This window comes from Bartonella sp. AA16NXGY (assembly GCF_042197325.1).
In the GTDB taxonomy this organism is placed as follows: domain Bacteria; phylum Pseudomonadota; class Alphaproteobacteria; order Rhizobiales; family Rhizobiaceae; genus Bartonella.
In genome coordinates this window covers 57,672-115,342 of the sequence record NZ_JBHIRR010000002.1, presented here as the reverse complement: position 1 = coordinate 115,342, position 57,671 = coordinate 57,672, and the positions used below count along the sequence as shown (strand labels likewise).

Here is a 57,671-nt window from a genome sequence, read left to right as displayed (position 1 = left end):
ACAACAGCGTAAAATTTTTGCACGACTTATGGAACAAGGAGTCTCTTTTTATCATAATAACACTTCATCTGATCTTCTTGTTCGTGTAACTCATAACGCGACAGCCGTACGTAATATAATTGATACTATTATCACAACTTTTGTACGTGATTTGCTTTCCGTTAGTGGTCTGTTGCTTGTCATGTTCATTCAAAACTTTGTGTTAATCTCCATTACTTTAATCGTAGGACCACTAGCTTTTTTAGGCGTTCGAATGGCTTTAAAACGCGTTCGCAGCTTGATGGAAAAAGAACTCCTTTCACTTGGTGAAATTATCAAAATCGTACAGGAAACGGCTGTTGGTATTCGAATCATCAAGGCCTTTTCACTAGAAGAAATCATGAAAAAACGGATGGACAAAGCCATTTGTGATGTTGAAAAACAAACAAACAGTATTGCAACACTCGAAGCTATTACCAATCCAATTATGGAAACACTCACGGGTGTTGCCATTGCAGGTATTATTTGTTTTTCCGGTTATCTTGCAACCCAACGCGCAGGTGTTCAAGGTGAATTTATGTCTTTTATTGTTGCTTTACTTTTAGCTTATGAACCCGCAAAAAGACTAGCAAATGTACGTGTTAAAATTGAATCTGGCTTGGTCAATATCCGTACGATGTTTGAAATACTCGATTGTCCCCTTACAGTTGTAGAACATAAAGAAGCTAAAGATCTGAATAAAACGCAAGGAACTATTCGTTTCGAACATGTTTCTTTTGCATACACTAATAACAAAATGATATTGAAAGACATCAACCTAGAAATAGAAGCCGGAAAAATGACAGCATTGGTGGGACCATCCGGTTCGGGAAAATCAACCCTTATCAACCTTATTATGCGCCTCTATGACCCCACAAAAGGACGCATATTGATTAATGATCAAGACATTCGCTACACAACATTTCGCTCTCTGAGAAACCTGATGGCCTATGTAGGACAGGATACTTTTCTCTTTCAAGGAACTGTTAAATATAATATCGGGCTTGGAAAAGAAGGGGCTAGTGATGACGAAATTATCGAAGCAGCAAAAGCAGCAAATGCTCATGACTTTATTATGAGTTTGCCAAATGGTTATGATACACAGATAGGTGATAATGGCTGTAATCTTTCAGGGGGGCAAAAACAACGACTCGCTATCGCTAGAGCAATGATTCACGATAGTGAAATTCTGATTCTTGATGAAGCAACAAGTGCGCTCGATTCACACACCGAAGCACAAATTAATGAAGCCATTCACCACCTTACTAAAGGACGCACAACGATCATTATTGCTCATCGCCTTTCAACGATTGCTCGTGCTCACAAAATTGTGGTCATACAAAATGGACAACTGATTGAACAAGGTACTCAAAAAGAATTGCTAGCAAAAGAACATGGGTTTTATAAAAAACTTCATAATATCCAGTTCAAAAAACATACCCCCTAATTTCTAGATCCTTAAATAAGATTTGAAATAAAAAATGGATAGAAGGTAATGCTCCATTTATAAAAAAAGACTTGTTATCAAGAAAAAGCATTACTTTAATCAAAGTTGGCAAAGAATTTATGGTTTATTGAAAATAAACTTCTTGGATTTAGATGAAAACTTTACTCGCTATTTTGTTGAATGCAATTGACTTTAACCATGAAATTTCAAAAACCCCTTCCCTTCCTCAAATAAGTATTGAAACATTCATAAGTGTTGTGAATCCTGAAAGAGAAAGCATAAAAGTTTGAAAAAATTATCGCGGATGATGATGAATCTGGATTAATACAACCTTTATCCGTGTTTATCCCTGCACTGATAATTTTTTTCTCCACACAAATTTTAAAGGACAAAGACTCTACCCAATCTGATCTGTAAACAATCTAGATTTTTATTGAGCTCATTCCCCTTGATAACAACTTATGTGATTCACTTATACAAGGCTTACCCTAAATATTCACCACGTGCTTTCAGAATACTGTGTCAAAAAGGCTTACATACCTTATATCACCACACCTCAAATGTCGGTCTTTTATGGTACAACAGAATAAGCTAACAATTATAAATTGTGTTGCAAATTATAGATACACTCCGTTTAAAAGAAAAACATTGAAAAAATAAGAGAGGTTTTATTATAAAACTTTTTTACTGTTGTAGCTTGCTTTAAAGCAAGCTTTGCTATTTTTTCTACATTTAGAAACTAAAATGATATTCCTCCAATACCTTAACTGCTTGAAGAGTTTATAAATGCACAACGTTAGTGCCTATATAAGGCTATAATTTCAATATGCAAAAAAACAGATGAAAAGCAAAATGACATTCCTCTTTCTTTTAACCGCTAAAATAGAAAAATACGACATATAATTCTGATAAATATTTTTACAAAAATATCTTTTAATATACATTTTAATATTTTGATTTATAATCATAATTTGTTATTTTATATCTTAAACAAAAGATAAGATGTAATTTGCTTATTGCAAATTTTCTTTATATTTATGATGAATCAATCAAAAGCGCTTGTTGTACGTCATAAGAGATATTGGTATATGCATAAAAACTCTTAAGATAAGCAATAAAAATACCTCTACACTTTCAAGTGAAAAGATTGTCAGCAACATGAGAAGCTGGAAAATAGAATGATAATGCCGGCTTATAGCTTTAGTAAATACTTATACCTTTATTAATAACGGTAGTGTAGATTTTATACCATTCATAAGAGATACTTTATACCATTTCACAAGCAATCTTATGAAATAGACTCAAGCGCACACTGAGAAATGTTCCTTTAAAACAAGTACATAAACTTGCAACACAATAATGTTATATTTTGGAGTATTCTGTTTGGGGAGCTATTCGTTATAAGAAAAGTGATCTTATTCCAGACACAATAAACAAAATCTAAAATAATAGGTAATTTTTATTATTAAAAAATATTGCTTTAAATGCGTTTGACAATAAAATCGATATCTTATGAATTCTCCGCTTAACGCTTTTGTTTATCACGTTCTTTAATGGAATCATGTCCTTCACGTAAAAACAGAATGCCATTGTGTTGCAAATTCACGTACTTGTTTTAAAGAGACCTCTCTCAAAGTCTTCCCTAAGCCCATTCGCAATAACATTCGTGAATTGTATAACGATAAATCCATTAACCCCCTCTATCTTTACGCTTATGGAGTAACAAGCCGGCACCACTCACACTATTCTGCCAGTCCCTAATGTTGCGACAGCTCTTAGCTCTCGAGATGATTCATAAGAGGCATTTTTAGTTATTTCTTAATAGTTTTATCCACACAGGATTCTCCGCTTGTAGCATACAAGCCGAATGATTTTGATTGATTCAATACGAAAGAGATTCGTACGATATTCAAAGTTCTAATTCAAGTTGAATAACAATAAATTATCTTTATAAATCAATATATTGCACACACTCCATTCTTTAGGCAACAGCACGATATGGGCTTGAAAACAAGGTAAGGTATTTCTCTAAAATAAATATATAGCAGCAAAATAACATACTATCTTTCGTGAAGATTTTGTCCCTTTAGAGAATAGCATAACAAAAATCAAATATTTCAGATATATCTCTTCACGCCTCAACAAAAAGCTTCTTCTTTTATAGGATTTCTAGTCTATGCCTCCTTCCTCAGATTTAGAAATGAGAGACAAAAAACGAAGAAATTGTTTTTTGTAAATTCAATCTTTAATAATCTCTTTCATAAAAGAGACCTATACTAGAATTTTGTTCATTTCCTATGGCACCTTTAGCTTTGAGATGACGCGAAATATCTAAATTAATTGTCCCTTTCGTCGTTCCATCAGACCCTGCTTCAAAACCCAAATAAATATTATTGTGTATGTAGCGTCCAATACGTAAGCCTGTATTCCCCTTCTCATTAACGATAACATCAAGATCATCAAGTCCAATTTTAGTTCGTAAAGTATTCAACAAAGATGTATTAGAACTACCTGCAAGATCAGCCGCTGCTGCTGCAAGTTGAGCAATCTGAAATGGTGATAATTCATTAAGAGAGCGATTAAAAATCAAACGCGCCAAAATCTCATCCTGAGGCAAATTTGGTTGTGATGAAAAATTAATATCAAGATTATCAACCGTCCCACTTACAGTTACAGTGACACGAATATCACCACTGTTATTGTTGGTTACAAAATAAACCGTAGGATTAAGATTACCACTAAAACTCGCTTGTCCTTGATCAAAATTAAGACGTTGCGACAGGATATCAAAACGTCCACGAATCATTCTAAATTCACCAACTGGATGCACATCATTCAATGGACCTGCTAGATTAATGCGTCCTCCCAGTTCAGCATCTAAGCCTTTTCCGCGTACAAAAAATTGATTGCGTGCTGTAATACGCATGTTTGATAGCACGACAGATGAAGATTCTTGTGTAACTATACGGCTTTTGCTTTTGTTCGTGTTCTTAACATCAGCACGTTCAAGTGTTGTTTGAATCGATTTAGTTAAATTCTTATTTCTAACATCAAGAAACTTGGCACTTTTAAAATGATCAGGAACAAAAACTTCAGCTTTTTCAACGATGATATCACCACCAAGAACAAGACTATTTAAAAAATGACCTGTCATTGTCATCTCACCTGATAATGTTGCCAGAATCATAGAACCATCATTATAATTGGCATTATCAAGATGAAATATCAAATCTGTCTCTAGACCATTAGAGATACGACCTGAAGCAGAAATTCCTCCCCCCTCAAACGAAGAAGCTGAAGCTTTTTCTATAAGGATATGATCACCTTTCAATTTGCCTTCAATTGTTATATTATTTAATCCTACATTTGTTTGTGAATCAAAAAAGCTACCGTCGCCTATAGAAATATTTCCTATCAATTGTGGCTTTGATAATGACCCATTAAGAGCTGTATCAATTCTTGCTGTACCCGTTATATGTGCACCACGCTTAGCTAATAAGAGATTAACAAAATCAAGAGGCATTATCCCTTTAACGTTTAATTTTGCCTCTGAACCATTAAGAGATACAGGCCCATGGATGGAAAGATCTAATCCTTTATCTCCAGTAGCTATCATATTTTCAATATGAAATGTCGATTTTTTATAAGAACCACGAGCATTTATATTGATTGACATCGGTCCTTTATGCGTCATAGCGGTTAAATTTTGACTAGAAAGCTCAAAATGAGCAGATGGATCCTTCATTGTTCCACCAATATCAACTTTACCTATCACTGTCCCATCAAGCGCTTGTCCTGCAATAAAACCATTCGCCAAACGTGCAGATAAATTTTGCAAATTAATATGAAGATCAAGCGCATTTTTCTCTAGAGATACACGCCCCTGAGCTTGTGCTTGTACTCCTTCTCCTGTTAAATTTGCATTCAAAGTAAGATTTTGATCTACAGTATTTCCCGTAGCAGAAAGAGAAAAAGGCATAATTTTTTTATCTTGAAAAGCAACGGTTGTCAGTCCCTCACCTTTTATATCGTAAGTTATATCAGGTTTTTTTAAATGACCACGAATCATAACCTGCCCTGTTACACTCCCTGCTGCTCCAAGATCGGATTTCCACAGATTGACTAAAGCAGCAGGAAGCGCATTCATTGTAAGTTGTAAATTCAGGGTATCTTGAATATTTCCTGCTAAAATGATGTTGCCTCCATTTATTGCAATTCCTAATTCATTGATTGTCATTCCATCTTTATCAAAAGAAATTATAGATGGCTTCGGCAATGTTGCATGAAAAGTATGTTGTTTTAAGTCCACAGCTTCAATTTGCACTTCTCGTTTTATACTTTCTGGAAGTTCCTCAACCATTAAACGACCAGAAAGCCTTGCATTGAGAGTATCATGCAACATCGCCTGGACAGTAAAAACCGTTTGTCCATTATTCCTATCAGCGTGAGCATTTAAACGATTGACCATTACCAAAGGTGTTTGAATATGTTCTGCATTGATAACTCCTTCAAACTGAGTCATGCCAAAAGGATCGAATATGTCAGCATCTATTGCCAATTTTTTTATTTTATTCTTGGAAAAATTCAAATGGTTAACATGCGCCTTCACATTGGTTTTTTGTCTGCCATTTTGTTCATCAAAAATAAAATCTCCTTTTACTTTTCCACTACCATCCTGCAAAAATAACGCTGAAAGTACGGAAATATCATCGGCATCAATATGCAGCGCTCCTTTCAAAAAACCGCCAAGTTGTTGAGAAAGATCACCCGTTATTTTTGCACTTCCCCCTCTAATATCGATATTTTCAAGTTTTCGAATTTTATGAGAATCTTCAAAAGAGGCCGATAAATGCAAAGGTTTCTTAGCAAAAATTCCTTCACCCTTTACCACCCCTGTTAAAGAAGTAACTGGTGCTGTATTATCTACAAATGCATCTATGTTAAATGTTGTGTTTTGAAGTTTCTTCCCTACAATTAATGCTTCAGAAATATGGGCACGCGTATTTAGTTTTATATGGCTATTGCGCCCTCTCGCCGTACTTTGAATTGTAAGTGCACCGCTTATCTTTGAGTCTAATTTGGACAAATCAGATATTTGAGCAGATAGATCCATTTTAGCGCTTTCATCTGAAAAATAACCATTAGCCTCTATATTTGTATATTGATTTTTCAAATTAAAATGACGTAAAGTGAAGCCCTTTGTATTTCGAGCAGTGCCACCTGAAAGAGTAGTATTTCCTTTGAATAAACGATCAAAAGACTGCACGCCTATTTTCATATCGTCAGCCATTCCTGATAATTGGAGATCAAAAATGCCACTCAATAAACTGATCGTTCCTTTGGCTTTAATATCTGCATTACCAGAAAGTGATTGTTTACTGAACACTTCCAAAGGAGTTAATGTTTGAGCTTTTAAACCGAGATCGCCTTTAAAAACAAAATTCTCCATTGTCCCTTTTAACCAAGAAGAAAAACCCTGAGCCGTAACACTCAGATCATGAATCAAAATTGGTTTGTTCGAAACAATATCCGTATCTAAATGCACATGAACCGCTTGGCTTAAATTTTCTACTAACGCTCCCTTAATCTTTTTAACCCCTTGAAGCGTCCCTTTAACCTGAACACCAACATGACGAGAAGCTGCATTATCAAGATTTTCGCTTACTCCTCCCATATCAAAAATTGCATCGCGAATATAAATATTTTTATTGCTTAAATGATTTACAACCAACCGCCCATTCCAAGATTGTTGACCTTCGCGACCATAGTCAATGTTCAAAGCAAGAGTATTCGCAGGTTTTGGCACTTCTGATATAGGTAAATGAATAGACTCCTTTTCGTTATCAAGAGCCATTTTGCCATCAACAAAAAGCCGTCGCAAGAATCCATCAGCGGTTATTTCAGCATTGGCTATAACATTCATTGCTTTGTTCTGAATAACCATCTGATCAAGGTGTGTCACACCTTCTTTTGTTCTTCTTGCCTTTGCTTTTAATGTTATATCAGATTCGAAGAGACTACGATATTGAACAGGTATTAAAGGGCTCAGTGTTCCCTCTAATTTCGTAGAAAAACTCTGTCCTTCTGGAACACTTGCAAGAATAACATTACCATCTAAAATAGAATGATGATCGGACTCTAAAGAAAGTTTGATAACCAAATCATCAAAAGTACCATCACCTTTCACGACGAGACTTAATGCTGGACGTTGTTCAATGTTAAAAATATTCGCCAAAATACCATTTTGTGGTTCGTTAGCAGAAATATCAATTTGAGCTGTACGATTACTATCAGATATCTTGGTGAGAACAGAAAAAGAACCCGGTGCATCTAAACGATGCGCCGCTATATCGACATCAAAATTACCACCAGCCAAGGTGAAATTGCCTTTTAAGGACATATCAGCAGAAAAACCAAAAAGATTCTGTTCAAATGTCACATGTTGAGCTGTAAGCGTATTGATAGAAAGAGCAAGCGGTAATTTTGGTAAAGAGAATTTACCAGTCTCAAGGGAAGAAACAAAAGAAGAATTGCCTTGCGGTTTGCGTAAAAATGTAACCTGTTCTGCCGAAAGCTGGTTAATATCCATCCGCCCTCTCAGCAACGCTAGACGATTCCAATCCATTTTAGCATTGGTAATTTTAAGCCAAACCCCTTTTTTATCACTGACAGTAATAGTATCAATTGATGTTTGAGAAGACAGTGTCCCTTGCATATTGTGTAAACGAACTTGACGATTAGGCGCTGAAAGCTTTCGTTCAATTAAAGAAACAAACCATGAGCGATCATCTGTTTTCATTTCGCTAGAGGGAAGAATGTCTCCTCTTTGCGCAAAAACAAAACTACCCACCCCAAAAAACAAAAATACAAAGAAGAAAGCTGATAAACGTACACCTTTTTTCATTAAAATGCTTGCCCTATACCCACATAAAAACCAATGCGAGGGTCACCCTTCTCTCTCTTTAAAGGAAAGGCTAAATCAACGCGTAAAGGACCAAGACCCGTCATATAACGACCTCCTATACCGGCTCCCCATTTAATTTTTTGAGAAAAATCAAAATTCGCCTTTTTCCCTACTAAACCTCCATCAAGAAAACTGACAAACCCTATTTTATCATTTAAAGAAACACGCAATTCTGCTGACCCCTCAATAAGCGCCCGTCCACCAACAACCCCATCATTTTCTGTTTTGATACCAATATTACGGTAAGCATAACCACGAACAGAGCCCCCACCACCAGCAAAAAAAAGCGTATTTGCGGGTACTTGTGCTGTATCATTCCCAAGAATTGTACCAAGCTTTGCCCGCGCAGCAACAACAAAACGATCCCCTTCATCCAACGCCCAATAAGAACGACCTTCTGCTGTTACTTTTGCAACAAAGTTGCTAAAACGCATCTCATAAAAAGGCTCAATGAAAACTTCACCATATAAACCTTTTGTTGCATTAAACTTATTATTACGACTATCGTAAATCAAGCCGCTAGGGAAACCGATTGTTGTAAAATTACGGCTCCCAAAATAGATATCACGTGAATAACCATTTGAAACTTCTACAGCAGCCTGTCCCGATAGATTACCATTAAAAATATGCGTAATACCTAATTTTCCTTTGATGGCTTTTGTCGTATAATTTTCTAAAACATCTTGTTGTATTTTTAATTCTGATCTGAAATCTGTATCTGGCGTGAGTACACCGGGCTTTACAAATGTACCACCGAAAAGATAATCAAAATTTTTAAAATTATATGATTGCTTTTTATTGCTACCAACACCACTTATTTTTGTTTCAATTTTAAGAGTCTCTGCATGACCCAAAAGATTATTATGCATCCAATAAGTCTCAAAACCAGCACCGTCTAAAGTTGAATAGCTACCGCCTACACCAAAACGACGCGGTTTACGTTCTTGTACAACAAGTGCAAGCGGTAAACTACCATCTAGATTAATAGTATCAGCCTCACGTATATTGATAGCACGAAAAACACCAAGGCGCGCAAGACGTTCATTTGCCTTAGCTAACGCATCAGAATCGTATATCTGCCCTGGTTTCAATCCGGTCATCCACGCGATATAAGCTGAATCTACACGTGGTTTCTTACTTATATTACGCACACTTAAAGGACCATAATAAGCCTTTTGTCCAGGACCAACAACAATCCGTCCTTCAACACGCAATGTAGCATGATCAGCCACGACTTCACTCTTCATAATTTTAGCTTTAGCATAACCTTGTTGCCGCCATCCTTCTATCGCCCATTTTTCTGCTTTCAAAATGGTTTCAGATTTAGCAATAGCCCCAAATTTATAGCCCAATTCTTCAATTGTGGGCATTTTATGCGCTTTACGTTTTTCAAACGGAGCTACTTTATCAATATTGGCAATACTAAAAACATATTGTGGACCAGCATTAATTGTAATAACGATATTCGATTGTGCTGGAAGTTGAGTTACCGGACTTAAATCAGCGACTTCTAAGCCATTAATTTTAATACTAATAACACCACCATAGCGTCCATCAGCATAAAGAGCAGAAAGAATTGCTCGATAATCTGAACGCGCCTTGGCGAGCAAACCAGAAGAACTGGCGGATGCTTTCTCTTTATCAGCAACAAGAGAAGAAACAGATTTAACTATTTTTATACCTTCTAATGGTGCACCTGGCGGTGCAACAACATCAACTTTATAAAATTTCTCTGTACTTTTGGTATAATGTGAAGAAGAATTTGTTTTCTTTTGACCAAAAAAAGGGATGCCGAAAAAATCAAATGCAGCAAGTGGCTGTGGAAAAGAAAAAGTAAAACACAAGCCTATAAATACACAGCGCACAGTCCCTGATTTTAACAAAATTCTTGTCTGGTATACCATAAAATCAGATACCTTATAATACACTTTGCATCTACTACGCTTTAAATAATATAAAAATAAGAAAGGTAAATATAATTACTTTGCACATTTTACACGTTTTATCACATCAAATAACACTCTGCGATACATAACGTTATCCTCCCCTTATATTTTCATAAAATTTTGCACTGTTGTATAACACGAACAGCCTCATTCTTTTTTTCTTAACATATTTATTTAGCTTATTATAAATGTTTTATTGCGTCCCATATCATCATGGTTAAATTTGTACAAATGACTTTCCATGGGAATGCTAAAAAACTGCCCACGTATATAGTTCTCTCTATAAAAAAAGCTATAGAGATGCTTCTTGATTTTTATAAATAGATATGATTGTCTCTACCAAGTCTAAAGGGGGAAAATAAATAAATGATCGCACGTATTACAACTGTTGCTTTTCGCGGTCTAGAAGCAGTCCCTGTCGATGTACAGGTTATGATTTCGTCTGGTAAAATAGGAATGGCTATTGTTGGATTAGCTGATAAAGCAGTTGCAGAAAGCCGTGAACGTGTACAAGCAGCCCTCCACGCTTGTGGACTTTCTATGCCTACTAAACGAATTACGATTAATCTTGCACCAGCTGATTTGCCTAAAGAGGGATCGCATTATGATTTGCCAATCGCCGTAGGCTTAATGCTTGCTATGGGAATCCTCCCTCCCGAAGTAGCTCAAGACTATGTCATTTTAGGAGAATTATCACTGGATGGTTCACTTACCGCCGTTAATGGTGTTTTACCAGCTGCCATGACAGCTTTATCACTCGATAAAGGACTGATTTGTCCCTTCCAATGTGGACCTGAAGCAGCATGGGCAAATGCAGAAATAAATATTCTTGCCCCAGAGACTCTGCTCACTATAGTCAACCATTTCAAAGGAACCCAAATTCAAAAACGTCCACAACCGCGCCAATATACTATCGAAACTGAACTTCCAGATCTTTGCGAAATCAAAGGACAAAAAACAGCCAAACGTGCCTTAGAAGTTTGTGCTGCTGGACGCCATAACCTTTTGTTTGTAGGTCCCCCTGGTGCTGGAAAATCTATGCTAGCGCAACGCTTACCTTCCATTTTGCCACCTCTTGATAGCCGTGAGCTTTTAGATGTCTCTCTGATTGCTTCTATTACAGGAGAAACGGTTCATAATACCATTTCACTTCATTGCCCCTTTCGTTCCCCACATCATTCTGCTTCCATGGCCGCAATGATTGGTGGAGGGCTTAAAGGACGACCGGGAGAGGTCTCCCTTGCTCATAATGGTGTGTTATTCCTTGATGAATTGCCTGAATTTTCTCCACGGGTTCTTGATTCTCTTCGTCAACCTTTAGAAAGTGGGGAGTCAGTTATCGCCCGTGCTAATCACCATATTAGCTATCCTGCTCGCTTCCAACTTATTGCCGCAATGAATCCTTGCCGTTGTGGTATGGCAGGCGAAAAAGACCATGTTTGCCCTAAAGGGATACGCTGTCAAATCGATTATCAGTCCCGTATTTCTGGTCCTCTGCTTGACCGAATTGATTTACGGATTGATGTCCCTGCTTTGACGGCTATGGACCTTATGCAACCAGAACAATCAGAAAAAAGCTGCGACGTTGCCAAACGCGTCGCACGGTGCCGTACCATTCAAGCTAAACGTTTTTCAACAATGGGGTTTGATCATATTCGTACCAATGGCGATTGCCCTGCCAAAATTATAGAACAGATTGCCATTCCTGATAAAAGTGCGACCATACTCTTACGAGATGTGAGTGAAAAAATGCACCTCTCCGCACGCGCTTATCATCGCATTCTCAAAGTTGCACGCACAATTGCTGATCTTGACGGATCAGATACTCTTTCACGCTATCATCTCGCAGAAGCTATTTCCTATCGACTAGGCGCAGAAAGATTAACAGCCCTTAATTAAAAAACTACTCATCAAAAAAAACTTATTGGAAAATAACGCAAATAAAGTTCTGTAAGTTTACCATCCTCTTCTAGAGATTTCAGCGCATAATTGAGTATATCAACCAATTTTTCATTCTTTTTTGCAACAGCAAGCTGCATTCCTTGCCCCAATAACTGTGGCGCCATATATGCCCCCCCAACAAAATGGCAGCAATCAACAGATTTTTGTTTTTTGAACCATAATGATAAAGCAAATCCATCATCAAAAATAAGGTCAATTTTACGCTCTTGTAATGCTTTATAGAGCTCTTCTCTCTTTTTAAACCCTTGCCATTTGGCTTTAGGAAAATAATATTGAAAGAGTTTTTCGTGAACACTTTTAGACAAAACACCACTGGTTAAATGTATCAATTGATCGCTTATTGGCTCATCGAGATTTAAACGTCGAGAAGCAACAAATCGCGCTGGAAAGCGCAAATATGACTTTGTAAAAACAAGATCTTGCTGGGTTTTACTTGTTTCTTTTAAACCCGCAATAATGACTTCTGCACCACCATTTTTAACATGTTCTACAAGCTCTTTCCAAGGAATCACTTCTATTTCACAAAGCTTCTCTAATTTTAATTTTGAGCAAATAGCACGCAATAAATCGATATTATAACCTGCAAGATACCCCGATTGATCAATAAAATTAAAAGGAGGAAAATCAAAAGTTGTTACAAAACGCAAACGAAAGATATCCGTTGTATCAGGTTGTACCAAATGTTCATGCGAATCAAAAAAAGAAGGCAACCTTTCAGCTTCTGCGTAAGAGGAAAATAGAACCCCCCCCGCTACAAATAAAATACGAATAAAAATATTGTATGGATTATTGAATAAAAAGTACTGTAAACGCAATTGAAGATGTTTCACATATATAGATTTTTTTATTTTCAAAATCTCTCCCCCATTTTTCAAAACTAAGATGCAACACTTCTTAACTATTATCTAACGCACTTCACCAAAATATCTGGCGTTTAATAAATAAAATTCTTGCTATTTTTGAAACCATTGAAAATGCTTAGATTTCTGATGTTAATTTTCCAAAATGAATATATAAAAAGTAATTTTAGAGAAAAGCGATTTAATTTTTTAATATAAGAAATAAGCTGTATATACTTTATTGCGTATCTTAAAATATTAAGACCATTTCCTTGCGTATCACAACCTGGGAAGTATATAGATATATTGAAGAAAAGAGTAAAAATACCCCTCAAATGCCGAGGGTTTTCTCAACATTAAGGTTGCATCAACATTTAAGAGCTGAAAAATAAAATGATGATTCTGATTTGCACTTTATTGTCACGATGGGAAAGATGGGGGACATAAATCTTGTAGTATTCACAGGGTATTTTGCGTTATACTATTCAAACATCGTTGTAAAATGAGTTTGGGAACATTGAGAGATGCTCCTTAAAAAAGCGCGTGAATAAACAGTACAATGGCGTTTTGTTTTGAATGAGCGATGCAACCTCACGAGAATGCAAGAAACAAAAGCGTAAGATAATTCGTCATTACCCTCATTATTCAAAAACATCACCGTAGACGTTTTTTTAAATTGTAAAGTTGAATATAAAAGATGATCGTGGAAACGTGTTTTTACATTTACGCATTTATATTTTCCTCAAATGAAGCTTTTTTCACATTTTAAAGATGACACAAACCAATATACACAATATTTTCGCCTCAATCTAACATACAAAAGTTTGAACTGCTTAGAGAGCTCGCAACCTTTGTTTTAAATATATGGTAGAATTAGGATTGAAAAATTGATTTATGGATAAAACAAGTGAGACCTTTATTAGTGTAACACAAAAATGCATAACTAATTCTGAAACATTACGCATATGCAAAAATAAACAAAGTAAATAGCATCGTTTATGAAACAGCTTTTTGTATAAGTCATAAGTGTTTATTCGCCTTATATCACCGCCCTAGTGTTTTACAGCATAACAGTACACTATCATTTTATCATTCTCTCCATTATATATCGACAGATATTGAATCTAGATCTGATATACGGTAAATATTTAATGTGGTTATTCCATAAATAACTGATCAGAACATTGAGCTTTAAAGAAAGCGGATAAAATATTGTAAATTGAACACAGGAATGGACTAACTTATGAGTGATGAAATAACCTCACCAGCACAAAGCAATAACTATGATGCCGCTTCTATCAAAGTTCTCAAAGGTCTTGATGCTGTACGCAAACGTCCTGGTATGTATATCGGTGACACTGATGATGGATCGGGGTTACACCATATGGTCTATGAAGTTGTAGACAATGCTATCGATGAAGCTTTAGCCGGTCATGCAACTCTTGTAAACGTCACACTCCATGCTGATGGTTCTTGTTCTGTTCGTGATAATGGACGTGGAATTCCGACAGATATCCATCCAACAGAAGGTATTTCTGCCGCTGAAGTTATTATGACACAGCTTCATGCCGGTGGAAAGTTTGATCAAAACTCTTATAAAGTTTCAGGCGGATTACACGGTGTTGGCGTCTCTGTTGTGAATGCATTATCCGTTTGGCTTAAATTGCAAATCAAACGCAATGGTAAAATTCATGAAATATCATTTACCCACGGGGTAGCTGATGCTCCATTAAAAGTTGTTGGCGATTGCGATCAAGAAAGTGGAACAGAAATTAGATTTTTACCAAGCTCTGAAACCTTTACTATGGTTGAGTTTGATTTTGAAACTTTAGAGCGTCGTTTACGGGAATTAGCTTTTCTAAATTCTGGGGTTTATATTCTTCTTGTTGACGAGCGTCATGCTGATATTAAATCCGTTGAATTGCATTATGAAGGTGGATTAATAGAGTTTGTGAAATATATTGATCAATCAAAAAAAGCTCTGCTTGATACTCCTATTTATATTGCAAGTGAAAAGGATGGTATGAGCGTTGATGTTGCCCTGTGGTGGAATGATTCCTATCATGAGAAGGTCTTGTGTTTTACCAATAATATCCCTCAGCGTGACGGTGGAACGCATTTGATAGGTTTCAGAAGTGCCCTTACACGCCAAATTAATGGCTATGCTGAATCTTCAGGTATTGCTAAAAAAGAAAAAGTGAACTTAACCGGTGATGACTGCCGTGAAGGATTAACAGCTATTCTTTCTGTCAAAGTTCCTGATCCAAAATTTTCTTCACAAACAAAGGATAAGTTAGTCTCTTCTGAAGTGCGCCCTATTGTTGAAAGTTTGGTCAATGAAGGTCTTTCAATATGGCTGGAAGAACATCCTCATGAAGCAAAACTTCTCATTAGTAAAGTGGTAGAAGCTGCAACAGCACGTGAAGCAGCACGCAAAGCACGTGAACTCACAAGACGAAAAGGGGCGCTTGATATCACTTCTCTACCAGGAAAGCTTGCCGATTGCCAAGAACGAGATCCCGCAAAATCAGAAATCTTTATTGTCGAGGGGGATTCGGCTGGCGGTTCAGCAAAAAGTGGGCGCTCACGTCAAAATCAAGCAATTTTACCCCTTCGTGGTAAAATCCTCAATGTTGAACGAGCACGTTTCGACCGCATGCTCTCATCTGATATGATTGGAACACTTATTACAGCTCTTGGAACGTCTATCGGTAAGGATGAATTTTCACCAGATAAATTACGTTATCATAAGATTATTATCATGACGGATGCGGACGTTGATGGAGCCCATATTCGTACTCTGCTGCTCACTTTCTTTTTTAGACAAATGCCCGAGTTGATTGAACGTGGACATCTTTATATTGCTCAGCCTCCTCTTTATAAAGTATCGCGTGGAAAATCTTCCCAATATATTAAAAATGAAGCAGCGTTTGAAGAATTCTTGATCGATACTGGATTAGAAGAAACAACGCTTGAGCTTTCAACGGGAGAAGTTCGTGCAGGGGCTGATTTGTATCAACTCGCTAAAGATGCTCGTATATTACGTCAACTTTTAAATGGTCTTCATACCCGTTATGACCGTAATATTGTTGAACAAGCAGCAATTGCTGGCGCTTTTAATCTTGAAGTCTTTGCAACACAAGAAAAAGCGCAAAAAATAGCAGATACTACAGCACACCGCCTTAATCTGATTGCTGATGATATGGAACAAGGTTGGAGTGGACAATATACAGCAGATGGAAGTTTATGTTTTGAGCGTATTTTGCGTGGTGTTAAAGATGTTGTTACGCTTGATGTGGGACTTATAAATTCAACTGACGCACGCCAAATTGATCGCATTTCCCAAAATTTTATCGACATATATCATCCTCCTGTTCTTTTACGTCGCAAAGATAAAACAGAGCGTATTTTTGGTCCTATGAGCCTTTTAGAGAGCATTTTTACAAACGGTAAAAAAGGTGTTACTCTTCAACGTTATAAAGGTCTTGGGGAAATGAATGCTGAACAACTTTGGGAAACAACGCTTGATCCCAATGCACGTTCTCTTTTACAAGTAAAAATTAATGATGCAACCGATGCAGATTCACTTTTTTCTCGTCTCATGGGTGATGAAGTTGAACCTAGGCGTATTTTTATTCAAGACAATGCCTTAAGCGTTGCCAATCTTGATATCTAAAGGTACTCTTCTGTTTTTGGCTGTGTAAATATCGTAGTTTTATACGTTGTTTTTTCGTAGTTGAACATTCCCTCTCTATTTCATTTACGATAAAAGAAAAATAAGGAAGATCATATACATGGCAATTGAAACAGAACGTGTAGGAACCAAGGGTGGCATGGAGCACTCTTTTGGTTTTACAATAGTAGATGAAACACAAAAACAATCCATGGTGGATGGTGTGTTTCATTCTGTTGCTGAAAATTATGACAAGATGAATGATATCTTATCCTTAGGGCTACACCGTGTGTGGAAAAATTCCATGATTGCTTGGCTTTCCCCACCAGCACTTTCTCATTGGAAAGTTCTTGATGTCGCTGGCGGTACAGGTGATATTGCTTTTCGTATTCTTAATGCTTCACGCCAAAAAGCCCATGCTACAGTGCTTGATATTAATGGCTCAATGCTCAGCGTTGGCAAAAAACGCGCACAAAAAAATGGTCTTGCCCCTCTGATTGATTTTGTTGAAGCCAATGCAGAAAATCTACCTTTTGAAGATCAAAGCTTTGACGCTTACACGATTGCTTTTGGAATTCGCAATGTTCCTCATATTGATCAAGCTCTTAGAGAAGCTTTTCGTGTTTTAAAGCTCGGTGGACGTTTCTTATGTTTAGAATTTTCAAATGTCGAGATGCCTTGGCTCGATAAAATTTATGATCTTTGGTCTTTCCATGCTATCCCTAAGCTGGGTCAATTTATCGCAAATGATGGCGATGCTTATCGTTATTTGGTTGAATCTATCCGCAAATTTCCTAAGCAAGATGATTTTTCCCATATGATCAAGCATGCGGGGTTTTCGCGGGTATCGTACCGCAATCTCACCGGTGCGATTGCAGCGCTGCATTCAGGTTGGAAAATTTAAAAATGGTGCAAATTTCCCCTTACTTTCAATTGATGCGTGCAGGATGGGTTTTAACACGTGAAGGTGTTTTAAGTGCTCTTCCTCATGATGATCTTCAAGGATTTCCAGCGCTATGTCATCGTATAGCGAGTGCATTAGCACGACGCAAAACAAAAAAGAAACAGCGATCTGAAAATATTTCATATGCCATTAATAAGCTTGGACCCTCTTACATAAAACTTGGTCAATTTCTTGCCACAAGACCTGATATTGTTGGGCGTGATATTGCGGAAGATTTGTCACAGCTACAAGATCGTGTCCAAACATTTTCTTGCACTGCCGCTATTGCTCAAATTGAAAGTTCTCTTGGTCGCTCTATTGATGATTTATTCGTAAATTTTTATCCCCCCATTGCCGCCGCTTCTATTGCTCAAGTTCATCCAGCTGAATACAGTGATGAAACTGGCCATAAGAAAAAATGTGCTGTAAAAGTTATTCGTCCCAATATCAGAGCACGTTTTTCTAAAGATCTTAGAGGATTCTATCTCATTGCTCATTTACAAGAGCGCTATATCCCTGCCTCTCGAAGGCTTCGTCCTGTTTGTGTGGTGGATACTTTAGCACAAACAACACGACTTGAAATGGATTTACGCTTAGAAGCAGCAGCTATATCTGAAATGGCTGAAAATATTCAACATGATACAGGCTTTCGGGTTCCACGTATTGACTGGGAACGGACAGGACGTAATGTTCTTACAATGGAATGGATTGATGGTATAAGAATATCCGAAACTTCCAAACTCAAAGAAGCAGGATTTGATTTGAAGGCGCTTGCTATTACGCTTATTCAATCTTTTCTTCGTCATACACTGCGTGATGGTTTTTTTCACGCCGATATGCATCCTGGTAATTTATTTGTAGATGAAAAAGGATGTATTGTTGCTGTTGATCTAGGCATTACAGGAAGGCTTGGCAAAAAAGAAAAGCATTTCCTTGCTGAAATTCTTTACGGCTTTATTACCCGCGATTACCATCGAGTTGCACGTGCCCATTTTGAGGCCGGCTATGTTCCTTCACACCATAATATCGAAAGCTTTGCGCAAGCCAACCGCGCTATTGGCGAACCAATTCACGGACAATCAGCACAAAGCATTTCCATGGCTAAATTGCTCACTTTATTGTTTGAAGTCACTGAATTATTTGACATGCAAACGCGACCTGAACTTTTATTGCTGCAAAAAACGATGGTTGTCGTGGAAGGTGTTGCCCGCACATTAGACCCCACTTTTAATATGTGGAAAGCTTCTGAACCCATTGTCAAAGAATGGATTAGTAAAAATTTAGGACCCGTAGGCGTTGTAAAAGACTTTAGTGAAGGAGCACAAGCTCTCCTTTCGCTGGCACGCAAAACACCACAATTGGTTCAAAATTTCCAACAAATAGAAGAAGATTTCAATCAAATGAGAAAAACAGGTTTTAATCTTTCTCCTGCTACCCTCAAACAACTTGCTGTAGAACAAAGTCACAGAAACCGTTATGGTCGTTATAGTCTTTTCATCATTGCACTTTGTTGCGCTTGTCTTACTTTTTACTTTTTTCATCTTTTCTAATCTCCTTAATATGCTAAAAATATCAACAATGAAATCATTGCAATCTTTTTATTTCTTGGAGGTATTTTATGGCCAGTATTACCATTCGTAACCTGTCTCCTGAAACCAAAGAAGCTTTACGCATACGCGCCGCGCAAAATGGTATTTCTATGGAAGAAGAAGTCCGACGCCTTTTAAGCAATCCCACTCCTCTCACCACACAACCCCTTCATACTAGCGCTGTTGAAATGCAATCATTGAAATCAAAATCTCTCCTTCTTATTATTGGTGGAAGTATTGCATCCTATAAAGCACTTGATTTGATTCGCCGTTTACAAGAACGTGGAGCACATTTAAAAGTTGTAATGACAAAAGCAGCGCAAAAGTTTATTACGCCTTTAGCCGCTGAAGCTTTAAGCGGTGGTACTGTATATACTGATTTATTTTCACGCGAAGAAGAACACGATATCGGACATATCCGTTTAGCACGTAATGCTGACCTTATTATTTTAGCCCCTGCTACAGCCAATCGCATTGCAAAAATAGCCAATGGCATAGGAGATGATCTGACTGATTGCATTCTTTTAGCGGCACGCTGTCCACTCTTAATTGCACCCGCCATGAATCCGTCCATGTGGGCGCATCCTGCCACTATTCGCAATGTTGCACAACTGCGCGCAGATGGCGTTCATATCATCGGACCAGAAATCGGAAATATGGCTGAACGTGACGAGATAGGATATGGACGCATGAGCGAACCTTTAACTATTGTCGCTACCATAGAGACTATTTTGAATGTGCATGAAAAACCTCTCTCTGACCGCCATTTCATCGTTACCTCTGGCCCTACCCATGAACCAATTGATCCAGTGCGTTATATTGCTAATCGGTCTTCAGGTAAACAAGGCCATGCCATCGCAACCGCTCTTGCGCATTTGGGTGCAAAAGTAACACTTATTTGTGGACCTGTTAATCTTGCAGACCCACAAGAAGTAAAAACCATTCATGTTGAAACAGCACAACAGATGTTACAAGCCGTTCAAACCGCATTGCCTGCTGATGGTGCTATCTTTGTTGCCGCTGTTTGTGACTGGCGCAGTCAAACGCAGTCTTTACACAAAATTAAAAAGAATGCTCATAAAATACCACCATCCCTTCATATGGTTGAAAATCCTGACATTTTAGCAACGATTGGACACGCTCCAAACCGCCCCTCATTGGTCATTGGTTTTGCTGCTGAAACATGTGATATCATTGCCAATGCGCAAAAAAAATGTGTTGAAAAAGGAGCTGATTTCATTCTTGCTAATGATATTTCTCTTCAACTAGATGGTACAAGTGTCATGGGTGCTGATACAAATCAAGTTTATCTCGTAAGTAGAAAAAAAGTTGAACAATGGCCCCATATGAGTAAACAACACGTAGCGCAAAAATTAGCAAACGTGATTGTATCATTTTTTGCCCCCAAAACACCTACTCCTCATGAGGAAAATATACCCCTTTGCAAATAAGAACTCTTCAAACGCGTTGATATTAAAACACCTTATAAAATAGAACTGACAATATGTGTCTATCCATCTCAATTAGTATATAATATTTCTGGTTTATAATGATAATATCGCATTGTTCATATTAAATTAGAATCCCAGATATCATAAGATTCTCTCATTCCTAATCTCTCTCATGTTGAATCAATAAAAATCATTTTCTTGCACGTTGTAAACAAGGATAACTGTATGAATACAAAACGTTTCAGAAAGAACTAAAAGCGCTTATAATGGACCGTCTCAAGAACCAAGGGCTTGTCTCGGACAACACTGAGGATGATGGTGCCAACGTGCTCTTTTTATTAAGCGTAAAGTTAGTGATGCCCTATAAGTTTTATATTATTCACGAGAGCTTTACCCATATACCATTCACAAACGCTGTTGCGAAATGGGTGTGATGAGCCGTTGGGAAATGTTTTTTTAAAAAATCCTATCTCACCCTAGCCTTCATAAAAGCAGGATCTATTGCACCACTGTCTCGCCAGCTTATAAAAAAACAAGCTATCATTCACTTTGGCTACCATCAATTTTGACAAAGCTCTTGTAATGGATAAAATTTATAAAAAGCATTTTCTTTCTTCAATGTTTTTATCCACATATTGGTCATATTTATGATATGCAAATAAATGATTTTGATTGTTTCATGATGAGAGCAGCTAATGAGAAAATATGACAACTTTATTTTGAGCTCTTATTCGCTATGAAAAATAATGTATAAATCAATGATATTATAACATCTCAATGCAATTTTAAGCATACTTCATGCTGACGCTCATAAAGAATGTAGACAAAATTCATTGTACCACTGTCTATAAGTTTATGAAACTGAAGCCTTTATTATTTTCCTCAGTGATCGGTCTTTAAGATTAAATGTCTGTGTCCTCTCTCCAGAATACCAAGACCACAAAGACTAGAATTTTATCCATGATATCTTCACATTGTGATGTTTCATGAGAAGCATTTTTATTCCTTTATCGAAAGCTTTGTATCCATACATTGGTCTCGCCTATAATGTGTACGTAAATAATTTTTTGATGTTGAATAGAGTCTTTGAAATTAAAGAATATTTCTATATTTGGGATTTTATTCAAGTTGAAAATGATCAATTCTCTTCGATAAATTAGTGGTGTTATTATCTAAAAATTATTTGATACAGTGCACCACTTGTATGAAAAGTGCTTCAATGAATGCTTACTTCATTGCACTTATGGCTTTTAAAATTCAAAATCTCATCATTTTTAAGCATCCGTGGTTTCTCCCTTTCTTTGCTTCTTCTCAAAAAACTGCTCTTCTATGGGATCTGACAGTCAATCGCCTAAGCTTATTTTTTCCACTTCTATCATATTAATCATTCTGTTGCCCAAAATTAGAATATCTACGGAGCTACTACGTTACCCCTATTCCATTGAACTCAATATTTTTTTGAAAGCGAGAGGCAAAAGCATGCCGCCAAATAGTAGAAAAGTACAGAATTTTAGGAATTGTGCAAAACAATTAAGCACTTAGATAAACGAAGTTAGATAACTCTACTGAATAAATAGAAGTAAACAACTTTTCTCCCAAATAGTTCTTATTCCTTAATTTTTTACATATATCATATAAACGCAATAATCTACACTATGTACAAAAATACTAAAAATTTCTTCTACAACAGCTACTTTTTAAATTCTTCTTTGTTTTTAAAAATCAAAATTTCTATTTATTCAAACTTTATTTTTAACAAAGAAACCTTAACCGTTTTTTATAATGTTCTTGAAAAAAATCTTGTAATTCAAAGAAAGAAAAAATTACACTGTACATACTTTAAATATATTTCTTGTTTTTTTTGCTTCTTTCCTTAGTTTATTAATCTATGATTTTTACTGCTGCTTATCGTGCTTTACAACGTCTTCTGACCTCGCAATATCGTATTATGATACTGAAAGCATTGGGGGTTACTTTTTTCATTCTCACCATTTTATGGTTATGTGTGCACCAACTTTTTGTGTCTTACTTTTGGCCCTGGATTGCTCAATTTCTTCCTGGACTCCCTAGTTGGGCGGGATGGATTGGTTTTAGCATGCTTATCATCTTTAATCTTGGGTTGGCTCTTTTGTTGGCTTTTTTGATTGCACCCATCACAGCTATGATTGGTGGTTTTTTCATTGACTCTGCTGCTGAAATCATTGAAAAGGAGGATTACCCAAACGAGCCTATTGGACAAGCCTTGCCGTTTCAGCGTTCTCTTATCATTTCCTTTAAATTTGTTATTTTAAGCCTTCTTGGTAATGGAATTGCTTTTATTTTATTCTTCATACCAGGTATTAATTTAATTGCTTTTTATCTTATTAATGGTTATTTGCTCGGTCATGAATATTTCTTGTTTGCGGCTTACCGTTTTCGAACAGAGCAAAATGCGCGTGCTTTTTTACATACTCATTACACAACAGTTTTTGGCGCAGGATTATTGATAGCGATTTTTGTTTCGATTCCTATTATTAATCTAGCAACACCGCTTTTTGCCGCCGCCTTTATGACACATTTACACAAAATGCTTTCCCAAAAGACCATAGCACGCATTACACAAAAATAGTGTTCCTTGACTTTAAGGTTAATAAAACTTGCCAGCCAAAGAAAGCATAATATAAAATTTTATGCTTTATCTTTTATTAAAGCAATATATTGATTTATAATGATAACTTATCGTTTCACAACATGAGTGAAAAACCTAAATATTATGAGGGTTTCTCATTTTAATCCTATTCATATTGGATCAATTGAAATCGTTTGTTAATATGTCATAAACGGAGGTGGTGTGCGGATAAAAGTACTTTCAAAAAAGCGTGAAATATCTTTATATGAATCCTCTTAATGCAAACATTATCGTCGTATTGAAAACTGAAAAAGAATATGATGGTGCCGCTTTGTACCCTCTATTTCAGTAAAAACGGATAGCATAATGTCTTTTATACCATTCATGGAGAGTGTATACTCTTCATAAGAGAGTTTTGGAAATTATTGAAAGATATCTGTGTAAAACAAGCACGTAAATGAGTAATATAATGATATTTTGAGCGTATTCTATTTTAATTGTAAAAAGCGTGCGCTTTAAAGAAACCTTTTGAAAAAAATCTTGCTCTGATGTTAGCGTTTCGCTAATATAGCGTTATTGTATTCATTATCTTTAATGGATTATTTTAGCCTTGTTAGCGCCTTATACTATAAGGTTTCTTTTCTTCAAAACTGTTGATACGAATGATTAATTGGATATTCATTTTTTATTAAAAATAAGGCGTTTGTTAACCATCGCAAGGAGTAAATTTTAACACCAAAGTAAAAAATACAAACATGTAAGTTCTTAGAACTTATGAGAAATTTATTATAGGGAATACTCTTCATGATGCATATGATTGTTATGATATGGGAAAAATTAAAAATTAAAAAACAAGCTATACGTACGCTGATAAAAGTATTAAATAGACTCCTTTGTTCAACCGGTAAAGTAAATGTGACTGCTTAAGTTCTATATTCTTTCAAATCATGCAAAAGATGCACAATATTTAAAGGAAGGTTATAAAGATGAACTGGATTACAAATTATGTTCGTCCTAAAATTAACTCTATATTGGGGCGCCGTGAAATTCCAGAAAATCTATGGATTAAAGATCCTACCAGTGGTGAAATGGTCTTCCATAAAGATCTGGAAGCTAATCAATTTGTAGCTCCCAATTCTGGTCATCATATGCGTATCAGTGCTAAAAATCGTCTCATGCATTTTTTTGATGATGGTGTTTATACAGCTCTTGAAAATCCAAAAGTTGTAACAGATCCTTTAAAATTTCGTGACGAAAAACGCTATATTGACCGGTTAAAAGATTATCGTTCTAAACTTGGGGTTGATGACAATATTTTAAGTGCACGTGGTACGATTGAAGGCTTACCAATTATTGCAACTGTTCAAGATTTCGCCTTTATGGGTGGATCACTTGGTATGGCTTCAGGAGAAGCTATTATCAAAGCTTTTGATACTGCCATTGCTGAAAGGCGTCCGCTGGTTCTTTTTGCTGCTTCTGGTGGTGCACGAATGCAAGAAGGAACACTCTCGTTGATGCAAATGCCCCGTACAACTGTAGCGATTGAAATGTTGAAAGAAGCAAAGCTTCCCTATATTGTTGTGCTGACTAATCCAACCACCGGTGGTGTTACTGCTTCTTACGCCATGCTTGGTGATATTCACATTGCCGAGCCTGGCGCTATGATTGGTTTTGCTGGTCCGCGTGTGATTCAACAAACGATACGCGAAACCCTACCAGAAGGTTTTCAAAGTAGTGAATATCTGCTTGAACATGGTATGATTGATATGGTTGTATCGCGTTTAGAAATGAAAACAACAATTGCGCGTATTTTACGCTTGATGATGAAACGCCCTGCTGTTTTTAACCCTTATGATCCATCCCCAACAGACTCTCAAACATCGCTTTCTAGGACAAAAGCAGCTTAAGTTTATGCAACAAAGTCAAATACAAAGGGTGGTGGATGATTTACTAAAAAATTATCCGAAAAAATTTGATCTTTCTTTAGAGCGTATTGTTCACCTTTTAGAGCGTCTTGGTAATCCACATTTAAAACTTCCACCTGTTATTCACATCGCTGGAACAAATGGCAAAGGATCTGCCTCCGCAATTTGTCGTGCTCTTTTGGAAAGTGAAGGATACTGCGTTCATGTTTATAGCTCACCTCATCTCGTCAACTGGAATGAACGCTGCCGGTTAGGTCAAAAAGGAGGTGGTCAACTTGTTACAGAAAACCAATTGGCTGAGACAATCCGTGAAATTATAAAAGTAAATCGTCAAGAGCCGATTACTATTTTTGAAATTTTTACAGCCGCTGCCTTTATGCTGTTTAGTATACATCCAGCTGATGTTGTTATTTTAGAAGTTGGATTGGGAGGACGTTTTGATGCTACCAATGTCGTTAACAAAACAGCTGTATCGCTTATTATGCCCATTGATTATGATCATGAGAATTTTCTTGGAAACACAATTGCTCAAATCGCTTTTCAAAAAGGGGGGATTATAAAACCAAACGTTCCAGTGGTCATCGGAAAGCAGAATTATGAAGAAACTCTTGCTACTTTAATACCCCTTGCCGATAAAAATAAAGCATCTTATGCTCTCTTTGATCAAGATTATCAAAGCTATAAAGAACATGGACGTATGGTTTTTCAAAACCATCAAGGTCTCATGGACCTTCCTCTTCCTAACCTTATTGGAGACCACCAAATTGCTAATGCTGGTGCATCTCTTGAAGCAGTTTATCAAGCGGGTTTTCAACTTTCAGAACAAACCATAAATGACGCTTTGAAGAATATTTATTGGCCCGCACGAATGCAGCGTCTTACCCAAGGGCTTTTGGTTGATCAACTATCTCCTGATATTGATTTATGGTTAGATGGTGGTCACAATCCTGCTGCAGGAAAAGTTATTGCGGCAGAACTTACACAATGGAGAAAAAAAACAGATCGTCCCATTATTATGATTGCTGGCATGCTTAATACCAAAGATGCTGTCGGTTATTTTCGTCCTTTAGCAAACCTTGTCGATAAAGTATATACGATACCGCTTATTAACAATGACGCCAGTCTCTCTCCAATAAACTTAGCTGAATCAGCCCAAAAAGCAGGAATCTTTGCTACTCCACAAGCACATCTACAAGATGCTTTGCATAAAATTAAAATGGAATATAAAGAGGCTATTGTCCTTATTAGTGGTTCTCTTTATCTTGCGGGTGATATTTTGCGTGACAATAAAACACCACCGTGCTAGATAATTAGCTATTTTTAAAGCTTTGAAAGATAGACCTTTTAATCATGCAACTTGATTGTGCACTTTATCAACATCCTAAACTCATTACTGTTTTTGGCGGATCCGGTTTTGTAGGACGACATGTCGTTGAAACTTTGACTAAGCGGGGATATCGCGTTCGCATCGCTGTTCGTTGTCCACAAAAAGCTTATTACATGCTACAAATAGGAGAAGTAGGACAAACCCAAATGCTTAAAACAGATATCAAGCATCGTGCCTCTGTTGCACGCGCATTGCTTGGAGCTGATGCAGCAGTGTTTTTACCCGGTAGCTTAAAACAAGCAAATCAATCGAATTTTAAAAGCACACAAATTGATGGTGCTTACAATGTTGCTGAATTAACAGTAGAAGCTGGTATTCCTCTCATCTATATGTCGACTCTTGTGGCTAGCGAAAACACTGCATGTCTTTATGCACGTGTTAAGTTTATGGGTGAACAAATCATTCATAACAAGAATCCTCAGGCAATTATTATACGTCCATCCATTATCTTTGGACCAGAAGATTGTTTCTTTAATACCTTAGCAGATTTGTCACGTTTTTTACCAATTATGCCTCTTTTTGGAGGTGGACAAAGCAAATTGCAACCCGTGTATGTTGGTGACGTTGCTGAGTTTATCGTGCGCGCTTTAGATGGACAGGTTGCTTGGGGAAAAAATTATGATCTTGGTGGTCCCCAGATTATCACCCTCCAAAATGCTCTTGAAAATATACTTAAAATCATTCGTCGTAAAAAAACAATCCTATCTATGCCTCTTTCTGTCGGTCTATTGATTGGAGGAATTTTGGGAACAATCGGTAAATTGCCTTTTGTACCAACACTCGTAACAGCCAATCAAATACGCTTTTTGCAAATGGATAACATTGTTTCTAAAGAAGCTATAGAGAATGGATATACTCTAGAAGGAGTAGGAATTACTCCTAGAGCAATGACTGCATTCTTGCCAAGTTATCTCTGGCGATTTCGTCCACATGGTCAATTTTCCCAAAACCTACTCGTCTAGAATAAATTCTTCTAAAACTGAGTTAATTATTTGATTTATAATTCATAGCGCGTTGTTAGCGGTTTTAAAATCAGAGTGTTCAATAGAGTGATGTTTTTGCATTTTTAATGCTCCATTTAGTATCACAAAACATGTTTCCTCGCACATCTATAGTATTTTGATAAAAACTGTTGGAAACAGGAGAAAAGCACTTCTTATAAACTGTCTTTATCCAAGAGCAGGTGCAACATTGGAATCCTAAAGAACCGATCCTGAACTGCCTATCCATAAACATGATAATCTATAGCTTTGCATTTATATTATTTTGCCAAAAAGCTTAATAATGAGATTAAAGTAATTCTTCCTTTTTCAAAAACCGCATAAGTGAGTAGAATACGAGTATACTACTTTCGATATTATCCCATAAAAATCGATATAAAAACTGTAAAGCAATGCACCATTTTTATTATTTAAAAGGTATTCCCTCTGGAAACTTTTAAAAGCTTTAAAGTTACGTGAAAAGGATAGAATTTTGTTTATATAATAAAACTTATCATGAAGATCTCCTACTCTGTCAGTAACATCACTACTCAGATCCATAAATGCATATTTGTTGCACAAATTTATGGAGATTTTAAAAGAGCTTTTTCACATAAAGAAGTCCTCTTCTTGTCTTGCATTTTTTTTTAATTTCTCCTACCGTCTTGGAAAAAATTATTTTAAAGGAATGAAGAATGGCAGCTCAAGATTTTGTTGTCAAAGATATTGCACTTGCCGCTTATGGTCGTAAAGAACTTGATATTGCTGAAACTGAAATGCCTGGTTTGATGGCTTGTCGTAAGGAGTTTTCTTCCAGCCAACCTTTGCGCGGAGCGCGTATTTCTGGCTCATTGCATATGACAATTCAAACAGCTGTTTTAATTGAAACATTAAAAGCAATTGGCGCCGATATACGGTGGAGCTCTAGCAATATTTTTTCTACGCAAGACCATGCAGCAGCAGCTATCGCCGCAACTGGCATTCCTGTATTTGCCGTTAAGGGTGAAACATTGGAAGAATATTGGACTTATATAGATGCAATCTTCCAATGGCCAGATGGTAATCCTTCCAATCTTATTTTAGATGATGGAGCTGACGCCACAAACTATATTTTAATGGGAAGTCGTGCAGAACAAAATAAAGATATTTTATCGCATCCCAAAACAGAAGAAGAAGAAATTTTTTTCAAACAAATACAAAAGCGTATGGATGCAACGCCAGGTTTTTTTACACAACAGCGCGCAGCAATTAAAGGTGTAAGCGAAGAAACCACAACAGGTGTAAACCGTCTTTATCAGTTACAAAAAGAAGGACTTCTACCTTTTCCTGCTATTAATGTTAATGATAGCGTCACTAAATCAAAGTTTGATAATAAATATGGATGTAAAGAATCATTGGTCGATGGTATTCGACGTGGAACAGATGTGATGATCGCTGGTAAAACTGCCATTGTCTGTGGTTATGGTGATGTAGGAAAAGGTTCAGCAGCATCTCTTTCTGGTGCTGGGGCTCGTGTTAAAGTAACAGAAATTGATCCTATCTGCGCTCTTCAAGCCGCTATGGATGGCTATGAAGTTGTTAATTTGGATGATGCTGCTTCCAGTGCTGATATTATCATCACGACAACAGGCAATAAAGATGTTGTTCGTTTAGATCATATGCGACAAGTAAAGGATATGTGTATTCTTGGAAATATTGGTCATTTTGATAACGAAATCCAAGTCGCTGCCCTTAGAAATTTGCCATGGACGAATATTAAACCACAAGTTGATATGATCACCTTTCCCGATGGAAAACGCATCATTTTGCTCTCTGAAGGACGATTGTTAAACCTCGGCAATGCGACGGGGCATCCTTCTTTTGTCATGTCAGCTTCGTTTACCAATCAAGTTTTAGCGCAAATTGAACTTTTTACCCGTACAGAACACTATACAAATGAAGTCACTGTTTTGCCTAAACATCTTGATGAAAAGGTTGCACGTCTACATCTGGATCGGTTAGGAATAAAATTAAGTGTTTTATCAGAAGAACAAGCCGCTTATATTGGAGTCTCACCACAAGGACCTTATAAACCAAACCATTACCGTTACTAATACGTTTCCTTGGGTTAAAAAAGGGAAAGATGTCGTGCTCAGCTTTGGTGACTATAACCCCAAAGAAAAAACTCAAAAAGAGATCCGAATCTATACGTATATACTTTGCCTTTTTTTCTTTTTTTCTCCAACATGCGCTTTTTCTCAGTCATTGGAAGGTTATTTACCATTTTTCTTCACTTTGCCGAATGGTCCATGGCTGCTTTTAGCGCTGTGTGGAGGAATTTCTTGTGCTTCACTTCTCACGTGCCTAGCTGTTACCGTGCGTGCAAAAAAAACTGCACAGAAGCCTTTGAAGATAATTCAGGCAAATTTTTCTGAAAAACTTAAATATTATGAATGGCTTCTGGAAGAAACCGAGCAATTCCTTCTTATTTGGGAAAATCCAACAACCTTACCCCATGTTGTTGGTGCTCTTTCCGCATTGCAAAAAATAGGAATCGATCAGAAAGATTTTCAGCGTTTTGAGCTCTGGGTTGAAGAAAATTCTCTGCGAGAACTTGATTATGCATTGACTCAACTCCGTTGTAAATGTCACCCTTTTGATCTTTCTATCACCACCACAAACAATGTACTGCTACAAGTTACAGGAGTCATCGCAGGAACAGTCGCCATTGCTCGTTTTCAAGATATCTCAAAACAACAGAGTGAAAATGCTCGTTTACAGAAAGATATCGCCCGCCTTCTTACTGAACTGAGAATGCAGCGTAATCTTCTTGATCTTATTCAAGAGCCCGTATGGATAAAAGATTGTGAAGGAAAAGTTTGTTTTATCAATCGCGCCTTTAGAGAAATGACAGACTTTCGTGAAGACAGTGATGACGTGGGGGATCTTTTCAATGAAAATACACAACGCAAAACAGATGAAACAGAAACAATTTTTCAAGAACATGTTCATACGGTTATTGGTGGAGAACGGCACCGTTTTCATCTCACACGTATTACAACAGCTGAAGGGATGGCAGCTTTTGCACGTGATGACAGCGCCTATGAAAATCTTGCTCATGAATTAAGATATGTTCTTCAAAGTCATTGTGAAACACTTGACCAAATTTCAACAGCTGTAGCCATTTTTGATACAAACCAAAAATTAAAATTCTGTAATCACGCTTTCAAAATTTTATGGCCGTTGGAGAGTTCTTTTTTAGAAAGTGAACCAAGCCATACATTGTTTCTTGAACGTTTACGTGAAAAGGGGCTCATTGCTGAACACCCTGATTGGCGCGCATGGAAAGAAGAACTTTTAAAAGCCTATTGGCAAACAGAATCGAACCAACAAATTTGGAATCTTCCAGATGGGCGTACAGTGCGTGTTGTCTCGAACCCTCATCCACAAGGAGGTGTCACTTGGCTTTACGAAAACCTTACTGAAAAAATTGATCTTGAGCGCCGTTATAATACACTTATTAAAATACAAGGTGAAACACTTGATAAACTTTCTGAAGGTGTGGTCGTTTTTGGTACTGATGGACGCCTTCGCTTATCGAATCCTGCCTTGTCGAAATTGTGGTCTCTTCCTTATAATTTACTGGTAGAAGGAACCCATATTACACAGTTACAAAGCCATTGTTCAGCCTTAACCTTGGGGCAAGAATGGGATCAATTTACCAAGTTCATTACCGGTTTTGCTGAAAAACGTGAAACATTTTCAGGTCGTATAGATCTTAAAAATGATATGATTATTGACTATACTCTGGTCCCTCTTCCTAATGGACAAACGATGCTTACTTTTGTGAATGTTACGGACACTGTCCATGTTGCGCGTGCTCTTCAAGAAAAAAATGAAGCATTAGAAAGTGCTGATCGTTTGCGTAATGAATTTGTCCAACATGTTTCTTATGAATTACGCACACCTCTCACCAATATTATTGGATTTTCGGATATTTTACGTGATCAAATTTTCGGCTCTATCAATGAACGTCAACAAGAATATCTTGAACACATTCATTCAGAATCAGGAACTCTTTTAAATATTGTTAACGATATTCTTGATCTTGCTACCCTTGATGCAGGCATTATGGAGTTGGACATAAAATCGGTTAACATTGCCGATGCTATGATACAAGCAGTAGCACGTGTAGAAGATCGCCTTAATGGACGGCATATTACGCTTTTACAACAAATTTCTCCTTCCTTAAATTCTATTTCTGCTGATGAAAAGCGCTTGCATCAAATTTTTGTGAATGTACTGAGTAATGCTATTAATTTTGCAACGGAGGCGAGTACTATTGAATTTTGCGTCGATGAACAAGATGATAACATTGTCTTTAGCGTTCACAATCAGGGCTCTGACATCCCAGAAGACGTTCTTGATCGTATTTTTAAACGTTTTTCTTCCCATTCACACCATGGTGGGCGTGCGGGAGCGGGTCTTGGCCTTTCCCTTGTAAAAAGTTTCGTTGAACTACACGGTGGACATGTTGAAATTCTTACCGGTTCTGGAAAAGGAACAACAGTTAAATGTTTTTTCCCACTCTCCAAAGGAGATACGATTTTTTAATTTTAACCTTTATGATAACAAAAATTTTTCATCCATTTCATGGAACTTTTAATGAATTTTAGTTTTTTTCTTGAAAATGAAGAGGCAACAAAGCTTTTTGCACAAAATTTAGCTCTTTCTTTAAAGCCAGGAGATCTTGTAACGCTGCAAGGAGATCTTGGAACTGGAAAATCAACCATTGCACGTACAATCATTCAAACACTTGCGAACGATAACACTATAGATGTTCCAAGCCCTACTTTTACTCTTGTGCAAAGCTATCAACTTCCAAAGTTTGAAATTATTCATGCTGATCTTTATCGCCTTTCTATGGCAGAAGAAATTGATGAATTAGGGCTTCATGAAGCTCGTGAGAAAAATATTTTACTTGTTGAATGGCCAGAAAGAAATACAGCTCTTTTAGAACTCGCCACTTTTGCACTCACCTTACACTATAAAGAACATGGGCGTCATGTAACAGTTAGATCAGCGCAACATTCCATTGAATGTTTGCAACAGTCTTTTACAATTCGTACATTTTAAAAAAACATGAACATCATCATTTTTTAATTTGATAATACCTCAGTACTACCTATGAAATCTGAGATGATGGACAACATAAAGAAGGCTTCATGGAGGCACCAACCATGGAAGATGAAACGAAATGATGACTCTTTTATATAACAATGACATAAATTGCAAAGGACAGCCGTTAATTTATAGAAATTCATCAATTTATTTTAGAGAATCTGATACCTACAATTTTGATTTTAGAGAATAGTATAAGAGAATTTTAAATTGAAGTGATAACCCTTTAGAAGAGCATTATATAACCTGTAGTGAATTGCTTGTCTCTTTCTGCTTAAAAATTGTGAGCTTCAGAAAAGTAATTTGCAAAGTTTTTGCTTAAAATCTCCCTTTATGTGTTGAAAACACTATCTATCTCAATAGTCTTATCTAAGAAGAAATACCTTTAATGAAATTATCATTCACCCAATATTTTTAACGCGCCTATAAGGAAAGAATTGCATATATTCTTCATACAAAGCAATTTTTTATAAAAAATGGCCAATTGAATCATGCATAAAAGCACGAATTCTTAAATTCATTTAAAATTTTGATTTTTATTGTCTTTTCATTATAACATAATGCAAAAAAGAATATTTTAAAAAAGTCAAAAGGAGAGACAAAATTTCTCTCCTTTATAGTAATTATACGTGGAATTAACTAAGCCCATCTTTTATCCATTCAGAAAGACGTCCTTTAGAGGTAGCGCCAACCATATTCGATGAAATATTTCCATTTTTAAACATTAATAATGTAGGGATAGAACGTACTCCGTATTGGGTAGCCAGTTCCGGATTTTCATCAATATTTACCTTAGCAATTTTAACTTGATTTTGCATTTCTATTGAAATTTCATCCAACATTGGAGCAATCACTTTGCAAGGGCCACACCATTCTGCCCAAAAATCAACCACAACAGGGGTGGAAGAAGTTAGAACTTCACTTTCGAAATTGTCCTTATCAACTTTTATACACGTCATTGATTTATCCTTTATATTCACCTTTTATAGATTGGTATAATAACAATTCATATCAAGTTATTGCAAAGATAAATTATTAAAGGACTTTTTTACACTAGGGATTGTGCGTTGTGTTTGTTTGAGCGATTTTATGAAAGTAAATAAAATGTAAAAATGCTTTGCAAGGAAAAGAGTAACTTATAAGGCAACTTCACTAAGAAATGCCTCAAGTTTTTCTGGAGGAAGTTTAAAAATTTTGGCTTCTTTACTGTAGATAAGCAGAGCCTGTATATCTTTATCGGGATGAATAGCTTGCAATAACTTTCGATAAAGAGCCATTTGCAACCAATGATGAGAAGCAATAGCAGCTTCATTTTCTGGCGGGGTTCCTGTTTTAAAATCTGCAAAGATAACGCTGTTTTGCGTGATGTAGAGACGGTCAATTTGACCAGAGATTGCTTGTTCTTTTCCACGAATTTTCACAATACCCATTAAGGAGACCTCAGCACGTGAATGCTCAGAGAAAAGGGGTTTGAGATAAACATGATCTAATATTTTCCAAATATGGCAAAGAGCATCTTCTCTTTGGCTCTCATGCCAATGAGAGGCTTTGATATTGAGATAGTTTCGAGCATAATCTCGACGTTTTTGTGGGGGACAATCGGGTAAATACTGTAACAATCGGTGAACGAGATTACCATATTCAATGGAAAAAGCTCTGTTTGTGTTCATGGCTCCTAAAACAGGTGAAGTGGTAAGCTGTTTTGGACTTGAGGACAGCTCTGTATCAGCTTCAATGGAAAGGCTCGCCACTGACGGTTTTAACGGTTTTGGTAACACTGGTTCTGCTGGTACTTTATGGGAGAAAAAGTCTGGTAGAGGTGGAAGTGTTTGGCACTCAACGGAAGAAATTTTTTGGTTTATAGAAGTAGAAGAAGGCGGTGTAATGCAATAACGCCAAGCTGCAATATCTTCCGCAGGACCTTTTATAGCTACCGCATGTGGTTCGAGAGCTCTCTTTACCAGTTGTAACCATGTATGAGATGGCGTTTTCGGACCTTTATACCCGCAAACAAACAAGCGATCTTCAGCGCGTGTCATTCCTACATAAAGAAGGCGCCTATACTCCTCTTCAGCACGCTCTTTTAAACGCAAAATTGCTTGTTTAGAAGGCATTGTATCGAATTCTGCATTAGGGCGCCAGATAAAAGCTTGTTGGTCACTCAAATATGCATTGTTCAAGGGAACTTCAAGCAAGTGAGGTGAATGCTGGGGATGCCAAATCGCACTACCGGGATCAACTAAAAATACAACAGCAGCCTCCAGTCCTTTTGCGGCGTGAACAGTCATGATGCGAATTTCTTCATGATTTTGGTCAAACTCACGTTTAATTTCTGGTTCACTGACACTTAATGTTTCCAAAAAAGCTTGTAATCCTGGTAACCCCGTTTTTTGAATCGCGAGTGTGTAGTCCATAAAAGCATCAAGCACATCATTGGCTTCCGAGCCTAAGCGCGCTAAAATTTTTTGTCGTCCCTTATCATCATTTAAGATATGACTATAGAATTCGAAGACTGGTATTTTATCCACTAAAGTACGATATTGACTCAAGCTTTCAAAAGTATCTTTAAAAGGAATATGCGACGATGCCTGTTCACAAAGGCTTTTCCAAAGGGAGCCTGTACGGTGAGCGGCAAGTTGATAAAGTTCCTCTTCGCTAAGCGCAAAGAGTGGACTTTTTAAAACACAAGCAAGAGACAAATCGTCTTGTGGTTGCAAAACAAAACGTCCGAGTGCCATTAAATCACGCACACTCATATGTTTTATAAGCTGTAAACGGTCTGCACCAGCGACGGGTATATTGCGTTGTTTAAGGGCACGAGAAAGCGCTAGGGCAAATTGATCACGCTTACGAACCAAAACCATAATATCACTAGCACGCAATAACCGCCCTTTTGCTGGAAGCATTTCTCCTTTGTGTAACCAGCCTGCAATCGTTTCAGCAACTTTTTCTGCCAAACGTACTGCTGGTATATCTAAATGATCAACAGTTACATGCCAATCATCAGGAAATTCGTCTTTTTCTTTAGAAATGGCATCCCATAAAATAACTTCACCTGGACTGTGAGTACGGATAGCTTCGTGTATGGTTTTTGTATTTTCTGCTGAAAGCCCTTTATAATTCTCTGGTGTTTCAAAGACAAGATCCACACTTTTAAGAACATCGGCTGTGGAGCGAAAAGAGTAATTCAATTGTATTTTTTCAAATTTCTGCTTTGCTTGTTGTGCTTTTTTTTGAATAATTTTGCCATTTGCAGCAAAATTTTCTGGTGCAGCGCCCTGAAAGGAATAAATAGACTGTTTTTCATCTCCAACAGCGAAAAGAGTACGTATATTGTCACGTTGACTATGACCTGTAAAAAATTCTTGCGCTAAAAGTTGAATAATTTTCCATTGATCAGGGTTCGTATCTTGTGCTTCATCAAGCAAAATATGATCAAGACCCTTATCAAGTTTATAGTGCACCCATTGGCTTGCACCTTTGCGCTGTAACAAATGGAGTGTGCGCTCAATGAGATCATCAAAGTTTAAAAAACCATTGGCTTTTTTTAAATTTGCATAAATTTTGAGATAAAGGGCACAAAGCTGAAAAGCAGCCATATTGAGGGTGGCAACTTTTGCACAGTGATATTTTTCTAAAAGAACAGAAAGCTTGCTTTGTTTATCTTTAATCAATTGTTGAATAAAAGGCCAAATTTCATCTGATTTTTTAGACGATATAAGTGCAAAATTACGAGGTTTACCTTCTGTTGTAAAATAAATATTTGAAACAATATCAATGATAGTTTCTTCATCACAAGCAGTTTCTAATTGGGGAAGTTTTTCAATGATACTCTTAGTGTTTTTATTCCCATGGGTTTCACAATGGTTAAGAGCATAAAGAGGAAGACGAGCAGTCTGTTGAATTTTTTCTAGTAATTGCTGATTTGTATCATCAGGTGCTAAATTAAACAGCGCCCGCAATTTCTCTTCTCCATTTTCAGACAGAAGAGAAGACAAAAAATCAGACAGTTTATGTTGCTTTTCAGCTGCTTCATACAGCAATTGGTTAAAAGTATGTTCACTGATAACCTTAAGCAGCTGTTTTAGAGCGGGTTGTATATCATGATGCTTTAAAAGTTGGCAGCGGGCTTCTTGTAGTAATTTCTTGCGGTTGATATCATCTATGAGTTCAAAATGTCCAGCAATATTGGCTTCTAGCATAAATTGATGCAAGAGAGATTCGCAAAATGCGTGAATAGTCTGTATTTTCAAACCACCAGGTGTTTCTAAAGCACGCGCGAAGAGTTGGCGCGCATAGGTTATTTTTGTTGCACTGATAGGTTTGTTTTCAAACTTCGATAAGATTTCTTTAAGCTGTGCATCATCGAGTTCATTCCAGCTGGAGAGTGTGCGAAAAATCCGCGATTGCATAACAGCGGCGGCGGCTCTCGTGTAAGTAAGGCATAAAATACGTGCTGGAGAAGTACCGTTTAAAAGCAAACGAATAACGCGTTCGGTTAGAACATGGGTTTTTCCAGATCCTGCATTTGCAGAAACCCATACATGTGTTTTTGGATGTGTTGCTGTTGCTTGTGCATCAAGGGCTGCTTCAGGAATAGAAAAAAGAGTCATGATTGATCTCCTTTATGAAATCCATTTGACCATTCCCATAAGCGTGCCAGATGATCATAGTCACTTTCATATTGTTTTAACATAGGGACTGCGTGTGAAAGATAGCCTTGTTGTGGATTTTGATAATACTCCATTAACGCGATAAGATGTTCCCACGCCCTTTCACCAAGATTAATAACATTTTGGTGATCTTTTTCCGCTTTTTCTGAAAGAATTAATTGAGGAGTAATCTTACCTTTTCCATTAAGAGGAATATAAAATAGTTTTGAGGGGGACAGATTTTGAAAATCTGTAAAAGCTCCTCTCATTAATAGAGCGGTTTCCAATGCTAATTGTGGAAATAATAATTCGCGAACCTGTTTTGATGAAGGGGGTGTACTCGTTTTAAAATCAAGTATTTCAACCGTTTTGTTTGGCAATATATCAATACGATCAGCACGTCCTGAAAGAGTTACCCCTGTTGTACCTATGGGTATTTTTTGCGATTCCACTTCCGAATGTCGTATTCGGGGTTCTAGACTTTGTTCCCATTGCAAAATAAAGGGAGCAAGATTTTCAAATGTATTCCACCAGATTGTTTCAACATCAGCAGGCAAATTAAACTTATCAAATTCTTTACGTCCAATAGCGAGCAACACATCTAATGCATTTGCAGCATTTAGATTTTTTATTTGTGTGCAAAAATCTGCAAGAATAGTGTGATAAAGTGTTCCGCGTTCAGAAGCACCAAGGTCATGAATAAGGGCTTTAAGTGGTTTGAGCCTTAAGATTTTTTTAGCATAAATGGCATAAGGGTCATGGCGTAACGTTGTTATTTCGGTGATGGAAAAATGACGTGGACGCACTGCAATGGGTGGCACAGGGCAAGGGCGTGTTGCACAAGCAGACATGTCCGTATTGTCAAGCATCTTTGCCCAATGGCGTATCTTTTCACCTCGTGCACGGATTTGTTTCCAAACTTGTTGTCCTACGACAGTTTCTAAGCGTTGTAGCCAGCGTGAAGGGAGAGAAGGAACATGATCAACTCGTAGTGCTCGGCTCATCACCACTTTATCCATTCCCATCGCCCATTGAAAATCATGCGCGGAAAGACCAATACGCTGTTCTGGTGGTTCCAGAGTTAACATCATTTTCATCGGTCGCGATAAAAAAGCATCATTTCGGGTTGATATCGGCCATGATCCTTCATTAAGACCACCAATGACCACTGTATCAACCGTTTGCAAACGCGATTCCAAAGTACCCCAGATGAATAAACGTGGATGTCCTCCAGGCGAAGGTGCGACGGAACGGGTTGCTATTATGGCAGAAAACATAGCGGGCCATTCACAAAGATGAAATGTTAATCCCGATTGATCACTGACCAATTCACGCAAAAAATTTGATAAGGCTTGTCCTGCTTCATGTTGATAAAGATGTGCAAGAGAATTATCCTCATTGCGACCAAAATTTTCAAAAACCTCAACAGTTGCTATTGCAGCCTCATTGATGGTGCATTCTTTCTCTTGTTTCATAAGAGACGTTAAAGGCTCAACAGCTTTTTTTAAAAGATGACAAAAGAGACGTGCTTCTTCACATTTCTGCTGATCAAGGGTGTTATTTTCAGAACTATTATGAAAAGATGTTTCAATCCATTTTTCAAGAAATTGATCACATTCGCAAAGATTAATACGCCCTGTATTCCCTCGAAGAACAAAAAGTTCAAAATTTTCTGCCATTTCCCGTAAACGATGACGATTTTGTTGGAGTGTTGTAAGGGGATGTTTAAGAAGAGAAAGAAAAGCAATGGGATCATCAGGTTGCAATACATTTTCTAAGATAAGTCGTAAGAGAGTTACAGGCAATGTTTGTGCAAGTGGTATTCCGCCTGAATCATTTGCTTCAATTCCAAATCGCTGTAATTCCACAGCAACACGGCGTGCTAAATTACGGTCATTTGTAATAAGGGCTGCAGTTTTTTGAGGTTCTTCAATAGCTTTGCGTAAGGTAACAGCTATAGCGAGAGCTTCTTCACGTTCATTTATAGCTTCAATAAATGACCAATCTGCACAAAGATTTTCATAATCATCACGGATAATTTGTATCCATTTATCTGTTGTAGAAGCAGGTCGGAGTGCTTCTGATAAAAGAGCCATTCGTTTTTTCTTTGTTATACTTTGTTGGCCAATTTCGCAAACATGATGACGTTGACACTCCATGAGAGTTAGAAGTTTTTTTAAATGATATTGAGGATGGCTAAAAACATTTTCTGCAGGATCAAAAAAATCACAAGCTGTTTTTTCTTTATTGCTTGTGCTTAGTGCATTCCATTGTTCTTCATCCATATGAAGATCAAGGCCAGGAAGAACAACAGCCCCTTTGGGCAGAGAAGCTATAACCTTTAAAAGATGAGAAACTGCGGGCATAGAACCTGACACACCAGCAGCAATGATAGGTTTATCAGGCTGCGTGCATCGCAAAGTCTCTGCATGCATTGTGAGTGCTTGATTACGCCATTCCGCGGGATTGCTTCGTTGCCTTTCGGTCAAGATTTGTGGCCAATTTTGCGTAACAATAGTCAGAAAGTCGAGCGTTATTTGCCACCATTCAGCGACCATATCAGGTGCAATATCTTTAAGTTTCGACCAATCTGCTCCTTCTGTTTCAATTTCGTCCATCAAATGCGCTAAATCCTGAGCAAGCCAAATTGCATCAGCACTATGAGCCGGAATAAGTACATCTTCTGTACCAAACATGGCACGCAGATGCGCAGGTAAATTTTCACGCCATGGGCGAATAAGGCGCGCTAAAAGCAGTAAGCGTTCACTTTTTCCAATGGGTGGATTCAGAGTGCTGGTATGATTTTCAACAAAAAGGAAACTGTCTTCATCGACATCTCCTAGAGCACGAATGGTTGGTAAGAAAGTTGATTGTGTATCGCTTCTTTCAACAAAGGCTAAACGTAAAGCGCGAGCAGCACGACGTGTCGGAACATAAATAAGGCTATCGGCAAGGGCAGTTTGAATGTCTCCATTGGGAGCGAAATTATCAATAAGGGTACCGGAGAGCAGTGCCTCAACAAAGTGAGGCAAAAAAGCCATTCCAGAAGATATAGAAAAGACACGTGGTTTATAAGTCATATGATCTCATATTGGGAATAACAAATTTCATCTTATTGATTATTTGCTTTATTTTGACTGTATACAATTTTCATACAAGAAAAAACTGAAAAGCTCTATTTATACAGGAGATTTTTAGCTGACATTCAAAATACTGAAATATATGACCTTGTCTTAAGCTATTGTGAAAAAATATATCAAAATTTTAAAAGACGTTACAATTACAAATATATTATAACTTATTGAATATTATAAAATAAATTTACCGTATTCTTTATACAGTGCAATCTGAAAGTGTTCTTTACATACTCCTTTTGTTTTCAGAAAAAATAACAATATTCAGATCCCCAACTCAATATGAAAAATCATTATCAACCAAATTGTTACATAAAAAATTCTTCTTTATTTTAAGAGCGTACTTGATAATCTTTAAAAGCAGAAAATTTTATTTTAGGAGCTCTTTCTGCTTCATAATTTAATGAAAAATGGTTCTCCGCTAAAAAAACTGGATCACCTTCTAAATCATACGCAATAGCAGAGCGGTGATTGCTGAGAAACTTTTGCAACTCATCTTTGCTCTGCGCTGAAATCCAACGGCATAAATTAAAGCGCGCAGACTCAAAATTCACTGGCAAAGAATATTCTATTTTTAATCGTTCTTTTAAGACATCAATTTGCAAAGCACCAATAACACCAATGAGAGAAGGCGACCCATCATCAGGAATAAACAATTGTACAACCCCTTCTTCAGCCATTTGTTGCAAAGCTTCTTTGAGCTTTTTTGCTTTCATTGGATCGCCTAAACAAACACGACGCAAAATCTCTGGTGCAAAATTTGGTACTCCCTTAAAGAGGATATCTTCTCCTTCAGTCAAAGTATCGCCGATACGCAATGTTCCATGATTAGGGATCCCTACGATATCACCAGCATAGGCTTGATCAGCAATTTGGCGCGAACGCGCAAAGAAAAATTGTGGAGCCGAAAGTGTCATCGGTTTTCCTGTTCGAACCAACTTTGTTTTCATACCACGTTCAAGTGTTCCAGAACATACCCGAAAAAATGCAATACGATCACGATGATTAGGGTCCATATTCGCTTGAATTTTAAAAACAAATCCCGTCATTTTAGGTTCAGTTGCTATGACATTGCGCTGATCTGCACTTTGATCACGAGGACTTTGACCAAAATCTATAAGCGCATTGATCAAATCACGAACACCAAAATTTCGCAAAGCTGAACCAAAATAAACCGGTGTCATATGACCTTCACGGAAAGCTTGAAGATCAAAATTCTTGCAAACACTTTGAGCGAGTTCTACTCCTTCAAGAAAAGTGGAACGTTGATATTGGGGAAGTAAATGGACAACCTCACTGGGATTTGAAACGATCCGCTGTGTTATCTCATCATCTTTTTGGCGAAAACGGTTATGATGAAGGTCATAGGTCCCGACAAAATCTTTACCCGACCCAATGGGCCATGTTATGGGGGCGGTATCAAGAGCAAGCTTTTCTTCAATTTCATCTAAAAGCTCTATAGGATCACGTGCCTCACGATCCATTTTATTGATAAAAGTAACAATAGGAATATCCCGCATCCGACATACTTCAAACAATTTCAGTGTTCTTGGCTCAATTCCGCGTGCCCCATCCAATACCATGATAGCACTATCAACAGCTGTGAGAGTGCGATACGTATCATCCGCAAAGTCCTCATGTCCTGGAGTATCTAGGAGATTAAAAATATGATTTTCATATTCAAACGTCATCACCGAAGTCACAACGGAAATACCACGATCACGCTCAATATTCATCCAATCAGAACGGGTTTGAATACGATCTTTTTTGGCTTTTACTTCTCCTGCAAGTTGAATAGCACCACCAAACAATAAAAGCTTTTCTGTTAATGTTGTTTTCCCCGCATCTGGGTGAGCAATAATTGCAAATGTACGGCGTCGCTTTACTTCCTGCACTCTTCGTTCCATTATTCCTCCACAGGACGTGCAAGTGTTTCAGCAATCAGTGCACGCATTTCATTAATCCCATAAAGCGCTATAAATGATCCCCATCGTGGACCTCGCTCTTGTCCAAGAAGGACTTCATACAACATTTGAAAAAAAACATTAGAAACACCAGGCCCACCTTCAGGGCTTTTTTTGCTATGATCTTGATAGCGTTCCGTTAACCTTGCAACATCAAGAAGCATATTTTGTAATATGTTGCCATCAACAGTTTCAGGTAAATGAGCTAATTTTTCATCAATTTGTGCTAATGTTGCTCGTTCGCTATCATCTGGTATACGAAATTTCTTGTTTGGTTTAACAAAAACATCAAAATATTTAATGGCAAACTTCACCAATTGATCAAGTTCTGGATAAGTTTGTGCATTTGCTTCTTTAGCGTAACGAGAAATAAAACCCCAAAGAACTTCTGCATTCTCTGCATTTGAAGCACTTACCAAATTTAAAAGCATCGCAAAGGATACAGGCAAATCAACCTGCGGTGGACAACCATTATGAATATGCCATACAGGATTACTGAGCCGTTCTTGCCATTTTTGACGACCATAAGCAGAAAGATGAGCATAATATTCATCTACAGCTTTAGGAATAACATCAAAATAAAGCCTTTTTGCTGTTTTAGGTTTTGAAAACATATAAAGCCCTAAACTCTCTGTTGGGGCATAAGTAAGCCATTCATCAATGGTTAAGCCATTTCCCTTGGATTTGGAAATTTTCTGCCCTTTCTCATCTAAAAAGAGCTCATAGTTGAATCCTTCTGGGGGGGTTCCACCTAATACTTTACAAATTTTAGAAGAAAGATTTGTGGAATCGATAAGGTCTTTTCCGGCCATTTCATAATCAATGCTAAGTGCTGTCCAACGCATTGCCCAATCTACCTTCCACTGACACTTAACTTTGCCCCCCGTAACCTCTGTTTCTATGGTTTCTCCTGTTTCAGGTTCAATATAAGTGACAGTCCCTTTTTCAACATTACGCGCAATCATCGGTACCTGTAATACTTTTCCAGAAAAGGGAGAAATCGGTAGAAAGAGTGAATAGGTCGCTTGCCGTTCTTCACCTAATGTTGGTAAAATAATTGCCATAACCTTGTCATAACAGGCAAGGATTTTCAAAAGTGTTTCATCAAAACGACCGGAATTGTAATAATCCGTAGCACTTGCAAATTCATAATCAAAACCAAAACGATCAAGGAAAGCCCGTAACCGCGCATTATTTGCCGCTCCAAAAGAAGGATAATCATCTCCAAAAGGGTCGGGTACACGGCTCAACGGTTGACCAAGATAATGTTCCATCCTCTCGCGATCAGGCACATTCTCAGGAACCTTGCGCAAACCATCCATATCATCAGAAAAACAAAGTAATTTTGTTTTTACTTTATTCTCCGTGAGAATATGAAATGCATGACGCACCATGGTTGTACGTGCAACTTCCCCAAAAGTTCCAATATGCGGTAAACCAGAAGGGCCATAACCTGTTTCAAATATCACACTGTCTGGATAACCCGTTTTTTCATACCGTTTGATAATCTTACGTGCTTCTTCAAATGGCCAAGTTCTCGATTGAGAAGCTGCATCTTTTAATTCAGGCGTAAGGTTGAGGGTATCACACTGATCACGCATCATTATTTATCCTAAAAATTACACTCTTTCAAAATAGGGTGTATGGTTCTTGAATTTATTCGTCAATAATAGCAAGCAAAAAGATGAAAATTTCTTTATACTCTTAAGTCACTATACAAAAACCGCCCTCGTTATAAATATATTTTGTTCTGATAAAAATCAAAAACATTCAATATTATAAAGCAAAATTGACCTGTTTTGATTATCGAAGCCTTCATTGCTATTATTATCATGGGTTTTGCTTATTATATTTATTAGCGCAGAAGATAAGCTTCTAGTATTGAACGAAAGAACGGTAAAAACCAACAGAAAAATGCTTAAACTAGGCATTTCATACAAAAGCACTAATCCATATTACACTTGTCACCGTAATTTTCTATTTCTTTTCTTTATCACCTTGATGACGCATTGCTAATGTACGCAAACGTAGAGCATTTAATTTAATAAAACCAGTTGCATCTCTTTGATCATAAACACCTTGATCATCCTCGAAAGTTACTAACTCACTGGAATAAAGTGATTTTTTACTTTGGCGCCCTTCAATAATTACATTCCCCTTATAAAGCTTTAACGTGACTTCACCTTCAACATGTTCTTGAGATAAATCAATAGCTGCCTGCAACATCTTACGTTCCGGCGAAAACCAAAATCCATAATAAATGAGTTCTGCATAACGTGGCATCAATTCATCTTTTAAATGAGCTGCGCCACGATCTAACGTTAAAGATTCTATAGCTCTGTGAGCCGTCAAAAGAATGGTTCCACCTGGTGTTTCATAAATACCCCGTGATTTCATACCCACAAAGCGATTTTCTACCAAATCTAACCGACCAATACCATTATCGCGCCCATAATGATTTAACTCTGCAAGTAAAGTTGCAGGTGATAAATTTTTTCCATTGATTGAAACAGCATCGCCTTTTTTAAAGCCAAGAGTAATTCTGGTTGCTTGATCTGGAGCATCTTCCGGCGAAAGAGTACGCATATGGACATATTCAGGAGCAGGAAGTGCTGGATCTTCTAAAATCTTTCCTTCTGATGAAGAATGCAATAAATTTGCATCCACTGAAAAAGGCGCTTCACCTTGCTTATCCTTTTCTACAGGAATTTGATGAATACGAGCAAATTCAAAGAGATCTGTCCGACTCTTAAAATCCCAATCACGCCATGGAGCAATAATCTTTATATCAGGATTAAGCGCATAAGCGGAAAGCTCAAAGCGTACCTGATCATTGCCTTTTCCTGTTGCTCCATGAGCAATGGCATCTGCCCCTGTTTCCTCAGCAATTTCAATAAGGCGTTTTGAAATAAGTGGACGTGCAATTGATGTTCCTAAAAGATAAGTCCCCTCATAAACGGTATTGGCTCGAAACATCGGAAACACAAAATCACGCACAAATTCTTCGCGCAAATCTTCAATGTAGATCTCTTTAACACCTAGCATTTCAGCTTTACGACGAGCAAGTTCTAGCTCTTCCCCCTGCCCCAAATCTGCTGTAAAAGTTACAACTTCAACACCTAGCGCACTTTGCAACCATTTAAGAATAATTGACGTATCCAATCCACCTGAATAAGCCAAAACAACTTTTCTAATATTTTGCCACTTTTTCATTTTAACGTTCTATATGAGCTACTTTTTTATTTCTACCCAAAAATCAAAACGATGCAAGAAATATAAAAATAAATTCTTTTTAAGCAACATTAAAAAGACGCAAAAAGCGTAAATAAAGGTGCCTCAAAGTATAAATAGTGAACACTGCTTAAAAATAAAAGGAGATTTACGTGTCATTTCTACCGGAGTGGTCTATTGTTGTACAATTTGCTTTAGCATCGTTGATTTTAGCACTTATTCCAGGACCAGATATGATGCTTTCTGTAGGACGAACCATTACACAAAGCAAAAAAGCTGGAATTATGTGCGCCTTGGGTAGTGCAACAGGGTTTGCCATTCAGGTTACCGCTGTAGCACTTGGCTTATCAGCGCTTATTTTTGCTGCACCACATACTTTTGTTCTTCTGAAAATTGTTGGCGCCTTTTATCTTTTATGGTTTTCCTTTCAAGCTTTACGGAGAAACCCCACTTTTTCCTTTGAACAGACATCTTCTAAATCTCAAAGCGCTAAACGTAACTATCTTGCTGGTATTGGAATTAATCTTCTCAATCCTAAAGTTATACTCTTTAACGCGACATTCTTACCACAATTTATCAATGCGAATGATCCTATGGCAACACAAAAATTGCTCTTTTTAGGACTCTCTTATATTCCTATTTCTTTCCCCATTACAATTGCAATCGTTTTTACAGCGCATAAACTTACCAAAACTCTCAAAAAGAACCCTCTTTATATTCGCTTTCTCGACTGGCTTATTGCTGGTACTTTTACCAGCTTTGCCCTCCATCTCCTTGTGGTTACAAAACATTGATTTATACGTGTAATGTATCGCTTTTAATTTAAATAAAAAAAACAAATATTATAAGATTTTTTCATTTCAAACCTGTTTGTTTTGGATAAAACAATACCTTTCCTTTGTACATCACAAGAGAAGCTGGAGTTTTCGTATGGATAAAAACTATCTAAGAAAAGAATAAAAACACCTCTTATAAACCATCTCAAGTACTAAAAGCTGTTACAACATTGGGAGCTGAAAAATAGAATGGTGGTACCAATTTACACCTTTATTAAACATAAAGGTGTAGGAGTACAATACATTCACAGAAGCTTTTTGTTATACTCCTCACAAGCATTATCGTGATATGAAGAGTGTACTAAGAGATACTTAAAAAACATATCAATGGATAACTCAATGGTATTTATATTTTAGATCCTCTGTTTTGCTTGTGATGCGTGATCTTATTTAAGAAAATAATAAACAAAAGCATGAGGCAGTGCACAATCTCCACTTTTTAAAAGATATTACCGTAGATGCTTTTAAAAGACATAAAACCGAATTAACGAGTATGATAATAAGGTAGAAATTAGTTATAATCCTTAAGACCTCATATTCCCTCTAAATTAGGTTTCCTTCTTATTTCAGAGATTATGTAAACAGACTATAGACAATCTCTTACCCCATTTAGCATATAAACGCTGAAACTGTTCGTCTAGCACTTATCCATCTTAATCTCTGTCTCACATATGCCATCGCATGAAGTTTGGATATTAAATTACAAACAAAAAAGTATAGGCCTCGATATCGCTGAAAATTGCGTTACCTAATGACCAATGGCATTTTCAAGTCGTAAACGTTCAGATTTACGTAAGCGCTCTGAAGCTGATTTAAGCTGTCCACATGCAGCTAAAATATCGCGTCCACGCGGTATCCGAATAGGAGAAGCATAGCCCGCTTGATTAACGACATCAGCAAAACGCTCGATTTGCTCCCAATCAGAACATTGATAATTACTCCCTGGCCACGGATTAAAAGGGATTAAATTAATCTTAGCAGGAATCCCTTTCAATAACTGAATCAATCGCTTAGCATCATCTAAACTATCATTGATATCTTTCAGCATAACATATTCAAATGTGATTCGTTTTGCATTGGAAAGACCAGGATAATTACGGCAAGCCTCCATTAGTAAAGCAAGCGGATATTTTTTATTAATGGGAACAAGCATATCCCTTAGTGTATCGTGTACTGCGTGGAGTGAAATTGCTAACATAACACCAATTTCTTCTCCAGTTCGGATAATTCCAGGAACAACTCCACTAGTTGAAAGCGTAATTCGACGTTTTGATAAAGAAAGTCCATCGCCATCAGAGGCAATCAATAAAGCTTTTTTAACAGCTTCAAAATTATAAAGAGGTTCTCCCATTCCCATCATAACAATATTGGTAATTTTTCGTCCTTCAATGGGAACAATTGCTCCATCAGGGGTATTCTTATCAGGAAAATCACCCAAACAATCACGTGCAACCAATAATTGTGCCAAAATTTCTTCTGCGGTCAGATTACGAACAAGCGTCTGCGTTCCCGTATGGCAAAAAGAGCAGGTTAACGTACACCCTACTTGCGATGAAAGACATAAAGTACCACGTCCTTCTTCAGGGATATAAACCGTTTCAATTTCAACAGGCCTTCCAGCTCCACGTGCAGGAAAACGTAAGAGCCATTTACGCGTACCATCTTTTGATATTTGTTCTCCAACAATTTCTGGGCGCGCAATGGAGAAATGACACTTAAGTGTTTCTTGCATTGCTTTAGAAATATTCAGCATCTCATCAAAATTTGAAACACCACGCACATAAAGCCAATGCCAAAGCTGACGCACACGCATACGCGTTTGATGCTCTGGTACACCAACTGTCTTTAAAGCTTGCATCATTTCATCTTGCGACAAACCAATTAAAGAGAGCTTAGAACTCTCCTTCACGACCACATTATCTGTTTTTCGTGCAAAACATGAACCAACTGGTCTAAGGTCATAAGAAATGGCCATTGCTTTCCAATTCACATCACTATTTTAGAGTTATCGAAACCTTAATGGCACTTTTGAGCTGCATTTAATGCAGCAGTGACCCCTTTTAAGGAATAAGTATAAGTGGTATGCGTTCCTCGTTTTGATATCGCTTGCACTGTCATATTGCTTCCAGCACGCATAGCAGAAACAAGCTGCTTTTCTAGCTCTGATGACGCCAGCCAAGCTGAGGAATCTTTCGTGAAAAAATCAAAGTCCTTACCTCCAATGGTCACTGTCACTCTCGACCCTTCTTGAAGGGTATAACCAGCCATAAACTGCGGTTCAAACGAAATAGGTGAATGAGAACGCTTGGTAACCAAGAAAAAGTTATCACCATGATTAACTGTCGTTGGAAGAGCCTTCAAAGGTACCGATAACACATAGCAAATCGTATTTTTGGGCGATTTATAAGAATAGGCTCCCCACGCTTCAAATTGATTTAAACGGCTTGGCGTTTGTGCATATGCCACTCCCGCTGTAACAAGAACCATTACAGATGCAGCAATAACAGTCTTTTCAAACATCTTCATTTAGCTCACTTCTTTAGTCTCTAACAAGATTTTCTTCATTGGAAAAATTCAACAAAAACTCCTCGATATTCATGTGTTATTGTCCTAATTCCTTCAATAAGCGAAATATTTTCACACTAATCAAAATAGATTTCTACGTTTCATTGTGACCTTTTAATCGTTACCAAAACATAAACTTCTTATTCAATAACCACATTAAAAAATAATATCTTCATTTTACGCTACTTATTTCGTTTTTGTATAAAAAACGATTTCTTTAAGCTATAGAACTTCAAAACGAGATGAAAATATACCATCACTCTGTTAAGAAATAAACCATACTCTTTATATCACAAGCAATCTGATGCAAAATTTTGAAAATACACCCCGGACTCCCCGCAAAAAAGCTTAATCGCCTTACGAATATCACTTCTCGACTTTATGCATTCAATACATTTATGTTCGCAGAATACTCCATCTTTTACTCATTATAGTGCATTCATATTTCGTATTCAATATCGTCCCGATAACACTTTTTCTCAATCTTCAAAAGACCTTGTAAAAATAATAAAATATTATCAAGATATTAATAATAAAACATAAAGAATTTAGATTCTATCTCAATAATCACATACAATTTTGTTTCTTTTGATCTTATTTCCCTATATACTTCATCTCCAATTATTAATTTCTAAAATGATTTTAGTAGCTTATAATAGCTTAATCGTATTATTTTAATGTATTAGACGATATTTTTCTTTCTGTTATAAAAAACTTCTTAAGAATTCTTTGGGAAAGTCTCCTTATCTTATTTCTAAGTAATTTATAAAAAGAAATATAAAACTTTTTTCTATAGCAGTTCTAACATTACCGTTTTTTAAACAATATTTTAATCAATTAAAGACACTTAAATAAATCTTCCTATGCATAAAAACTCTTTCACCCAACCTAAAGGTATAATTTTCATTCTTACCGTACAAAATTGTTCTTTAGCATGAGCTCTATACAACAGCAGACATCTAAATCATATCTATAAAATAGTTGATCTCTCCACTTGTGAAGAAGAAAGCTGGCACCATAACACTATTTTCCAGCTCCCAATGTTTTGCACAACTCTCGATACTTTAGACGATTCATAGGAAGCATTTTTACCCCTTTCTTGTACAGTTTTTATCCACACGCTAATTCCGTTTACAACGTGCAAGGAAATGGTTTTGATTGATTCAACATAAACAAGTTTGGAATGAGAGAATTTTACAATATTCGGATCTCTCATCCAACATGCGAAATAGTGAATTATATTTAAAATCAATATCTTGCTATACTGAAGATACAATATATCTCTTATTTCTTCTTGAGCATTAAAATATTATCCCTAAACACTCAAACTCAACTTACAAAAAAATTCAATGCACAAATAAACTTTTCTGTTGATTTCTTTCCCGCTTTCAAAGGACGAAGATTCTTAATCCAATCTGGACTGAAAAAGTTTGGATTCTTGTCGAGCGATCTCCTCTTTTCTTCCCACTCATGTGATTCACTTAACTAAAGGCTCTACAGACAAGTCCTGTTTAAAAATATTTACCACGCACTCTAAAAGCACTTAATATATTAAGAAGACTTACAGAATTTATCTCACCATATCTCAAATGATAGTGTTTTTACAGTATAACAGGATAAAAGAATCCACGAACATAATAATTAGATGCTTTAATATACGAGAACAAGAAAGGAAAAGCCCTTCGTTTTTGTTGGTTGCTCTTTAAAAAGAAGGTTCAATTAGAAGTAATTTTCTTAAATCTCATGACATAACCTTTTATTATTAGTCTTAAGATGCAAATTATATTATTTCCTACGCTCTGTAGTGCATACCTCGCAATTTATACGCTCATAATAACTTTTAAGCTGCATTTGATTCTGAAGTTTGAATCAATAAAGCATAAAGCGCATTGGCATTATGCGTACTGCGCAACTTTTGTACAACTTCAGTGTGACGCAAAACACGTGCGATCTGTGATAAAGCTTTTAAGTGATCTGCACCAGCATTTTCAGGTGCTAAAAGGAGAAAAACGAGATCTATAGGTTCGTCGTCAAGAGCTTCAAAATCAACAGGACTTTCAAGACGTGCAAATATACCAATGATCCGATTAATATCAGGTAATTTTCCATGAGGAATCGCAATACCTCCACCCAAACCCGTTGAACCAAGCTTCTCGCGTTGTAAAACAACATCAAAAATCACATGCTCACTAAGACCTGTTAGCTTGGAAGCTTTTTCGGCTAAAATTTGCAGAACCTGTTTTTTCGAATTAGCCTTAAGAGCCGGAATGATCGCTTCCGGTGCTATTAACTCACTCAAATTCATACTTTAATTTTCCTCTTACACGCTAAAATGCTCATCAATAAACCTATAAACGCTATAGATACTTAATGTTCTTTCACTTTTCGCAACATCGCATGTGTTTTTACTTTTCAATTTATAATGGGTGATGGCTCAATACATCTCATATCACTTCTAAAACAATAATAAATAGTATTCGGATCATCATTAACGGCATGAGAAACCAAACAAATGAAGTTGTTCATAAAGTTAATTTCCTTACGACTCTAGAAAAGGCCATTATTCATAAACTTATTAAACTTGTCATAAGAGTTGATGTATAATCCGCCATCAGAGTTTTTCTTTCTTTAAACAATGAGCCCTTAAATTAAGATGAAAAGCATACTGAGCAAAATGGACCTTTACTTTGAAAATTACTGTATAGCTTGAACATCGACTTATAACAAGAATATAAAGATTTTTAGAAATTTAATGATTATTTTAAAAGATTTATAGATTTAGCCTGATATCTGTAGCCAAGCTCCTATTTTCAAATAGGCGATATAAACCAATAAAATACGACAACTCCTATTGAATAACCGCAATATATAAACCGGTGCTCCCATCAAAATACCTAAAACAGCATCATCGATATATTTTTTGATTCGACAGAGAAAAATATGATAAATATCTCTTACCTTTCAATAACACACGCATTTATTGAGAGCTTCGTTTATCACTCATTATCACGTTAATCTAGTGATATCTTTTCTATGATACAATTATGAGTAAGCTAAACTTATAAAACAACAAACTAACCTCTAATGATGAAGCCTTTTTCACCACTCAATAACAACATTAAGGTTATAGTCATAAAAGAAGTTTTGGCATAAATAAGGAAATTTTCAGTAATAATGTTTGGTTAAACTTAAATGGAAACTCGTGAAAGCTGTAAAATCAAAGAGAAAACTGATTTCCCAAATAAATTCTGCGTACATCAACGTTGTTGATAATATCGTTAGGACAACCGTGAACTAACACCCGCCCTGTATGAATAATATAAGCGCGATCGACAAGCCCTAATGTCTCACGCACATTATGATCCGTTATTAAAACACCAATGCCACGCCTCGTTAAATGACGAATAAGTTGTTGAATATCGAAAATAGCGATAGGATCAATTCCTGCAAATGGTTCATCAAGTAACATAAAATGGGGACGAGAAGCTAAAGCGCGCGCAATTTCAAGTCGCCGACGTTCACCTCCAGATAACGAAAGTGCAGACATTTTACGTAAATGATCAATTTTAAATTCATGTAAAAGGCTATCTAACTCTTCACGTTGTTTAAGGCGATCTTTTTCAACGACCTCTAAAACAGCTTTAATGTTATTTTCTACTGAAAGACCACGAAAAATAGACGCTTCCTGTGGAAGATATCCAATACCTAAACGCGCACGTCGATACATCGGAAGATGCGTAATATCAAATCCATCAATTTTAATGGATCCTCCATCAGATTTTATAAGCCCTGTCACCATATAAAAACAAGTTGTTTTACCTGCCCCATTGGGCCCTAAAATGCCAACGGCTTCTCCCGTACGAATGCCAAAAGAAACACCATTAACAGTTCGTCTTCCTCGATAAACTTTAATCAAATTACTGGCAATCAAGGTCCCTTTTAAGGGATTTTTTGAAGCTTCACTTTCAAGATTATACCTATCGGTCTGTTTTTTTCTTTTGATTCCAAACATGAAATCTTAATGACCATTCTTTTGATTTTGTTTTAAAATAATAGAAACACGACCTTTTTTCTTAGGCGTCTCACAACCTTCTAAAAAAGCCTTTCCGCTTTCCATATTTGCCGTTAGTTTGCACCCCGTTGCCACATTGTCACCATCAGTTAACACAACATGATTCCCTGTCAAACTCATCATTTTTGACTTTCCATCAAAAACGCCTTTATCACCCGTAGCAACTTGCGTAGCAATTTTTATATAAACTTTTCCTAAAGCTTCCATTTTTTGTATACTCGACGAACCAAATAAAGAAACAGATGATGCCTTTGTATCTTCCTTGTTTTTATCAATTTCTTTATATGCTTTATCGTAGTAAACAACTAATTCTGCCGTTTTTAAAAGACGTTTACCTTGTACCACTGAAACATCACCCTTAAAAAGCGCTATCCCTTCTTTATCACGTATTTCCAAAGAATCTGCATGAAGTTCTACCGGTTCTTTATCGCTTGATAGACTTATTCCAAAATGAGCCACTTCAGCATATCCTAAAACTGCTCCTTCTCCTAACATTCCCATGCTAAAAGCTAACATCACACCTATCCATCTTTTGTACGATTTCATTATTTCAATTCTTCTGTTTGTATATACACATACTTCTCTTTATAAATATCCTTTAAAGATTTGTATTGATATTGCGTTATTGCTTTTGAAGCACTAAATGCACACCACCATGGAAATATATGTTTTTTCCTTTTTCTCGAATTTGTAAGGCGTTTGCGGCAAGATTCAAACCGGCTTGCTGAATATTAACACGTTGATCTGTTTTTAACTGTCCCTCGGATAAGTTAATACTAGCTGACATAAATTGTACCATCATCCCATCATTCGTCGTAATCGTGAATGGCTTATCCAACTGTAAAAAACCATTAATGTTATCGTAAACCCCCCCTTGTGCGACGAGAAAAACCTGTCTTTGTTGGCCCATAAATGCTCTAGCTGTAATGTTTTGCAACCCAATCATTCCAGCGTGGGTATGATCTTGAAATGCCTTTTCTGCTTTAAGCCAATAAGGTTCATGAGCACGCGTATACCCTTCTAATTTTGGATTGAGCATCGTCAAATTCATCACGCCACTTTCTCCATTATTCAAAGGCATAGAATCAGAAGTAACGGGAACCAAGAAAAACGTAAACCAGCAAAAAACCAGCGCTGAAATCAACGCTAAGAGAGGTAAAAAAATTTTTAATATGCTAATGCGACGCGAATGACGGGATGCTTTTTTTAAAACATCTCCAAAAGATGATTGCGTTGAAAAGGCTTTATAATGATTGTGTACGGACATACTCTCCTGATCTCTTAAATCCTCCGCATTTTTAATCTGTATACCCTTTATAGAAGGTATTTTCAAATTTTGTTTCTTGCAATTTGTTTTTTCTTGATTTTATTTTGCTTTTATCCGTTTATATATTGTAATATGCATGGAGTGCACAATTACAAAATTTTTTTGTGTGAAAGTGAGGCTATTGTGGTAAAATCAGAGCTTGTACAAATTATCGCTCGTCATAACCCGCATCTTTTTCAACGGGATGTGGAGAATATTGTAAACGCTATTTTTGAGGAAATTGCAACAGCACTTGCAAATGGCAATCGCGTTGAACTTCGTGGATTTGGAGCTTTTTCTGTAAAAAGCCGTTCAGCCCGTAATGGACGTAACCCACGAACAGGTGAAGCCGTTTCTGTTGAAGAAAAGTGGATTCCTTTTTTTAAAACTGGCAAGGATTTACGCGACCGTCTTAATCAGTGAGAAACTTATGATAATTAAACGTATTCTTCTAACAAGTATCGGTGTGATTCTCGCAGCGGTTTTGATTGTTTTTATCGTGGCTAATCGTCAAATGGTTCCGTTAACCCTTGATCCTTTTCGAGCAAATCCTGAAAGTTTTACTTATCATGCTCCCCTCTTTATATGGCTCTTTATTTTCTTTGGTTTTGGTATTTTATTAGGAAATCTGATCAGTTGGTTTTCCTATCACAAATACAAAAAAGCTCTCAAAAAAAGTAAAGCCGAGATTGAAAAATTGAAAACATCTATCACAAATTTGGTGTAATGGTATTTAAATGAAATCTTTTCTCTCTGTATTCTATATTCAGTACAGAGTTAAAAGTGCTCTTTTTCTTTTTTTTATACATTGTTTTAATTGACTTTAGCTTTTTTGCACTTTTACGAAACATTTAAGAGCTTTATAATATATTTTTATACCTCATATACCGTGATACAAAACATGCCTGCACAATGCTTTCAATTCTCCCATAACAATAGATATCCGCAGGAAAAGCTGCCCCTTATTTTAGAAACGGGTATAAGCGAAAACTATGCTCTCATTGATTCTGGTCATGGACAAAAATTAGAACGTTATGGAGCTTACCGCATTATTCGACCAGAAGGTCAAGCACTATGGAAACCCGCTTTACCACAAAAACAATGGGCTGATGTTGATGCTATTTTCACAGGAAACCTTGATGAAGAAGGGGTTGGGCGTTGGCATTTTCCTAAAAAGCCACTTGATGAAACATGGGTTCTTGCTTGGAATGGATTGTCTTTTCTAGGCCGTTTTACTTCCTTTCGTCATGTGGGGGTTTTTCCTGAACAAGATGCCCATTGGCGCTCTATGGAAGAACAAATTGTTAAAGCCGAACGCCCTATAAAATTGTTGAATCTTTTTGGCTATACAGGTATTGCCTCTTTGATTGGAGCACGAGCGGGTGCGAATGTTACCCATGTTGATGCTTCTAAAAAAGCCATTGCGTGGGCAAAAGCTAATCAAGAAAGAGCAGGATTACCAGATCATTCTATTCGCTGGATTTGCGATGATGCTATGAAATTTGTCGAGCGTGAACTGCGTCGTAAAAAAAGCTATGATATGATTCTTCTTGATCCCCCTGCTTATGGGCGTGGACCCCATGGTGAAATTTGGCAACTGTTTGATCATTTACCCGCCATGATCACAAATTGTCGTAAACTTCTCTCTGATAAACCGCTCTCTGTTGTCCTTACAGCTTATTCTATTCGTGCTTCCTTCTTTGCACTTCATGCTTTAATGCGTGATGCATTTGTAAATCTTGGTGGTACGGTCGAATCAGGAGAACTCATTTTGCGTGAAGAAGTTGCAGGACGTGCTCTTTCTACTTCTCTTTTTAGCCGTTGGATTGCTTGAATATGTGTAGACCCAGAACTGGTAGAGTGAAAGAAATTACCTCTCTTAGCAACCCCATCATAAAAAATCTTAAAGCACTTAGCCAAAAGAAAAACCGTAATAGAGAAGGTCTTTTCATGGCAGAAGGATTGAAATTGGTCATTGATGCTCTCAATCTTGGCTGGACAATACAGACGCTTATTTTTTCTAAAAGTGAAATCGGTAATGCTACTATCGAAAATACTGCCGCACGTGCTGTAGCCAACGGTGGTTTTGTTATTAAAGCCTCACAAAAGGTTATGGAATCACTTACCCGACGCGATAATCCACAAACAGTTATTGGTATTTTCAAGCAAAAATGGCACTCTTTTGAAATGATAAAAGGGCAGATTAAAGATGTTTACATCGCGCTTGATCGTGTACGTGATCCTGGAAACCTTGGTACCATTATTCGAACCGCTGATGCTGTAGGTGCTAAAGGTGTTATTTTAATTGGCGAGACAACAGACCCTTTCTCGCCTGAAACAGTCCGCGCAACCATGGGATCTATTTTCTCTGTACCACTTTATCGTTTTGATGAAAACGGCTTTTTAAACTGGTCTTCTCACTTTAAAGGTATGATTGTTGGAACACACCTCAAAGGTTCTCTGGATTATCGCACACTTGACTTCAAAAATGGCCCTATTATCCTTTTAATGGGGAATGAAAAACAGGGATTATCAGATCTTCTTACGAATCGGTGTGATAAACTTACGCGTATTCCACAAAGCGGACGAGCAGACTCGCTTAATCTAGCTGTAGCAACAGCTGTTATGCTTTATGAAATCCGTCGCCCCTATTTAATACTTGAACCATGTGAGGAAAAACATGATTCGTAAATCACTCCCTTTTCTTCTCTTGGGCTTGGCTTTTACAGTAGTACTTGATCAAGCTGTCAAATACTGGGTTATGCACAATATGCCTTTAGGAACAGAAATTTCGCTTATTCCTTTTCTTTCCCTTTATCATGTGCGCAATTCTGGCATTGCATTTTCGTTTTTTTCTTCCTTTTCTCAGTGGGGAATCATCGCCATCACGATCATTGTGATTATCTTTCTTCTATGGTTATGGAAAAATACTGAATATAATAAGTCTTTAATGCGCTTTGGCCTTATTCTTATTATTGGGGGAGCCATCGGCAATCTCATTGATCGTATTCGCTTTCAT

Annotated in this window: 35 protein-coding genes (2 of these 35 cut by a window edge); 19 read left to right on the top strand and 16 right to left on the bottom strand. The window is 37.0% G+C overall.

Annotated elements, in window-relative coordinates; all coding sequences use genetic code 11:
- Positions 1-1,465, top strand: partial view of an ABC transporter ATP-binding protein gene (locus ACFINK_RS01870; protein ID WP_375611377.1) — the 3' portion only. 302 nt of this gene lie to the left of the window's left edge; only the last 1,465 of its 1,767 coding nucleotides appear in the window; the start codon falls outside the window, past its left edge; it ends in the stop codon at positions 1,463-1,465.
- Positions 1,466-3,033: 1,568 nt separating this feature from the next.
- On the opposite strand, the gene ACFINK_RS01865 is transcribed toward ACFINK_RS01870, so the two are convergent.
- From ACFINK_RS01865 to ACFINK_RS01855, 3 genes are all read right to left on the bottom strand, one after another.
- On the bottom strand, positions 3,034-3,156 hold the full coding sequence (locus ACFINK_RS01865; RefSeq protein WP_375611376.1) for a hypothetical protein: 123 nt from the start codon (positions 3,154-3,156) through the stop codon (positions 3,034-3,036).
- 554 nt (positions 3,157-3,710) lie between these two features.
- Positions 3,711-8,369 carry a translocation/assembly module TamB domain-containing protein gene (locus ACFINK_RS01860; protein ID WP_375628500.1) on the bottom strand — a complete coding sequence of 1,553 codons (4,659 nt, stop codon included), beginning with the start codon at positions 8,367-8,369 and terminating at the stop codon, positions 3,711-3,713.
- The gene (locus tag ACFINK_RS01855; RefSeq protein ID WP_375628501.1) at positions 8,369-10,333 is read right to left on the bottom strand and encodes an autotransporter assembly complex protein TamA; all 1,965 of its coding nucleotides are present in this window, start codon (positions 10,331-10,333) and stop codon (positions 8,369-8,371) included. The genes ACFINK_RS01860 and ACFINK_RS01855 overlap by 1 nt, the downstream gene beginning before the upstream one ends.
- A gap of 408 nt (positions 10,334-10,741) precedes the next feature.
- Here ACFINK_RS01855 and ACFINK_RS01850 point away from each other — a divergent pair, with 408 nt between their 5' ends.
- Positions 10,742-12,274 carry a YifB family Mg chelatase-like AAA ATPase gene (locus ACFINK_RS01850; protein WP_375612798.1) on the top strand — a complete coding sequence of 511 codons (1,533 nt, stop codon included), beginning with the start codon at positions 10,742-10,744 and terminating at the stop codon, positions 12,272-12,274.
- A gap of 11 nt (positions 12,275-12,285) precedes the next feature.
- On the opposite strand, the gene ACFINK_RS01845 is transcribed toward ACFINK_RS01850, so the two are convergent.
- The gene (locus tag ACFINK_RS01845) at positions 12,286-13,191 is read right to left on the bottom strand and encodes an ABC transporter substrate-binding protein (protein WP_375638154.1); all 906 of its coding nucleotides are present in this window, start codon (positions 13,189-13,191) and stop codon (positions 12,286-12,288) included.
- Between the two features lie 1,228 nt (positions 13,192-14,419).
- Between ACFINK_RS01845 and gyrB the strand changes: the two genes are divergently transcribed.
- The 11 genes from gyrB to tsaE all read left to right on the top strand — a co-directional run bounded on the left by gyrB (position 14,420) and on the right by tsaE (position 32,847).
- The gene (gene gyrB, locus ACFINK_RS01840; RefSeq protein ID WP_375611371.1) at positions 14,420-16,852 is read left to right on the top strand and encodes a DNA topoisomerase (ATP-hydrolyzing) subunit B; all 2,433 of its coding nucleotides are present in this window, start codon (positions 14,420-14,422) and stop codon (positions 16,850-16,852) included.
- A 118-nt stretch (positions 16,853-16,970) separates the two neighbouring features.
- Positions 16,971-17,753 carry a bifunctional demethylmenaquinone methyltransferase/2-methoxy-6-polyprenyl-1,4-benzoquinol methylase UbiE gene (gene ubiE / locus ACFINK_RS01835; protein ID WP_375612796.1) on the top strand — a complete coding sequence of 261 codons (783 nt, stop codon included), beginning with the start codon at positions 16,971-16,973 and terminating at the stop codon, positions 17,751-17,753.
- Between the two features lie 2 nt (positions 17,754-17,755).
- Positions 17,756-19,342 (top strand): 2-polyprenylphenol 6-hydroxylase, encoded by a 1,587-nt coding sequence (ubiB, locus tag ACFINK_RS01830; RefSeq protein WP_375611369.1) that lies wholly within the window; start codon positions 17,756-17,758, stop codon positions 19,340-19,342.
- A 68-nt stretch (positions 19,343-19,410) separates the two neighbouring features.
- Positions 19,411-20,832 (top strand): bifunctional phosphopantothenoylcysteine decarboxylase/phosphopantothenate--cysteine ligase CoaBC, encoded by a 1,422-nt coding sequence (gene coaBC, locus ACFINK_RS01825; RefSeq protein ID WP_375638153.1) that lies wholly within the window; start codon positions 19,411-19,413, stop codon positions 20,830-20,832.
- 1,888 nt (positions 20,833-22,720) lie between these two features.
- Positions 22,721-23,440 (top strand): sulfate transporter family protein, encoded by a 720-nt coding sequence (locus ACFINK_RS01820; RefSeq protein WP_375612793.1) that lies wholly within the window; start codon positions 22,721-22,723, stop codon positions 23,438-23,440.
- Between the two features lie 986 nt (positions 23,441-24,426).
- Positions 24,427-25,347 (top strand): acetyl-CoA carboxylase, carboxyltransferase subunit beta, encoded by a 921-nt coding sequence (accD, locus tag ACFINK_RS01815; protein WP_375638152.1) that lies wholly within the window; start codon positions 24,427-24,429, stop codon positions 25,345-25,347.
- 4 nt (positions 25,348-25,351) lie between these two features.
- The gene (locus ACFINK_RS01810) at positions 25,352-26,671 is read left to right on the top strand and encodes a bifunctional folylpolyglutamate synthase/dihydrofolate synthase (protein WP_375606122.1); all 1,320 of its coding nucleotides are present in this window, start codon (positions 25,352-25,354) and stop codon (positions 26,669-26,671) included.
- Positions 26,672-26,715: 44 nt separating this feature from the next.
- A complete protein-coding gene (locus ACFINK_RS01805; protein WP_375638151.1) occupies positions 26,716-27,714 on the top strand; it encodes a complex I NDUFA9 subunit family protein in 999 nt (332 codons plus the stop codon).
- 713 nt (positions 27,715-28,427) lie between these two features.
- Complete coding sequence (ahcY, locus tag ACFINK_RS01800) at positions 28,428-29,825, top strand: adenosylhomocysteinase (RefSeq protein WP_375606120.1); 1,398 nt, start codon at positions 28,428-28,430, stop codon at positions 29,823-29,825.
- 34 nt (positions 29,826-29,859) lie between these two features.
- Entirely contained in the window at positions 29,860-32,325 is a 2,466-nt protein-coding gene (locus ACFINK_RS01795) for a sensor histidine kinase (protein ID WP_375611363.1), read from the top strand.
- Between the two features lie 51 nt (positions 32,326-32,376).
- Positions 32,377-32,847, top strand: a complete 471-nt coding sequence (tsaE, locus tag ACFINK_RS01790) for a tRNA (adenosine(37)-N6)-threonylcarbamoyltransferase complex ATPase subunit type 1 TsaE (RefSeq protein WP_375611362.1) — start codon at positions 32,377-32,379, stop codon at positions 32,845-32,847.
- Between the two features lie 680 nt (positions 32,848-33,527).
- Here tsaE and trxA read toward each other — a convergent pair.
- The 6 genes from trxA to ACFINK_RS01760 all read right to left on the bottom strand — a co-directional run bounded on the left by trxA (position 33,528) and on the right by ACFINK_RS01760 (position 45,855).
- Complete coding sequence (gene trxA, locus ACFINK_RS01785; RefSeq protein WP_273790200.1) at positions 33,528-33,851, bottom strand: thioredoxin; 324 nt, start codon at positions 33,849-33,851, stop codon at positions 33,528-33,530.
- Between the two features lie 177 nt (positions 33,852-34,028).
- Positions 34,029-37,505 carry a double-strand break repair helicase AddA gene (addA, locus tag ACFINK_RS01780; RefSeq protein ID WP_375612786.1) on the bottom strand — a complete coding sequence of 1,159 codons (3,477 nt, stop codon included), beginning with the start codon at positions 37,503-37,505 and terminating at the stop codon, positions 34,029-34,031.
- Entirely contained in the window at positions 37,502-40,624 is a 3,123-nt protein-coding gene (addB, locus tag ACFINK_RS01775) for a double-strand break repair protein AddB (protein WP_375638150.1), read from the bottom strand. The genes addA and addB overlap by 4 nt, the downstream gene beginning before the upstream one ends.
- Before the next feature lie 386 nt (positions 40,625-41,010).
- A complete protein-coding gene (locus ACFINK_RS01770; protein WP_375638149.1) occupies positions 41,011-42,585 on the bottom strand; it encodes a peptide chain release factor 3 in 1,575 nt (524 codons plus the stop codon).
- Positions 42,585-44,246, bottom strand: a complete 1,662-nt coding sequence (locus ACFINK_RS01765) for a lysine--tRNA ligase (protein ID WP_375620882.1) — start codon at positions 44,244-44,246, stop codon at positions 42,585-42,587. The genes ACFINK_RS01770 and ACFINK_RS01765 overlap by 1 nt, the downstream gene beginning before the upstream one ends.
- A 373-nt stretch (positions 44,247-44,619) precedes the next feature.
- On the bottom strand, positions 44,620-45,855 hold the full coding sequence (locus ACFINK_RS01760) for an argininosuccinate synthase (RefSeq protein ID WP_375612782.1): 1,236 nt from the start codon (positions 45,853-45,855) through the stop codon (positions 44,620-44,622).
- A 170-nt stretch (positions 45,856-46,025) separates the two neighbouring features.
- On the opposite strand from ACFINK_RS01760, the gene ACFINK_RS01755 reads away from it, so the two are divergent.
- Positions 46,026-46,667, top strand: coding sequence for a LysE family translocator (locus ACFINK_RS01755; RefSeq protein ID WP_375612781.1), 642 nt, complete (start codon positions 46,026-46,028; stop codon positions 46,665-46,667).
- Between the two features lie 790 nt (positions 46,668-47,457).
- Here the strand turns inward: ACFINK_RS01755 and rlmN are convergent.
- From rlmN to lptC, 6 genes are all read right to left on the bottom strand, one after another.
- Positions 47,458-48,684, bottom strand: coding sequence for a dual-specificity RNA methyltransferase RlmN (gene rlmN / locus ACFINK_RS01750; protein ID WP_375638148.1), 1,227 nt, complete (start codon positions 48,682-48,684; stop codon positions 47,458-47,460).
- Between the two features lie 41 nt (positions 48,685-48,725).
- Positions 48,726-49,229 (bottom strand): invasion associated locus B family protein, encoded by a 504-nt coding sequence (locus tag ACFINK_RS01745; protein ID WP_375611465.1) that lies wholly within the window; start codon positions 49,227-49,229, stop codon positions 48,726-48,728.
- A 1,885-nt stretch (positions 49,230-51,114) separates the two neighbouring features.
- Positions 51,115-51,579, bottom strand: coding sequence for a PTS IIA-like nitrogen regulatory protein PtsN (ptsN, locus tag ACFINK_RS01740; RefSeq protein ID WP_375638147.1), 465 nt, complete (start codon positions 51,577-51,579; stop codon positions 51,115-51,117).
- A 912-nt stretch (positions 51,580-52,491) separates the two neighbouring features.
- Positions 52,492-53,286, bottom strand: coding sequence for an LPS export ABC transporter ATP-binding protein (lptB, locus tag ACFINK_RS01735; protein WP_012754448.1), 795 nt, complete (start codon positions 53,284-53,286; stop codon positions 52,492-52,494).
- 6 nt (positions 53,287-53,292) lie between these two features.
- On the bottom strand, positions 53,293-53,892 hold the full coding sequence (locus ACFINK_RS01730; protein WP_375611352.1) for an LptA/OstA family protein: 600 nt from the start codon (positions 53,890-53,892) through the stop codon (positions 53,293-53,295).
- Positions 53,893-53,968: 76 nt separating this feature from the next.
- Positions 53,969-54,613 (bottom strand): LPS export ABC transporter periplasmic protein LptC, encoded by a 645-nt coding sequence (gene lptC, locus ACFINK_RS01725; RefSeq protein ID WP_375611351.1) that lies wholly within the window; start codon positions 54,611-54,613, stop codon positions 53,969-53,971.
- Positions 54,614-54,796: 183 nt separating this feature from the next.
- Here lptC and ihfB point away from each other — a divergent pair, with 183 nt between their 5' ends.
- The 5 genes from ihfB to lspA form a co-directional block, all read left to right on the top strand.
- On the top strand, positions 54,797-55,075 hold the full coding sequence (gene ihfB, locus ACFINK_RS01720; RefSeq protein WP_273790186.1) for an integration host factor subunit beta: 279 nt from the start codon (positions 54,797-54,799) through the stop codon (positions 55,073-55,075).
- A gap of 7 nt (positions 55,076-55,082) precedes the next feature.
- The gene (locus ACFINK_RS01715) at positions 55,083-55,379 is read left to right on the top strand and encodes a lipopolysaccharide assembly protein LapA domain-containing protein (protein ID WP_273790185.1); all 297 of its coding nucleotides are present in this window, start codon (positions 55,083-55,085) and stop codon (positions 55,377-55,379) included.
- A gap of 174 nt (positions 55,380-55,553) precedes the next feature.
- Complete coding sequence (locus ACFINK_RS01710; protein WP_375611350.1) at positions 55,554-56,486, top strand: class I SAM-dependent methyltransferase; 933 nt, start codon at positions 55,554-55,556, stop codon at positions 56,484-56,486.
- Positions 56,487-56,488: 2 nt separating this feature from the next.
- The gene (locus ACFINK_RS01705; RefSeq protein WP_375638146.1) at positions 56,489-57,343 is read left to right on the top strand and encodes a TrmH family RNA methyltransferase; all 855 of its coding nucleotides are present in this window, start codon (positions 56,489-56,491) and stop codon (positions 57,341-57,343) included.
- Positions 57,333-57,671: the 5' portion of a signal peptidase II gene (lspA, locus tag ACFINK_RS01700; protein ID WP_375611348.1), read on the top strand. It continues 165 nt past the right edge of the window; the window shows 339 of its 504 coding nt (coding positions 1-339); its start codon is at positions 57,333-57,335; its stop codon lies beyond the right edge, outside the window. The genes ACFINK_RS01705 and lspA overlap by 11 nt, the downstream gene beginning before the upstream one ends.

What these genes read in the sequence shown, in the direction of transcription:
- ACFINK_RS01765 (WP_375620882.1), bottom strand. Translation starts at nt 44,246, where the DNA reads ATGATGCGTGATCAGTGTGATACCCTCAACCTTACGCCTGAATTAAAA.
- ACFINK_RS01860 (WP_375628500.1), bottom strand. Translation starts at nt 8,369, where the DNA reads ATGAAAAAAGGTGTACGTTTATCAGCTTTCTTCTTTGTATTTTTGTTT.
- addA (WP_375612786.1), bottom strand. Translation starts at nt 37,505, where the DNA reads ATGACTCTTTTTTCTATTCCTGAAGCAGCCCTTGATGCACAAGCAACA.
- ptsN (WP_375638147.1), bottom strand. Translation starts at nt 51,579, where the DNA reads ATGAATTTGAGTGAGTTAATAGCACCGGAAGCGATCATTCCGGCTCTT.
- ACFINK_RS01865 (WP_375611376.1), bottom strand. Translation starts at nt 3,156, where the DNA reads ATGGATTTATCGTTATACAATTCACGAATGTTATTGCGAATGGGCTTA.
- trxA (WP_273790200.1), bottom strand. Translation starts at nt 33,851, where the DNA reads ATGACGTGTATAAAAGTTGATAAGGACAATTTCGAAAGTGAAGTTCTA.
- coaBC (WP_375638153.1), top strand. Translation starts at nt 19,411, where the DNA reads ATGGCCAGTATTACCATTCGTAACCTGTCTCCTGAAACCAAAGAAGCT.
- rlmN (WP_375638148.1), bottom strand. Translation starts at nt 48,684, where the DNA reads ATGGCCATTTCTTATGACCTTAGACCAGTTGGTTCATGTTTTGCACGA.
- ACFINK_RS01710 (WP_375611350.1), top strand. Translation starts at nt 55,554, where the DNA reads ATGCCTGCACAATGCTTTCAATTCTCCCATAACAATAGATATCCGCAG.
- ahcY (WP_375606120.1), top strand. Translation starts at nt 28,428, where the DNA reads ATGGCAGCTCAAGATTTTGTTGTCAAAGATATTGCACTTGCCGCTTAT.
- accD (WP_375638152.1), top strand. Translation starts at nt 24,427, where the DNA reads ATGAACTGGATTACAAATTATGTTCGTCCTAAAATTAACTCTATATTG.
- ACFINK_RS01820 (WP_375612793.1), top strand. Translation starts at nt 22,721, where the DNA reads ATGATTTTTACTGCTGCTTATCGTGCTTTACAACGTCTTCTGACCTCG.
- ACFINK_RS01805 (WP_375638151.1), top strand. Translation starts at nt 26,716, where the DNA reads ATGCAACTTGATTGTGCACTTTATCAACATCCTAAACTCATTACTGTT.
- gyrB (WP_375611371.1), top strand. Translation starts at nt 14,420, where the DNA reads ATGAGTGATGAAATAACCTCACCAGCACAAAGCAATAACTATGATGCC.
- ACFINK_RS01770 (WP_375638149.1), bottom strand. Translation starts at nt 42,585, where the DNA reads ATGGAACGAAGAGTGCAGGAAGTAAAGCGACGCCGTACATTTGCAATT.
- lptC (WP_375611351.1), bottom strand. Translation starts at nt 54,613, where the DNA reads ATGTCCGTACACAATCATTATAAAGCCTTTTCAACGCAATCATCTTTT.
- ACFINK_RS01715 (WP_273790185.1), top strand. Translation starts at nt 55,083, where the DNA reads ATGATAATTAAACGTATTCTTCTAACAAGTATCGGTGTGATTCTCGCA.
- ACFINK_RS01745 (WP_375611465.1), bottom strand. Translation starts at nt 49,229, where the DNA reads ATGTTTGAAAAGACTGTTATTGCTGCATCTGTAATGGTTCTTGTTACA.
- addB (WP_375638150.1), bottom strand. Translation starts at nt 40,624, where the DNA reads ATGACTTATAAACCACGTGTCTTTTCTATATCTTCTGGAATGGCTTTT.
- ACFINK_RS01705 (WP_375638146.1), top strand. Translation starts at nt 56,489, where the DNA reads ATGTGTAGACCCAGAACTGGTAGAGTGAAAGAAATTACCTCTCTTAGC.
- ACFINK_RS01855 (WP_375628501.1), bottom strand. Translation starts at nt 10,333, where the DNA reads ATGGTATACCAGACAAGAATTTTGTTAAAATCAGGGACTGTGCGCTGT.
- ACFINK_RS01760 (WP_375612782.1), bottom strand. Translation starts at nt 45,855, where the DNA reads ATGAAAAAGTGGCAAAATATTAGAAAAGTTGTTTTGGCTTATTCAGGT.
- tsaE (WP_375611362.1), top strand. Translation starts at nt 32,377, where the DNA reads ATGAATTTTAGTTTTTTTCTTGAAAATGAAGAGGCAACAAAGCTTTTT.
- ubiE (WP_375612796.1), top strand. Translation starts at nt 16,971, where the DNA reads ATGGCAATTGAAACAGAACGTGTAGGAACCAAGGGTGGCATGGAGCAC.
- lptB (WP_012754448.1), bottom strand. Translation starts at nt 53,286, where the DNA reads ATGTTTGGAATCAAAAGAAAAAAACAGACCGATAGGTATAATCTTGAA.
- ACFINK_RS01810 (WP_375606122.1), top strand. Translation starts at nt 25,352, where the DNA reads ATGCAACAAAGTCAAATACAAAGGGTGGTGGATGATTTACTAAAAAAT.
- ACFINK_RS01850 (WP_375612798.1), top strand. Translation starts at nt 10,742, where the DNA reads ATGATCGCACGTATTACAACTGTTGCTTTTCGCGGTCTAGAAGCAGTC.
- ubiB (WP_375611369.1), top strand. Translation starts at nt 17,756, where the DNA reads ATGGTGCAAATTTCCCCTTACTTTCAATTGATGCGTGCAGGATGGGTT.
- ACFINK_RS01730 (WP_375611352.1), bottom strand. Translation starts at nt 53,892, where the DNA reads ATGAAATCGTACAAAAGATGGATAGGTGTGATGTTAGCTTTTAGCATG.